The following is a 42,144-nucleotide window of genomic DNA, read 5'->3' as shown; positions in this document are numbered from 1 at the left end:
TTCTTCAAAAGCTGAATGAAGAGCTTGTTCTATATTCACAAAAAATCCGTAGTTAGTTGCCTAGCTACGGATTGTGCATGATCATTTTGATCGGTCAACCGATCAACTTCTTAACTGATCAGCATTAAGCAATACGCCCCTTTTTCAGCAAATTAAGTTTTACTTGATTATCTGGAACAAAGATGAATTGTGTTTCATTGTCTTTACGTTGTTTGAGCCGCTGAGTAAATGCCTCACCGTAATAGGCGTTACGTTGAATGGCAATTGGCTTTGAGAGGTGGAACAACGACTCTAATGAATCTAATTGATATGGCGCATGTGCATTCATTGCAAATACAATCGTTTCCATTCTTTGAGGACCAATAAAATAGGCATACTGTTCACGCAAAGGTGTTTTGGTAACACTTAAAATAAGATCTATTTCTCCTTCTTCTAGCAGCTTTAATGCCCGCCCCCAAGGAATACTCACAAAACGATAACAGCAACCCGCTTCATCCAGTAAAGCCTTAGCAAAATCCACATCTATTCCATGCCACACTAAATCCTCATCCAATTTTGATTGTGCCGCATAATTTTCAAACCTTACCACCAGCTCACAAGCCATAATACCCTGACAAAACAGCGCGAATAAGAGTAATAGTCGATACAAAGTACTGATCTCTGACTGATCGGTTTAATAAGTTTAGTTCGTTTAGCACAGATAACTTAATTTTATATTCGGGATGCGGTAATCTGTTCACTTCACATCATGTTATGACTGGTTCATATTTCATTTTGATGAATTAGTATCGCTCACTCACTACAGCACACGAGAAGACACAAGGGTCGTATGGATAAAATAGAAGTCAGGGGTGCCCGCACCCACAATTTAAAAGACATTTCTCTCACCATCCCTAGAGACAAGTTAATAGTGATCACAGGTCTCTCAGGTTCAGGTAAGTCGTCGTTAGCATTCGATACTTTATACGCGGAAGGTCAGCGACGCTACGTTGAGTCATTATCGGCATACGCGAGACAGTTTTTATCATTAATGGAAAAACCCGACGTCGATCATATCGAGGGGTTATCTCCAGCCATCTCTATTGAACAAAAATCGACCTCTCATAACCCACGCTCAACGGTCGGCACAATTACCGAGATATACGATTATCTTAGGTTGCTATTTGCTCGTGTAGGAGAGCCGAGATGCCCAACTCACAATTTGCCTTTAGCCGCGCAAACTATCAGCCAAATGGTAGACACTGTTTTAGCATTGCCACAAGACAGTAAATTAATGCTGTTGGCACCGGTGGTGAAAAATCGTAAAGGTGAGCATGTCAAGCTACTAGAGGAACTTGCCAGTCAAGGTTTTATACGGGCGCGTATTGATGGTGAAGTCTGCGATTTATCAGATCCACCAACACTTGAACTTCAGAAAAAGCACACTATCGAAGTTGTAGTCGATCGCTTTAAAGTCAAGCCTGGACTTGAACAACGCCTAGCAGAATCCTTTGAAACGGCACTGGAGCTAGCTGATGGCATCGCACAAGTTGCCTATATGGATGACAACCAAGCGGAAGAATTGGTCTTTTCAGCTAATTTTGCTTGTCCAAGCTGTGGCTACGCGATGACCGAGTTAGAGCCTCGACTCTTTTCTTTCAACAACCCAGCCGGAGCTTGTCAAAGCTGTGATGGCTTAGGAGTAAAGCAATACTTTGATCCAAAACGAGTCGTCCAAAATCCGGAGCTCAGTTTAGCTGGCGGGGCAATCAAGGGATGGGATAAGCGCAGCTTTTATTATTTCCAAATGCTAAGCTCTGTTGCAGAACAATACGGTTTTGATCTTGAAACTCCATTTAAAGAGTTACCTAGTAAATTCCAAAAAGTCGTATTGGAAGGATCAGGAAAAACCAAAATCGCTTTTAAATATCGCAACGATAGAGGCGATTTGATCACGCGTAATCACGAGTTTGAAGGTGTACTGAACAATATGAACCGCCGTTATCGAGAAACGGAGTCTAGTTCTGTGCGTGAAGAGCTTGCAAAATATCAAACCAGTCAAGCCTGCCCTAGCTGTGATGGTTCGCGACTGCGAGAAGAGGCGCGTCATGTATTTATCGGTGCGACCAACTTACCCGCTATCACCACTATGAGTATTGGTGAAGCAAGTCAGTTTTTTACTGAGCTGGCGCTTAGTGGGCAAAAAGCCCAAATCGCAGACAAAGTATTGAAAGAAATTCGCGATCGACTGTCATTTTTGATCAATGTTGGCTTGAACTATTTATCACTAGAGCGCAGTGCAGACACTTTATCCGGCGGAGAAGCTCAGCGCATCCGTCTTGCTAGCCAAATTGGAGCTGGTCTTGTTGGCGTAATGTACGTGTTAGATGAACCTTCCATTGGGCTACATCAACGCGACAATGACCGTCTGCTCAAAACGCTGACTCATCTAAGAGATCTTGGTAATACTGTTATCGTTGTTGAACATGACGAAGATGCTATCCGCGCAGCCGACCATATCATTGATATTGGGCCAGGTGCAGGTGTTCATGGTGGCTATGTTGTCGCTGAGGGTAATCGCGATGACATAATGCAGAGTAAAGACTCACTCACTGGGCAATATCTCAGTGGTGAAAAACGCATAGAAGTACCAGCCCAAAGACACCTCAGCGATGACAAATGGTTAGAGTTGAAAGGTGCAACTGGCAATAACCTTAAGAATGTTAACTTGAGCGTTCCAGTTGGTTTAATGACCTGTATTACGGGAGTGTCAGGTTCAGGTAAATCCACTTTAATCAATGACACCCTATTTAAGCTTGCTCACCAAGAATTGAATGGCGCAACGACCCAAGAAGCGGCCCCCTACGAGTCAATCCAGGGTCTTGAGCATTTTGATAAAGTCATCGATATTGATCAAAGCCCTATAGGCCGTACTCCAAGGTCTAACCCTGCAACTTATACCGGTATTTTTACCGCCATCCGTGAACTATTTGCAGCGACCCAAGAAGCGCGTTCACGTGGCTACAAAGTAGGTCGCTTCAGTTTCAATGTCAAAGGTGGTCGTTGTGAAGCTTGCCAAGGCGATGGTGTCATTAAAGTAGAAATGCACTTTTTGCCGGATGTTTATGTACCTTGTGATGTATGTGCAGGCAAACGTTATAACCGTGAAACACTTGAGGTGCTTTATAAAGGTAAAAACATCCACGAAGTACTAGAGATGACTGTTGAAGATGCCAGAGCATTTTTTGATAAAATCCCAGCAATTAACCGCAAACTGCAAACGTTAATGGATGTTGGCCTTTCTTACATTCGTTTAGGGCAAGCCGCAACAACTTTGTCTGGAGGCGAAGCACAGCGGGTTAAGCTTGCGCGGGAGTTATCAAAACGAGATACAGGTAAAACACTCTACATTCTCGACGAGCCGACAACTGGGTTGCACTTTCATGACATACAACAACTACTTGCCGTGCTCCACCGTCTGCGTGACCATGGCAATACAGTACTTGTAATCGAGCATAACCTGGATGTCATCAAAACCGCGGATTGGATTGTAGATTTAGGTCCTGAAGGAGGAGCTGGAGGCGGACAAATATTGGTATCCGGAACGCCTGAGACAGTGGCAAACTTTGCAGGTTCTCATACCGGAAAGTACCTAAAACCTTTATTGTCATAATTTCTAAAAATCTCTATTATTGGTGCATAATAATTATAAACTTGCTTATTATGCACCAACTTCTTGCACCCAAAAATTTTACCGCCTACTTAGCTAAATTACGCTTTGGTTTTCAGCAATTTTGGCAAAGCCTAACACTCGCTCAGCGATACTACTTAATTAGCTTCCTTATTTTCCTCTTCAGTGTTACACAACCCGAAGATCATATCTTTACCGCGTGTTTGATTTTAATCACCACAGTTATTGCGTTGTGTTACGAATTTTGGCCCCGCATCATCACATTTTGGGAAAGCATTCCTGGTAAAACATTAATTCTGTTGTTTTACGCCTTAATCGCCAATTTTGTTCTGGTCCAAGCAGACGGCAGGATAAATGATTTAACTGGAGTCAGCACCGATAACTTTCCTTATACCCATAACCTCAGTGTTTTACTGTCATTACCAACATGGTTTTTTATTACTAGCACTTTCTTGTTGATACTGACGCAGCTTTTAATGACCCTCTATGTGGTGCTGCTATTCTTACTAAAGCCACTTCGTATCAAGCCATTTTGGCATGAAACCCACTATCGATTCCCTGCGACTACCGCAATCATTCGGCTTATCATGTGTTTTGTTCTACTTGCTTTTTTGGTGCTAGGTATAACAAAGTCAGGAGCTTCAAACACCATTGGAGAGCTTTCATCTGATTTTAAAATCGATGAAAATGGCATTACCTTTGAGGCGCGAGGAACTGTACCAGAAGCAGCCGAGTCTCTCACGACGGATATAAAAGCAGCGTCAACTGAGCTGAATGAGCTTCAAACAACGCCACCAGAAACACAAAATAGTGAGTCAACGTCGCTCTCAGTTTCTATTAACAATGGTTCAGAAACAGATAAGTCAGATGCTAGTCAAAACTATGATGAGGTGCTCAACCAAATTCTCGCCTATTTTATCTTTCGTTTTGAATCCGACGGTAGTTCGCGTTGCGAACATACCGAAGGGAGTAACATAGTCGAGCTAAACGATTATGAAATATTGGAGATCATGCCAAACAGCACAGCTAAATATGGTTATACATATACTGTTAAGCCCTGCATCTCCGCAGCCATAGGTCACCAGTTTAAAGGGCTTAAACCATAAAGTGAGCTAACGACTCTCGCTCTTGTTGACTAAGTGATTTTGAAGACTTTGCAGCAAAGTCATATCGAACCATAGTTGTTCTACCTTCAGCGCAGCACTCTTGGTGCTGCCAAGCTTGCTGTAATATCACAAAGGAGCTATTGCCAACACGCTCAATCACGGTCTTTATCTCCACCTCTTGACCATAAAATAGCTCGCCTTTAAAGGTTACTTCTATCTTCGCTACGATTAACTTCCATGCTTTGGGATTTAAATCAGGTGTAAATATTTTGAAAATAGGTGTGCGCGCAGCTTCAAACCATACGGGTAGTACGGTATTGTTAATATGTCCAAGCACGTCGGTGTCACAAAAACGCGGCATAAGTTTTTCAGACAGCATGATAACTCCAATAAAAACTAGGGAAAAACATGAGTGATTTTATTCGCGTTTATGATAACGCACTCAGTTCAGACTTTTGTGATGAATTTATTCAGACCTTTGATCGCAGCCCACACTTACAGCAAGGAACCACATCTGGTGGTGTGGATTTGAACAAAAAGGTGAGTCAAGATCTCTATTTAAATTCTTATCCTGACTATGCCAAACAGTTACAGTACATTCAACAGGTTACAGCAAAGCACTTATTTGAATACCTTGAAGAACACTTTTTTATGATCATTGGTGCGTTCGGGCTTAAAGTGTACCATCCAAAAACAGGGGAACCTGTCGATGTAACTGTGGATAACTTTGAAGAAGTCGGCAAGCCACAACTCCCCGTGCTCACTCAGCAGCTGTTTCGTTTAGGTGCAATTCAAGCACAACGATATCAAATAAATAAAGGCGGCTACCCTTATTGGCACAGCGAAGTTTATCCTCAACACGACCATAATGAGGCTTTACACAGAGTACTATTATTTATGTTTTACCTTAATGATGTAGAGGAAGGTGGTGAGACTGAATTTTATTATCAGCAACGTAAAATTGCACCAGTAAAGGGTTCAATAGTTATCGCTCCCGGGTACTTTACTCATACTCACAGAGGCAACATTCCCATTTCCAACGACAAATACATATTAACCTCTTGGGTCTTGTTCAATAGGGCAGAGCAACTTTACGGCACACCTAAATAAGCTGAACCTTGCAGAATAAATAAAATGCGATGAGCAAAATCAGATGTACGAAAACATTATGTACTAACACTCATTTTGCTCGTATAAACTCAGCCCACTCCTTCAACATTGGCATAAAATCTTCGTAACCGCAAATGGCCATCATACCTGATTCATCTAACGCTAACGCATCTTCTTGATACTGCATCACGTCCTCACTTTCATGAAACAACGCGTGACTTTCAAACAAGGCTTCTTGTGGGGTAAAAGTCGCGCGAATTTCTTTACCTGTGAGAATAAGCTCTTCCTTTTGAAAAGAGAGCGCTTCTAATTGAGAAATTAATACTCTTACACTGTTATGATCAAGTTCTTCAGACAACCATCGGCCGATTAAAGCATGTTCATCATTAAAGCGAGCACGAAAGCCTGAAAGTGGATCACGAATAAATTGGTATTCCATTGTTACTATTTGCTAAAAAATACACCTTTGCATTATACCCCAGTAGTACCCGCTAAGCATTCATTGATAGAATTGCACCTAGCTTAATTATATTTGGTTTGCGCATGTCACCTTTTGAGATTTTATTTCCCCTTATTTTTATTGTGTTATCTGGGTATGTCAGCGCCAAAGTTGGCTTTATTCCCATTAAACAACTTGATGGCTTGCGTACCTTCATTTTTAACTTGTGTATTCCTGTTCTGCTATTTAGCAGTATGATACAAGCCGATTTAAGTAATTTAGCGGCCGGCTCCTTACTACTGTCATTTTACTTACCTGTGGCGCTGACTTACCTCGCGCTATATTTACTACTTTTTAGAGGGCGTAAATTTCCTAAGGCCGATTGTGCAACAAAGGCTTTGGGAGGAACCTACTCAAATACGGTGTTAGTGGGACTTCCAGTTATTTTGATGGCGCTCGGTAAGCAAGCTGGTGCAATGGTTTTTATGATCATTACTTTTCACAGTCTGATGCTGTTTTTTATGACTTTTTCTCTGGCCGCTAAAAATCAAGCTCTTATAGGGATCGTTAAACCTTTATTACTCAACCCGATAGTTATCAGTATTACTTCTGGATTAGTACTAAACATAGCTGGTGTCGAACCACCAAGCTTGTTGATGGAAAGTTTAAGCTGGCTGGCTAAACCCGCCATTCCAGGTGCTTTATTTATTCTCGGCGCGAGTTTGCTGCAATATGGGATAAAAGGACATCTGAAGGGGGCGCTATGGTTAAGTAGTGTAAAACTGGTTCTGTTACCCGCATGCGTTTACTTGTTTGCAATTTATCTAGAACTACCGACGCAACAGGTGCAAGTCATCACATTAATGAGCGCCTCTCCACTGGGTGTAAATGCTTATCTTGTTGCGCGTCAGCTAGACAGTCAAGCGGCGACGCTTGCCGCCACCGTAGTGCTGTCTACTATGCTAAGCGTTGTCACGCTTTCAGGTTGGCTATTCCTACTGGTCTAGCCATCAATACCGAGGGGGCGTATATTTTGCTGCATCAATAATAGCCCAAATATGGAATATTCCAGCAACAATGGCTGGGATGAGAAGAAACCATAACGCATAGCCACCGAATACAATGATAGCGAAAATCAGGGCAGATAAAATTCGCCCTTGAACCAACTGGCCAAGGCCAGGGAAAAATATGTTACAAAGCGCAGCGATGACATTACCACCAGAACCTTGTCCAGACATAGTTACCTCTCTTAGTTACTTTAAGTCTTTATTTTGATGTATCAGGTTTCGTGCCAAACTTAACCTTTTGATTTTATTTAAAATAAAGCAAACCAACCATTTTCTATTTACTAAAAGTTCGCCTAAACCACTAACTTTTAGCTTAAAGTTTAGCTATATTGTGCTTCGCAGCTCAATCTTTATGATTTGCAAAGAACAATAATGAAAACAGGATGTCCTATGCTGAGCAAGTTTACCACCCCACTCACTAAATTAGTCGATAAGTACCTTCCAGATCCATTTGTTATTGTACTTTTGCTCACTTTTTCGGTGATGCTACTGGCCTTTGCGTTTACACCTAGCACTCCTATCTTAATCATAGAAGCATGGGGCAATGGTTTTTGGAAGCTACTTACTTTTGCCATGCAAATGTTACTGGTTCTGTTATGTGGCCATATGCTCGCAATCACCCCCCCTGTGGCTAAGCTGTTAGATAAGTTAGCTCGAATAGCCCAGACCCCGTCTCAAGCTATTATGTTAACGACGCTCGTCGCTATGAGTGCTAGCTGGCTTAACTGGGGGTTTGGCCTTGTGGTCGGTGCTTTATTTGCTAAGGCCATCGCAAAGCACGTAAGAGTAGACTATCGCCTCTTAGTGGCTAGCGCATACTCAGGTTTTATTGTATGGCATGCGGGGTTAGCAGGCTCAATTCCGCTAACCATCGCGACACCTGGGCACTTTAGTGAGCAGAGCATAGGTGTTATTGCCACCACCGAAACTATCTTTTCACCATTTAACCTATTGATGACATTGTGTATCTTTATTGTTTTGCCCCTTTTAAATAAGTTCATGCTACCAAAAGATAACGAAGCCATTATCATAGATAAAACAAAGCTACACGTTGACTCCCCGCAAATTAGTCATCACGATACCCCAGCATCTCAATTAGAAAATGCTGCATGGATAGGAATATTGAGCGGAATGCTAGGTATTTTTTATTTGGCCTACACTTTCATTTTCAACGGAGGGACACTCACCCTCAATACCGTTATCGCTCTCTTTTTGTTCTTAGCCATGATGCTACACAAAACCCCAGCTAATATCTTAGCCAGCCTGCAACAAGCAATCCAAGGTGGTGCAGGGATTGTCATTCAGTTTCCGTTTTATGCTGGGATCATGGCGATTATGATCGATACTGGTCTTGCACAACAAATATCACAAGGCTTCGTATCTATAAGTAGTCAATGGACACTGCCTGTTTGGAGTTTTTTAAGTGCTGGTCTGGTTAATATCTTTGTGCCTTCTGGTGGTGGTCAATGGGCTGTACAAGCTCCAATCATTATTCCTGCGGCTGAAGCGCTAAATGCAGACATATCCAGAGTCGCAATGGCTGTCGCTTGGGGAGACGCTTGGACTAACCTTATCCAGCCTTTTTGGGCACTGCCTGTACTTGCCATTGCGGGGCTCAAAGCCAAAGATATTATGGGTTTTTGTTTAGTACAGTTATTGGTAACAGGCACAATCATCACTGCGCTCTTATTGCTACCATTGTAATAAGGCGCTTTACGCGCCTTATTAGTTATTTTAGCTGGATAAAATCTTCATCGGCAAACTCAGAATTGGATTGTCAGAATCAGCAAAGTGCATCATTACAGCAACATGCCCACATACCACCAACACGTACATTAGGGCACTGACCACCTGACCATATCTATCTAATGGTATTAAGTGACTGTGGTGACGCCCTCGCCATTCCAGCAAGATTTCAAAACTCCCAACCAAAATAAAGATAACGAGCAATATCAATCCAAATGTATAGCTGATCCAAAGGCCCAGCATCACACCAGCCATACATGCTAATAGTCCCACCCAAGAGCGCATCGAAAAACTAATGCTCTTAAGTACATGGCCACCGTCCAGTGGCAAAATGGGTAATAAGTTAAATAAGTTGAGCAATGCGCTCAATACCGCGACGCCTGCGAATATTTCCATTTCTGTCGCGTAATAGAGCACGACACCTAAAATTGAGGTAATTAATCCAAAAGCAGGCCCCATCAAAGAGATCACTACATCTTGCCAACGTGTCACTATTTTATCATCGCTCACCGCAAGACCGCCGACAAATGGAATTAGATAAATCCCTTTTGTCTTGATACCAAAATAGCGCATCGCTCTAACATGACCATATTCGTGCACAACCAAACAGGCTACGAGCATAAGTGCAAATTGCCATGAAAATAGCCAAGCATAACCAGCCACAGACGCTCCAGCTAGAGCAGCTTTAACCACTTTTGCACTTTTAAATAGCTTAAGCCCCAGAGCAGCTAAACCAAAAAGGCTGCGTTTTTCTTTGGGTGTCTCGGTGCTTACCTCTACCCACTGAGTATCGGAGTCGTTAACAATAATACCCAAAAGCCCTTGTGGAAGTTGCTCTGTACGTACAGCTAAGGCTTGACCTTCAACTGACGCACTGACGTAACCTCCATGCTCCTCAAAAGCAATCGCTTGCTGCTCAACAAATATTTGTACAACCTGCTGTTGATTAAAAAATATAGATACAGCCTTCTCGGCTAGCGATAATTCGACTCTATTCATATCCAAACCCAAAAATCGTTTGCAGTATTATCACCAAAACTAGGCATTGCACAATGTCTTTACCGTTACTAGGTTAGAAAAATCAATGCAAAATTCGATAATGGGATTAAAAGTTGAGTAAAAGTCATGTCGTTAAGAATGCGCGAATTTAAGCACTTTGGAATATTTGTACTAAGCTTTAAGAAGGTTCGGTATACGAAGGAATTGTTAATGTCATTAGCAAAAAATCGGATAATGGTAGTAGATGATTCTCCAGCAATACTCGTTGTGATGCAGGCCATTATGACAGAGTTAGGGATTGAGCATGTCACCACCTGTTCAAGCGCGATCAATGCCCTTGAAAAAGTTCGGCAAACTCCTCACCAGTTTGATGCCGTTTTCACCGATCTCAATATGCCTGAGATGGATGGCATGGAGTTTATACACAAGCTCGGAGAACTGAAGTTTTCTGGTGGTATTATTATTATTTCTGAAATGAATGAAAAGATAATTGACCTAGCAACAAACCTAGCCCGCCAATCAAATGCACACCTCATCGGTAATATAACCAAGCCAATACAGCTAATCGATGTCGAACGCATGCTGAAAAAAATGTCAACCTATACAACCGTTAAACGCAATAGCATTGAAAAAGTTACTGAGGGTCAATTACTTCATGCAATCAGCCACAATGAAATAACGCCGTATTATCAGCCTAAAGTGAACCGGGGTGATAAGAAAATTAAGAGTGTTGAAGTGCTGGCACGCATAGTGTCAAAAAGTGCGACCAAAGTCATATTACCGGATCACTTCATCGGGGTAGCAGAAGACACTGACTTAATTAATATCATCACCTTTCAATTATTTGAAAAAGCAACCAATGAGTTTAAAGCCATCAAGTCAGAGCTAAATTACCCAATTAAACTGGCATTCAATTTATCACCAGTTCAGCTCAATGATCTAAGCTGCCCAGATAAACTTGCATTAATATTGGAAATCAACCGCTTAAAACCGAGTGATATTATTTTAGAAATCACCGAAAACCAGCCAATGAATCAGTCAATTCAATTGGAAACAATGAATCGATTACGGATCCGTGGTTTTGACATTTCATTGGACGATTTTGGTACGGGCTTTACCAATATCCAGCAGTTAAAGTCTTTACCCTTTACTGAGATAAAAATCGATCGCTCTTTGATCACCCATGTCGAGTCAGATAGATTTTCGCAAGTTCTCATCGACAGCCTTATAGACATAGCGCAGAATCAACAGCTTGATATAGTTGCCGAAGGTATTGAGCGCATTGAAGAGCTACAATACCTTGATCGTTATAAACATAGCCTGTTGATGCAAGGCTTTTTAATCAGCAAGCCAAAACCATTAGATGAACTCATAAGCTGGATTCATTCTTGGCAGCGTATGATTAATTCGAACCCTTAACCTCAGGCTGTTCGGGCTGCTCTGCGATTTTTTCCGCTTCCAGATGCTCAAGCGCTTCAGTCTCATCAATATCCTCAATCAGGTTATCATGATTGTCTACACGCTCTCGCCACTTTTGTTTTGCAGCCGCCTGCATATTGGTCGTTTGTTCCCTTTCATCGACAATGTCCATCCCCATTAGGGATTCGAGTAAGTCCTCTAGGGTGACAATACCTTGTACATCTCCGTATTCATCAACCACTAATGCAATATGTAAGCGCTTCGAGAGCAGCGCCTTAAATAACTCAGGAGCTGCTAGAGTTTCAGGTACAGTGTATAGCGGACGAGAAAGCTTACCAATTTTATATTCTTCCCCTAAACGGTGATAGGCAAGCATGATGTCATTCTTATGAACAAAACCGATAATATCATCGGTGTTTTTATCAAATACCAAGACTCGAGAAAATGCAACCGAACCATGCTCTGATAAGTATCCATGCACCGTCATATCTTTGTGGACTTTGAACAACACTGTTCTTGGGGTCATAATACTTTCAAGTCGTGCATGGCGAAAACGTAGCAGGCTTCGGATAGTCTCGGTCTCATCTTGGTGTAAAGCACCTGCTTCAGAACCAATTTCAGCCATCGCTTCTATTTCTTGACGAATATAATGCGCTTCATCTTCTTTTCGGCCTATTACTTTGGTTAACTGATCAGACATCCATACAAACGGTTTAAGCACACGCACTAACCATACCAGCATACTGGACACTACAGGCGTTAAAGCACGCCAATAAGTCGCCCCTAAAGTTTTTGGAATAATTTCGGATAGTACTAAGACGAGCAATGTCATGATTGCAGATGCAATACCAACAGCTGCATCTGAAAATACCACAGCAGCTTGCGCCCCAACCCCAGCTGCACCAGCAGTATGGGCAACGGTATTAAGTGTTAGGATCGCAGAAAGTGGCTGATCTATATTATCTTTGAGCGTTTGTACACGATCGGCTAACCCACCATTGTCTTGTCTAAGTATCCCGATATGGCTTGGCGTAATACTTAGCAATACGGCTTCCATCACCGAGCAAATAAACGAAATAGCTATCGCCAAAAACATATAGGTTAAAAGTAGGGTCAAGTATGTACTCCTCTTAATTTAAAACATAAGTATGGGGGCGCGGTATGCTCGATCAAACAATTAAATGAGAGCTCGCCAGCTTTATTGACGCCAAATCTTAAATTTAGGACGTCTATCGCAGCAATACAACCGAGTTAAAATACTATGATATAGTTTTATCATCTAATTACCTACATTAGGCGCAAATAAATGAAATTACATACAGCCGTTACTCTACTATTTACGGCAGTTTCAACACAACTATCCGCAAGCCCATTAGATGAATCGAAAATACAATTTTTGGGGCCGATTGCAATCAACTCGACAATTAAGCCTGCTGACACCGCACACCGCGATGCGATTATCGACAATTTATTGCCTACTCTACAAAAAAATACAAACCAAATAATGCTCTTTAATCAGCAGAGCAAGTGGCAGCCATTAAATAAAATATCAAAGTTAACGATACCTGGTTTACAAGCGCTAAAGTTTAACTTCACGACTGAGCGCTTTGTATCTGGCAAACTAAAGCTCGAGGGTATTGAGAAAGCCAAGGTCTTTTTAAATGGTGAAGCCGTGAGTGGCATTAGCGAAATCCAACTGAATGTTGCCAAAGGAGATCATCAAGTCCTTGTGGTTGCTGAGCAAGTGAACGATTGGAACAAGGTAGACATTAGTTTTGAAGGTAAAGCTGACCATGACTCCATTACTCTAACCGACAAGCAGACTAAAGCACTTTCAGCTAAGCAGCTTTTCGATGCACCTACTGTAAGCGCAATTTCATTATCTCCAAATGGAGAATATTACATCACAACGATGCGTCGTTATAACGATGAAAAAGGTAACTCTGCGATTACAGAAACCACTTTATATAATGAAGATGGTGAGGCCTTATATCACTTTGATGGTATGAATGCTGCTAATTTTGCTTGGCGTGACGACAGTGAAAAGCTTACCTACTTATCTGATAATAAAGCGTATATCTTTGACTTAAAGACAACTAAAAGGACTCAGGTTGCCAGCCAACTAAATGGCGCAAATAGCATAACCTTCTTCGACGAAAATACACTCATTTTTGAATGGACCAACAGTGGCAAAGAAGAAGGCAAGTTGACCAAGCACTATCAAGGTCTAGAAGACCGCTGGTCATATGCTCGTACTCAATCACAAATATTCTTACTAGATATTACTAGCGGTCTGCTTAACCCTGTTACTGTCGGCACACAAAGCCATCAGCTAGCTGACTTTGATGTTAAAGCGAACACAATTCTCGCAACTCGTCATCAGCAAGATTATGCTCAGCCACCACATATGCTGACAGAGCTGATAGAAATTGATTTATCAAACTATCAGCAAAAAGTGATTGGTCAATATCGAACGTTCAATAATGCACAATATACAAAAGAGGGGATCTATGTTACCGCAGGCCCCGATTTTGCAAACGGAGCGGGTCGAAACTTACCAGAAGGTATGCTAGCGAACAATTACGATGGTCAGCTCTATCTCATGGATCGAAGCGGGCAAAACGTTAAAGCATTGAGTAAAAACTTTGACCCTGCGATCAGTAACTTTACCGTACTGAATAATGGTGATGTTGTACTAAAAGCGACTGATGAAGACCGCCAGCAACTTTTCTTGTTTGACGAGAGCAAAAATAAATTCAAAAGAATAAACACAGGACTAGATGTCGTTGAAAAATATGCTGTATCAGATGAACGTCATGCTCAAGTATTATTTACTGGCACGACGGTCTCAACACCACAACAGCTGAAAACTATACACGTCTCAGATAACCGCTCAAAAACACTCTGGGACTCAAAAGGTATCGCTTATCAGGGTGCTGAAATAGCGAACCTAGAAGAGTTTAACTTCACAAACAAAGAAGGTGTGGAGATAAAAGGTCGTGTTTATTTGCCTCATGATTTAGATAAATCTAAAAAGTACCCTGCACTTGTATACTATTATGGTGGCACATCTCCTGTTACTAGAGGCTTCTCTGGACGCTACCCATTTAATTTATGGGCAGCCAAAGGCTATGTTGTCTACGTACTACAACCAACAGGTGCAACCGGGTTTGGGCAAAAATTCTCAGCCGAACACGTCAACGCATGGGGTGAACATACTGCAAATGACATCATCATGGGAACTAAGGAGTTCGTAAAAGCTTATCCTTTTGTTGATGATAAACGCTTGGGTAACCTCGGCGCATCTTATGGTGGCTTTATGACAATGCTACTAACCACCAAAACCAATTTATTCTCAGCCTCTATCTCACACGCTGGTATTTCAAATATTACCTCTTACTGGGGACAAGGCTGGTGGGGCTATTTATATTCAGGCGAAGCATCAAAGGGAAGCTTCCCTTGGAATAATCCAACACTTTATTCACAGCATAGCCCTGTTTTTAATGCAAATAAGGTAACAACACCGTTATTACTTATCCATGGTGATGCAGATACAAATGTGCCACCGGGTGAAAGTCATAATATGTATACTGCGCTTAAAATACTCGGCCAAGATGTTGAGTTAGTGGAATACAAAGGAGCAGATCACCAAATATTCGCTCGCGATAAACGCTTCCACTGGTGGGATACCATGCTGGCGTATTTTGACAAACACCTTAAAAATGAGCCGCAGTGGTGGCAACACCTGTACGGTAAATAAATTTGTTTTACGGCGGTGCCTTTGGCGCCGCTTTTTGATTATGTAAGCGGCAAATAGCACCATCATTGTATATAATTTAATAATATAAGGGCTATCTCTCTTGATTGTTCAAGAAAGGCGGGGTAACGTGCCCAATATATAGAGTTGTAAGAATTCGTTTCGTCTACTTCCAAGCAGCGATTCCTCAGTGCTATATTAACGACAATTAAACAACAATTAACAGTGAAAACATGAGCATAAAGGTTTTATTAGTTGAAGATGATGAACTCTTAGCAAAGCGACTATGTAGCCACTTTGATGATACCGAATTTAGTATCACTGTAGATAATACTGGTGCAGCAGCGCTTGAGCTTATACAAAAACAGACACAAAACCCATTTGCTCTTGCTATTGTTGATGTCGTCTTGCCCGCAACGGACGGTCTTCAACTAGCAAAAGAAATTAATACACTGTCAGATCTAGGCGTTATTATGCTTTCTAGCCGCGATTCTCAAGCAGACAGAATAGCAGGCCTAGCTCAAGGAGCTGACGATTACGTTTGTAAGCCTGTGGATGCGTTAGAACTAGAGCTGCGTATGCGCGCACTTTATAAACGGCTTGTAGGTAGTAAAGATGACGAATCCGAAGAATTCATTGAATATGCAGACTTCAAGCTACACCCCGATAACCGCACTCTGATTAATCAACACGGTACTGAATCGCGCCTAACTGAAGCGGAGCATAAAGTGCTTATCTGCCTGATCTCTAATGCAGGAAGAGCCACCTCTCGGGAGCGTATATCTGAAGATATAGGGCAACCAGATTGGAGCCCTAGCGACAGAACTGTTGATGTTCTAGTAGGTCGGCTACGTAAAAAGCTCGGGGACGAAAAAGAACAAAAGCGTATCGTCACTGTGCGTGGCAAAGGTTATATGCTCTCAACCTAATATCTGGTCAGTTGACCCAATAACCGCTCTAAAGCGCGATAACTTAGCGCCTCCTTTAGATGTACCAAACCAATATCAGTGACGCAGCTCAAATCTGCAATAGTTCTAGCGACTTTGATTATTCGGTGATAGGAGCGAGGTGATAACTGTAGCTTTTCAGCGGCCTTAGCTAAAAAAGCACGCTCCGCTTCAGCAAGGTAGCAAACTTTGTTTAGCTCTTTTACTCCTAACTGATCATTACACTTTCCCTGTCTTTGTAATGCAAGTTGGTAAGCTTTCTCGACTCTCTGCCTTATTGACGAACTTGGCTCACTATCACATTGATTTTGTAATTCTTCAGTTTTTAGTCGAGGTAATTCTATCTGTAAATCAATCCTATCTAGAAAGGGACCTGAAATCTTAGACAGATATCGTAACACTTGATCAGGAGAGCTTCTTTTGTCTGTATAACAACCGGTAGGACTTGGGTTCAATGCTGCGATGAGTTGAAAGTTCGCGGGGTAATCAACTTGCCGAGCAGCACGCGAAATCGTGACTGTTCCAGTTTCCATCGGTTCTCTCAACGAGTCTAACACTTTACGGTCAAACTCTGGAAGCTCGTCCAAGAACAGTACTCCATTATTAGATAATGAGATCTCTCCCGGTTTAGGTGACAATTACATTGATAAACGCGAGTGCACATCGGTGATGTATAATTACATCGATATAGTGTTTTAAACACCTAAAACTAAAATTGACAAAAATGATTTGTACAACTTATTAGACTGAAAATAGGGCTAACTCTGCTCGCCTTTATAGTCACATAGCTGCCAAAAGAGATCTTGAATGTTGTGTTAGAAACCATGTTAAGTGGCGAAGCCACGCCACCAGATTAAATGGATGAACTTGTATAAATTAGCTCAACTCAACTTACCACGTTTGAACCTTTCACTGCGTGCACAGTGCAAGACGCAACCCCATAGACGTAAACGCAAAACTTCTAAAAAGAAGGGTGACCCGAACCAATAATTACATCCCACCTATTGAAAAACAGAGTTACCCCCCTCATACAGCACAGGAAGGCTTTAACGCCTGAATAAGCGAATATTTTAACAACAGATGGAGCTTTTATGGGTTATGAGGTGGATGTTTTAGCAGTTGAAGAAGAATCGCAAAGTAAGGTGGAAGAGTAACTATGCGCGGTCTTACTATTGCCGTTGTTGGCGTATTTTTAATTTCATTCCTATCTGGCGCGATTTATCTACTCGGGTTTGATGGATTGGCGCTGGTGAGGGATGATGCTGACTCGAAGCTTTTATCCCAAAGTATGTTGGCTTCAGGTGTAGGTGGTTCAATCTATTGCTTGCGGGGAGTTTATTTAAACGCTTGCGTATTCAATCGATGGACGCCTCAGTGGATGCCATGGTATTTCATCCGCCCATTTGTAAGTTTATTTTGTGGTGCAGTTGCTTTTATCTTTCTAAAAGCGGGATTGCTTGTAATGGAAGCGGAGTGTAACTCCCCCAAAAAATGAAACAGTTCATAAGTAGAATTTTCCATTAACTAAAATAGGAAAATTTACGATGAGAAAAAGCAAGTTCACCGAAACCCAAATTGTCAGCATGATCAAAGAATCTGAATCAGGTATTCCTGTGCCAGAAATCTGTCGCAAACATGGTATCGGCCAAAGTACGTTTTATAAATGGCGCTCAAAGTATGGCGGGATGGAAGCTTCAGACGTTAAGCGACTTAAAGAGCTTGAAGAAGAAAACCGTAAGCTAAAAGATATGTTTGCAACGCTTAGCCTAAAGCACTCGATGCTTGAGGATATCATCGCAAAAAAGCTGTAAAAACAAGTAGGCGCAGAGCTTGGGTAGAGCATTTAAGAGCTCAATTTAACGTCAGCGTCGCATTTGCTTGTGAAGTGGCAGGGTTAAGCCGCTCAGTTTTTTATTACAAACATAAACGACCGTCAGATGATGAAGTTATCGACGCATTACTTGCGCTGGTAGAGCGCCATCCTAGGTGGGGGCTGCCTAAGCTATTCAAAAGGCTTCGCAATAAAGGTAAGCCGTGGAATAAAAAGCGTGTTGAACGCGTTTACAACATGCTAAAACTAAACTTGAGACGTAAGGGAAAGCGCCGTGTTCCAACAAGAACACCTGAACCATTAAATGCACCGACACAACATAATGAATCGTGGTCAATGGACTTTATGAGTGACGCATTAAGCTATGGACATCGTTTTAGAACACTGAATGTGCTGGATGATTTCAACCGACAAGCACTGGCGATTGAGGTCGATACAAGCTTAACTTCTGAACGAGTTATTAGAACGCTACAACAAATTATTACTTGGCGAGGAAAACCAAAGCAGATTAGAGTGGACAATGGCCCAGAATTTACTTCAACGGCACTCGAAGATTGGGCAATGAAAAATGACATCAAGTTGGAATTTATAGAGCCAGGCAGTCCTTACCAAAATGGTTTTGTGGAAAGGTTTAATCGGAGTTACCGTGAAGAAGTGCTAGATTTATACTTGTTTGAGTCACTTCAAGAAGTACGTGAAATCACTGATGAGTGGTTAGATATTTATAATTATGAGCGACCACATGATTCACTAGGCGATATGACACCAATTGGTTACCTTGAGGCTGCATAAAATTCTACGAAATAGCTGTACTAAATTGGGTGGAGTTACAGGAGCAAGTGGATAATGCATCAAATTATGCTATATATGCCTTAGCCTTTATTGCTGGTTACAACGTTGATAAGTTTCTTAAAAAGATTGAAGCTCTGTCTAAAGAGATATTTGGTATCGACACCTCAAGAGCTAGTCAGGAAGAAGGATAAAATAATCGTCGGGGGATGATTTATTAACCCCGACGAGTTGCAAGGTCAGGATTACGAAAAGGTATCGAACCTATTAGCTGCTAGCTCGGCATTCCTTACTTGTGGGTCTCGAAATCTCGGCTTGCCGTGTTTTCAAATTCTGAGGGAGGCGGTTAAGGCCATACCTACAAAACACGCGACAAACGCCTGATATAGAAACTTTAAGTCCATGATAACGAGCTAAATACCAACTAATTTTAGCTTGTCCAAAATGATAGTTTTTACGCAGACATAAAATTTTCTCTTCGATTATTGGTTCAACGCGAACGGCTGGATTTTCAGTGCATGGCTTGGAGTTGGTTAACCCTGCTTCTCCTTTAGCTGCATAATCTTTTCTCCCCAATAGCGACAGGGTTTACTAACGTTTCTGGTTTCTTTTGCGTGACTTAATATTTTAAGCTTACGCCTAACTTCTTTTTCATCTTTGCCATTCATTTAAAACCTCAACTAACACATTATGAATATAAAGAAATGTACCAGCCAAGGACTAAAAGTTCACAACTTAATAGTACAACTAATAACAATTACACTCTTCTCGATAGTGATATGCTTTTTCCCAAAAGTTAACCAATTTAGAATTCACGTCTGACAGCCCACACTCATACATATCCAAAAAGTTCGGTTTCTTGTAGTAGTGAGCACATACATCAAGTATATCCGCAGCATGCTCCTTTTCTATATCAATATGGATAGTAAAAAAACGAAATGCGTTGTTCGGATAACCATTTACAGTTAGTGCATTATGCCACTTTTCTACCATTCTGCTAGACATGCTTTCAAAAGCAAATAGAGCCCCCAACTTAACCCCCATGTCATGATTGGAGTAATTATCTTTACAAGATTGCTCTAGTTCAATAGTCTCTTTCCACAAGCGATTTGGCTCAGGACGACTACAATCAAGTTGTAAGTAATAGAGAAACTCTCTATATATAGAAATATGATCTTTCCCAACATTTTCACCAATTTCTGAATAGAGATTATTAACTAAAATAGACAGTAGCTTTTCATCTCTACTAGTCGCGATTGCACCTGCAATGTGAAATGGAAAACCGAGAACTACATGGTAAAGTTGAACAGCCATTTCTCGTACCCATTCAGAATTCGAGCAAAGCTCAGAAAGAGAGTTTAGGCAATCATTGTTTAGAGTTTTCCCAGTTATAGTTGAATCAAGTTGGTTCTGACTCCAATTAGTAAAATTTTTCTCTTTAATTGACATTAATTCACCTGAATCGTTTCATCGGCAACTAATTGAAGCTTATTGCAATGAGTAGAAAAAATTATTATCTTGTCGCTAGATATATATTCTTTTATTAGTTCACAGGCTGTGTCAGTATTCCGACTAGAAATTTGTGAAGTAGGCTCATCCAATAGCACAACTTCTGAATCTGATATATGCATAGCCAGTAAAGCCAATAACTGCCTTTGACCGCCACTTATATGCTCAGAGTGCCTCCACTCGATTTCGCAAAGAAGCTTATCAAATATCTGATATTTATTTCTTGCCTCATCAATCCTTAGACCTGATTTATCCAGCAAACGTAGATACGTCATCGCGCATGTTTTTAATGGAAACATATACTCTGTTATCTGTGGTATGTAGAACATCGACTTTAGCAACTTGTCTAAATTTCTGATTTCGCATTGTTCGATGGACTCCGTACCGTCTCGTTCGACTTCAACTGCGCCTTTTAATGAAGGCATAGACCCTAGTAGCCCCTTGAACAAAGTACTTTTGCCACTACCATTGTCTCCTTTCAAATGGTAATGCAAACCAAACTTTAGTGTTAAGTTCAGGTTCGTTATAGGTGATATTTCGTTTCCGTTTTCATAGCCGTAACTACAATACAGTGATCGTATCCTTAATTCACGCACCTAAATTTTCCTTAACACTTTTCCCTGATAACTGAGCAACAACTCCAATGAGTCCCCAAACAAAAAATGTACCTATTGCTGTAAAAGCGTTTAGCATCCCTAGGCTCATCTCAAATTCTCTAAGTTTGAATCTAACCAATGTGATTACCACTGATAGAATCACGAGTAGGACAACAATAAATCCAATAGAATCAGTCTTTTTAACAATCCAATGAGAAAAACCACTAGCAGTACTGGATAGCTTTCGATTTGAAGGCAATGTTGCATACTCTTTTGCTGCCTTAACAATAAACATAGCTGCTAAGCCTGGAGCTATAGCTCCTAGAAAGGATACGCTGCTTAAGTTATTTGAGCTCGCGAACAATACTCCTCCCATCATCCCTATCGAGTTATAAATAATCATCGAATATAATAATAGTAAAGAGGAGTTCAATCCAAGAGACTTTGCAACAGACCTGTCTGCAATTCTTCTAGATAAGAAGATTGATTTCCCGAGACGTATTTTGTCAATAAAAGCAGCAATTATTGCTATTAAAAAAGCGATAGCAAGGGCAACCCCGGTCATAAAATCCATTGTTGTTGCTCCAAAATAGCGAGCTAGGGCCATTTCATCAGGTAAAAATCCGGATTGAGTAGTTCCTGAGTTTAGCCAAAAATTAAAGCTGTACGCAGCCAGAACTACAAGAAAGCCAGCGAAAAGAGGTGGCATTCTTAGCAAAGTAAAAAACCAAGTTATTAACGAATATAAAAATGAAAAAAATAGCACTAACAATAATGAGTAGATCAGAACTTCCCAGAGGGAGTCATTCCCAAACGTGATAAAGGCGATAACCATTCCTGTCGTAAAAGAGCTTTCAATTGTTAAGTCTGGGAACTGCCAATATTCAAAAGCTAAATATACAGATAATGTAATAGTTAAAATGTAGGGCAGCTCGCTAAGATATGTCGTGAAAAAATACATCATAATCATTTAGCTTTGTCGACCAAAATGATAGAACCTTCTTCTAACCCCATTCCTTTTAGTAGGCCAGCCTGATCACTATTCAGGTGAGAAGATAAAAACTGTTTGGAAATGTATAATTTGGAATTAGAAAAAATGTCTATGCGGCTTTCTTCATTAACTTCTTTATCCAGAACTACTTGAGCAACCTTTTCACCCAAAGCTATTCCTAACATATAAAAATCCACAGCATACGCCGCGTCAGCTCCTTTTGATATAGAAGCACTATCAGATGTAAAAACGGGTAGATTGGCATTGTGCGCTATCGAAACAACAGCCCCAATAGATCCAGAGACAGTGTTATCAGGTCCAACTTGAATAGCAGAGACACCTTTTGAAATCAAAGACCGTATTGCCAAAGGAACATCTACTGGAGAAGACACTGCTGAAGATATTAGGCAAAAACCTTCTTTCTCCAGCTGAAATTTGAGTTTATCGTATGCTAAAACGGAATTAGGTTCACCATCACTCATAGGGTAACCAATTCTTACACACTCCTCGTTACTTTCCTTTTTTGGCAGAACATTTGAAATAAGGGAAGCCATTCCTACATAATCAAAGTTAGTGACGAGACCATAAACATTATCTTTCCCATCAAAGCCTTTTTCTTTCCATAAGTCAGGATCATTTGAATTCGCAACGCCAATTGATACAGGATCGCTACTTGCACCAAAGAACACTTTAACATCGGGGTTTGAATTTGATATAGCAGCTTTAATACTTGGTGTGCCAAACGCTACAAGCGCCGAAGCTCCCTTTCGAGAAACTTGCCTAGACTGGAATACGGCTTCCTGAAACTGAAAGTTCGCATCATTCAAATGAAAGCTGATCTTATTTCCAGAATCATATTTACGAGCCCCCTCAATCACTCCGTCTTTAACTGTCAGTAAAAGAGGATGCGCCCCGTATAGCATGAGTTGCACTTCTAATTCATCCTGCAAGCTATTTTGCTTCTTTTCGCAGCCAGAAAGAAGTAAAAGTGCTGTCACTACTAACAATCTAGATAAAAACATTCGCTAACCCCACCCCCCCCATAAAACAAACAAAATTAACTATATATTAACTACAAGTCAAGTTTAATCTAGATCAAAGGAATGCGGAATATTTTTTCATCTATTTTCGTCAAAAACTAAGCCAACAACTATTTCCCAAGATATTAAAGGTGGCTGGTAACAGCCATACGCTTGGGTATCACAGACAAGTTCCTATACAACTGGGTGGCTAAAGCAAAGAAGTTACCCGCTAAGCGTCTAAGGGCAGAGCTTAAACAGATGACGGAAGAGCGAGACATATTAAAGGAGTTCGCGACTACTTTTTCAATTGGGGCTTACCATTCCTCTTACTAATCTTGGCCCTGATTGTATCCAGATTATGTTTTAAAATCTTTGACTTTCGAGCATAAAAATCATAACTACTTGAAATAGCAGAACTGTCTGCTTTTAGGTTTGTAACTCTATAATCACCAGTATGGTTTCCGACAGAGCAAATAATGACGTCACCAGTTTTAGTTGTGAACAATTTAACGCCATGCTTATGTAACAAATTACGTATTTCACGCTTCGGATGCTCAAATTTATTAGAATAATTAGCCGAAGCAATAGCGACTCTAGGTTTAACAGCTCTAATAAATGAAGATGTTGTAAAACCATTATTCGCCCCATGATGTGCGAGGATCATTATATCAGTTTCATTCTTAATAACTTTTTGCCTTCTCAAACCTGCTGCAATATTACAGCACTCTACATCACCTAAGCTTAACACGTTAAAGGAGCCTGAACGGAAGTGTTTAACCGTAGAGTTATTATTTGCATTCTTTTCATCGATCAGCTTTGGATGACTCAAGATATCTTTATATCCATAACTTTTAGCCGCATCCAAGCTTGATATGTATTTAGGTGTGACACTAATTACCTTTTTCGTATTATCTCCTGCCTTAAACTTTTTTATCAACTTTAGACACTCTTCTCCTGATGCTGTGTGTGGTTTATAGCCAGGATATTCTATTTTACTAGGGCTATATCTCGCCAAAATCCTTTCAAGTTCAGGCCTTGAGCAATGGTCTTGATCCCATGACGTAATATGTAAAGTATGAATAGTATTTACCCCACATAACTTCAACTCTTCGTTGATACTGCTCTCGTTGCATTCATTATAGCGTGCCTCGATGAGAGTAAAGCTTGTCCCGTTGAAGTATGAAAATGATGACCCTGCATTTTTTAGTTGATATGCTCTGAATCTAGTTACTCTTTTCTTTAATGTCATACTGTAAAACTACAATCCTTCAAGTTACGCTTTTGCTTGTTAAAATCACTTTCGTTTCTGAACGAGAGAGAGTTTTAACTGATATACTTATTTCTCCTTCCGCAACAACTAGCATAGCTGCGGGGAGTCCTTCGGTGTTGTTTATCTTACTTAGATGATCCAGTTGCAATATATCCAAAGAGCTAAGTGCCGATGACACACAATTTGGGTGTGAGTGCCATTCACCTATGTAACGTACAATATTTGCTGTACGTCTAGAGCTTTCCTCTAAAGTACCTAATACTCCCTCAGTTCCTCGAGAAAACTCAAACGGAGAAGATAGACTATTACTGGGCTCAGTACCTGCTAATACCAAAGAAATTGATTTAAGCTTAAGATCTATAAAACCAAGTAAAACTCCGCCCGTTTCATTCGGGAGGCTATTTTTTCTTTTCTCAATTAAACTACTTTCAATGTCCTCATCCCATATAACCTCCCAATCACCGACTTGTAAAGTTCTTGAAGGAGCCACTGGAACCTTGTCACAAGTTAAGCAAGCTGATTCATCATCAAAGGTCCATACAAATATCTGGGGCTTTTCACTTTCTAAAGCCAAGCGCAATTGACGTCCTATCATTGAAGAGTGAAGCTTAACTAATTCATTTGACAGAGATACCGATATATCTCTGCATCCCGCTCCAACCCAAAATTGCTCAAAACTACCATCCAAATGCTCTTTACCCCAAGAGTTGCTATGTAAGATTGCTCTATAATATTGAGCTTCTAGTGACATAGTTCTAGTATCTCTTTTTTTATCCTCTAACAATAAGACTGATGACATTCCATTTGGGGTTAAGAATACACTCGCAACTCTAGCTTTACAGTTAGCTCGATAAAGTTCTCTAGGCACTTCCAAGGTAGTTGTAGCGTCCACAATTAAATCTTTACTTTCAACCAGTTCCCTTATTTTTGGAAGGGCTACATCAAACTTACAAACATGTCTAAGGGAGCTTTCTATTGGAGATATATTGAATATATTAGAAAGATAGTCACTCAATACTTTTACTTTAGAGGACCCGACCCCCCAAGCACTAGATATATGACGAACTAGATTGTGAGGCTTTACAATGTCATCGTCGACAAAATCCCAGTTCCCCCACTTTTCTCTTGCCCAAATTTCGGCTAAAGAGCTACCTAGCGCCCCAACGCCAGCCAACACCCCCTCAAATTCACAATCTGTGTCTCGAAGCCCTGAAAACTTTCGTACCTCTTTCGCTGAAGGCATGAATTGAACTTCAGTAGGAAGTATCGCTTGTTGCTCCCAGTAGTCGGTTGGATTCGGTGTACCAAATATATCTAAAAACCACTTTTTCCTATCTGCTGGATTTCTTAAAAGAACACCTAAACTTTCACCAAAGAGCCCAATATTTACGTGAAGCAAAAACCCTTGTACGTCCATCCTCTCAATACGACCATTTCTCTTTCTTGGAATCCCCATAATGAGTAAGATTTTACTTTTTGAGTTTGTATCAATGCTTAATCCGCCTTGTTCTGGCACAATCCTGCGAATAGCATTCTGCAAGCTTTCTAGAAGGTCAACGCCTCTTAACTCTAGCCTCTCTTTTAGTTCACTAAGCTTGAACGGGTAACCTTCTACAGGGCCGTTTTCAATCGCCGAGGTTACTATTGTTATGGGTAGAATATATGGAAGTTCAGCATGAGTTTCTGAAAGTTCTGAGTTTATGTTCTCATATCTTCCTACTATTGTTTCTAAGGATGTTTCACTTTCATCTATTCTTCCAAAGATTAGGCCGAGGTTTTCTTGGTTGAATAAATCAAAATGCGTATCGGGAAGTACAAACTGATATTTACTTTTGAAGAACAACTGTTCAATAGGTTGATCACTTGGATGTATTGTTTCTTCCGCTGTTGAGCGCAGCCACCAAAAAATTCTTTTAACAAAGCTTTGCGCTGTCCATGTTCGCTCCACTGAAGGCCAAGGCTCATAATAGAGGCATAGTGATCTAGGCTCACCACCCTCTGTATGATTTTGATGTATTGAAAGTGGAAAGTCTTTCCTTAAAGCTCTCACATCCCAACAGAATTCTGCTTCGGGATTGTAACAGAGTGCTAAACGCTCAATTCGCTGTACCCCGATTGAATTATCTGTCTCAAATGTTCCATCCCCAAAATCAACAACCAAAGCTTCAAAGTTTTTTAAAACTCTAATTGCTTCAACAAACTCACAATCATTATGCTTTTCTACTACATCAAGCAAAGATAAAAGAGGTGTAGGTAGGTCATCTTTAACAATGACTTCTCCCCATGCAATAAACTCACTTTTTGTCATTTGAACCTGCTCGAGGAGGCGTCGTCGCCGCAGTCGCCATTGAAACTGAAGCTGCTGCAATACATAATTTAAATCCAGTATTCGTTGCCTCAACAACTAACGGTTTAGGTGCAGTTCTATTAGGCTCTTCTCCAGTACACTTAAATATACCTTTAACATCTCTCAAAATATCTTTGTATTCTCTCTTTGCTCTGATACAAGGTGGATCGTTATCATCATCTTCTATAGGTTTACTACTTGAGACTATAATCGCATCATCAAGACACTGACTAAGAGCTGCTTTTGCATCAGGGGAAACCTTCGCCTCTTCCTTTTTTTTCGACCAGCTATCATGTGATAAAGATCTCCATGAGCAGTGGTGCGGAGCAAGTAATAAATCATACTCTAAATCTGCACTATTGTATTCAGCCCAAATCTTCTCCCAGATAACCACTCCAGCATCCCCTCCAGCTAAAAATCGACTCAACTTGGAGCTATATTCAGATGATTTAACATGGAAATTAATAATTACACTGGAGTTATTTTTTGAAAGCTTCTCTTCGGTTTCTTCATCTTGCAAACTCAAAGGCCCAAGTAACTTTGAAGAAAGGTAATCAGTGGCAGTTCCGTTAATCCCATAAATAACATTACCGACCTTTTTTAGAATTGGCCCTAGATCATCCGTTTTACCATTTTCGTCTTCTCCAAGAATTAAGATCCGATCCCCGTTTGGAACTTGAAATTTATTACTCCGATTCTCTTTTACTCGTCTTCTAGCTTCCTTATTAAATGCTTTCGCATCGCTACAAAGAGGTTCACTTTTAGAAGCCCGTCTAAATACCATAGGGGATGACCATAGCTGCCGTATTACAATTCGTTTTTCTTCTTGTGGTTTATTGTCATCAGAATACTTGTCCAGTGAATCAAGCCAAAAGTGTTTTTCTAAGCCTAAACAGTGATCTTTGTCTGGGTGGCTCAATAGCATAGCGTCTACATATGGTCGATTATCGCTGTCTACTTTTATCTTTTCCCTTAGCTTTTTAGCAACATCGGGGGCCTTTTCATTCGGATCATCAGCAGCAGCCCTAATGTTGCAGTCAATTAATAACGAAGCCTTCTCATCATTTGCTAACTGGATCAGTGTCATATCACCATTATCGACTGGAAAAAACGTTATTTTTGCGCCCATTTATTATTCCTTACTATTTTATAAAGCTGCCGCAACAGCATTCATTACAAGCCTGTTTCCGCTGTTTCGAGCAGCGATAAGAGTTAAGAGCGATGAGCCAATTAGAATGTAATACACTGCTGTATTAATTGTACCTACAAACTCTATCTCCCCCCATACGCCCCAAGTAATGGCCACCACAAGCATGACAAAGAGCGCAGAAAAAACATCACGGTATAAAAGGAAGTCTCGATGTGCCTGAGTAACAGATTTTTCGTTAAGAACTGGTTTATAAATTTCTTTATACCAACGGCTATTTCTCTCAGAAGGGCAGAGTGAATCCTCGAATACGCTTGGCCATCTAGTGCATACATCTTCGAATGAAACTCTTATGTCTTTTTTACATAGCTCATCAACTCGACATGCTGGCATCTCATTTGATAAACGGGTAAAAACCAACTTATGCTTAAGGTTATGTGGAGTTAGGTTCGTTAATAGCACTAAAAAAGCCGAAAAGCCCAAGCTCAAAGCGCCAGTTATAAGAGCTTCCTCCCACGCTGGTATCACAGCAAAACTGTATTGAGCCCCCGCACATAAAAAGATCACCACTGTTAACAATGCTGTTATCTTTGGGTTATTCGCTGATTTTAAGTCTGAAGCCACTTTCCCTCTCAAATATAAGATAATTCATATTTAGTGCTATGATCCTATGCCCGTAACAATTGTAATAAAGGCAGGCTGCTTATTTTTCAACCTTTCGTATAAGTAATTAATAAATTTTCTGGTGGGTTCTAAATCTAGTGCTGCTTTGTACCGCTTACCCTTTTGTTCATATCTGTGACTGCCCCAGTTTTAGTACAGCTTCACAGCCTAAAAAATTCACTGCGTAAAAAGCGCCCTCTGAATTTTGAGAAAGCTTTTTGATTTGGCTAAATTGTAATGTAGGCTTAGTTCTCACATACTACACCATCTCCATCAGCGTCCTTCATGAACTTATAAGCTGGATGTTGGCTAAATACTGGCGTAATCTTGTGATTTTTAGCTTCAGAACAGCTTATACGACCATTCTTATTGTCATCATACATTTCTAAGGGACTTCCTTGTTCATCACCTTCTTGGTCTGAATTGCTAAGCCCAGAGTGAGGGTAGAATATCATTTCAAATGAACTACATGCGGATAGAGTTCTCTCTAAAACTTCAGCTTCATTTCTATCAACACTTAGACTGTACTTGGTTTTAATTTGAAGCACTCTACTAGCAAACCAACACTGATTTTTTTCTGGCATCCACTCACCAGCATCATAACCACACTTTCCACCAATATTGCATCGATTCACTATCGGCGCCGCCAATGTTAAATTGAGCAAGTCTGTAGCAAACTGCACGCGCATTTCATTTGACGCGGCACATAAGCCACTATCATGACCTTCACTAGCTGCGACTATGTGCTCTATGTCCGTATCGGTATCCGACTCAAAATAGGAACCAGTATATGGCCCATAAACCACTCCCCCCATACTAGCAACAATCTCATCCTCGACACTTTGAGGATAAGGGTATTGGGCTTTTTTGTTATAAGGTGAACACCTATTTTCCTGCTCAACAACTAACCCGCGCCATGTTTCTTCTGCAATTGAGAAATGGCTAACGGTCAATAATACCCATGACATCAGTGAATTTTTAATCATCCTGTTATTCTCAGCTTTTAGTTGAATTCATAAATACCTAATTCATTGCCCAAACCACCTAACTTCGCCAATTGGTCGAAATCAGGCGTATTCATGAGGCCACCATTTGATGGGTAAAGAAACCACGCCCTATCATATCTATTGTCAATAAAAACCTTAAAACCACACTTTTCGTAGAATCGGTGTACTCGATAGTCATCTTTTTGAGTATGCCCAAATATATAGTCCATGCGCTTTTCTTTAGCATATTCAAATGCATGTTCGATTAAAATTGAACCGAACCCCTTACCTCTAAAGTCTTCTGGTTCTTCGTTAATCCAGAGGTCTCGGATCTCAAGCCGACCATCTCTATCATACATCTGCAAATAACCTATGTGCTCTATAGGAGAAAGTCTTTCAATTTCAAAGCGATCAGATTCAGAGCAAATCAGCAATCTAAAGTTGTGTTCCTTGTACTCTTGTACTTGCATATGTTCCTCATTAATTTACCTTACAGTTTGGTCAGCAAGCTGTTGACCAATTTCCCACTGAATAAACCTTCGACGGTGTGTACTCATTATTTACTTCGTAATTTGGTTCAATTACTAGCTTATTTACTACACCTGTTGAGAAATAACTTTTAAATGAACTCCACCATGCTATTTCCATCCCAAGGGCATAGCTGGGATTATCAATACGTTTAATCAACATCTCAGAGCTGCAACCCAAAATAAAATCAAGCCTTTTTCACTAGAAATCAAAAATTAACTAGCAATTAATGTAGAACTACATCACTATGGTGTTCCAGTTAAGTTTACATGCGTTTAATTTTGTGTAAATAAGGATATTATGGTTTCTGGTTTTAATATTAATGCACTAACAAATTACGATAGCCGATATTGGCGAGTGGATTGGTTTGGCTATCTAAGTTACGAGGACAAATCAGGTCAGCGCAGAAGCGAGCCACTTGTTGACGTCTACTTATCTCCATTTATCGAGCAGCCAACCCCTGATAGCCTAAATTATAAGTTTTCTACAGATTTTAAACAGTCTAATATCGTTACTGTGCCTGTAAGTTACCTCAGAATTCTTAGGTTGGGTGATGTTTGGCATAAAGGAAAGCGAGTTTTACTGTCACATTCAGATAAAATGCGCGAGAAGTTCGATGTAACTATAAATTCAGAGTTAACCTATACAGCCACAGCAGGCGCCAAAGGCAACCTCGATGAATTTTTACTTCCGTTTCCCCACCACCCATATCATGGAAACGCGACAAAAGTTCACTGCGAATTTGTAGAAATAGACGAAGGCAACATAGTTATCTTCCCTCACTATGTGCTTCTGCAGGCTTATTTTGCTAGGTCTCAATATGTTTTTCAGCAGTTATTCAAATTTGGCTTGCAGTTCAACTCACTATACGATCCCACGCAGTCATATATTGACAATGACGGGCATGCGTTCATTTTGTTAAAAAAGTGGACTCCTGATTCTGCAGCTTCGGAAATTGCAAGGCTCGCTTTCGATGATGTGGCAGCAAAAGCAGTAAGAAAGCTCAGTGAAGGTTTATCACTGCAAAATACAAACAAAAGAAATATTAGCCCAAAGCTATCATTTCCCTTCCAAGGTGAGACAACATTAGACGTGTATGGAAAATGGTGTCCTCTAGCTTCTAAAAAAGGGCACGTATTCATTGTTTATGATATTTTAAGTTGCACTGCCAGTTATCCGTTTACGTCACTTACATACTTTAGAGATAATCCTGGTGATAAAAACCCAATAAAGAAACCACCTTTGGGTGGAAAAAATAATGGAACTCCACCTAAAAGCAGGCCCAAGCCACCTCCTGAAAAAAATGATATTGATTTGCATCCAGAAAGTGAACCAAGAAGTAACATAGATGATCTTCTTGTCGAAGGGAGAGCTGTTACTCAGTTCCCAGATTTGATGAATAAGAGTATCGAGAAAGAAAGACAAAAAGACCATTTGGATGAAAGTTCAAAATCATCGCCTTTGCCTAGTGATGATGATCTTAATGGCGGCAATACAGGAGATGGTGATGGTCGGGGTAGAACCGTACCAATTAGCTTTATTCCACCTTCTCTAGAGCAAAAGCATAAAAATAAGTATAAATTTAGGGAAAAGCTTTGCCGTCTTGCATTATTCTCACAACTGCTCAGTGAGCTATCCAACTGTCCGAGGGTCACAAATACTGAAATCATCAGCGTCTATGGTAATCTTGGCAAAGAGGAGCGTAATCACTCTTACTTTCCAACAACATATTTGGGATCTGGTAAAACTTCTACATGGCAGTATATCCACTACATCAAAGAACTTGGCTTTATAGCAAAAGGTGATGAAAAGTATCGTCATCGAAGAGCTATTATCGCCAAATTGACCGTTGCAAACTCACTAACCGTTTTTTTAGCCGAAGCAGAGAGGAGAGTAGTCAAAGTTACGGAAGGATGGATAGAGTTAGATACACCAGCAATATTATTAGCGCTTGATCGAAATGAAGACAGCATTTCAGAATTTCATCTACATAACTTATTGAGCCAATCAGCGGAAGATAGAGGGAAGTGGGATCACACTCAGTTGCCTCCTAATGTTGAAAGTTGGTCATTAAGGCATGCTGCAAATGATTCTATCGAATCTGGTGATTATGTTCACCGACAAAAGAACATCATTGAGAAACACTTAGGGTTTAGATTCACCTAAACCCTCAGGGACCACTCACACCTGAAGGTAGTCACACAATGGCAAAAAAGAAAACCCAAAGAAGAAAAACCAACTCTTTGCTAAGTCCATTTAGCCCAAGCAACCTCATCTACTTAAAAGAAACGTTAGATAAACACAGAGCCCTATTTACTAAAAAACGTAGAGAATTTAAAGAGCTAGCAACACAGTTTAGTAACGAAAAAGATATGCATAAGCACATGCTTATCCAAGAAAAACGTAGACGCCAAACTGTTAGAAGTACTTACAAACAGAGGTTTTCGGACTTGAAGGAACATATTTGGGAAGTTCATGGTATACCTGAGTTTGCTCCAAAAGAGGTTAAACTGCTGAAAAACAAAGCTATAGTTCCTAGCGAAAAAATAAATAGAATGGAGGCGATCAAAGAAAGGCTTGTTGAAGAAGTCCGCATAATAAATGAAATTGAAGCTACAAAGCAAAAACCTAACTTCATTCGAATAAGCGAAGAGCAAGAAAAAATGCTCTTTTCTACTAATACAGCAACCAATGTCATAGCTGGTGCGGGTAGCGGTAAATCAACAACACTGATCCTCAGAGTAATTCTGTTACACAAGCATATGGATATACCGTTTGACAAAATTACAGTGTGTACTTTCACCGTAGAGTCCAGACGCGAGTTCATTGATAGCCTAATAGCTAGATTAAGACAATTTGGTCAAGAGCTGTCCTATAACGACGCCCGTGCGGTCGTGCGAACATTTCATTCACTTGCCTATGAAATTCATAACAAGTTAGGTAATAAGTCCAGATCTTTACTTTTCGAATTCAAGTCTCAAAAACCTGCTGATGATGATCCATATGGAGTAAACATTGAGAACCTCATGCAACCTCAAGAAGGTAATGCAGAGCAAACCAATTCAGAAGAGGTTTCAGAAAAGTTAGTGTTAATGGTCACCCTCTATAAAGAGTTATACACTGAAAATAGGTCTTTCCGTCAAGTTATAAATAAACTCTTCAAATACTCCCTAGAAGGTGAGCGTAGGCGAGCATTAGAGAATAAAAAGGACGTAAGTGATAAGTGTGACTGGATACGCGGCTATGAACAAACTTACATTGAGTATTGCTCCCAATACTGGCAACAAAGACATTCTGAAATACTGAACAGAATGTCAAAATATCTTGTCACTTCTAACGAAACTGAAAAGGTCATACTATCTGACAAAACATTTCACTTCCAGTATCACTATCACTTGCCAAAAACTAACGCAAAAATCTGCCTTAGCGTCAAAAATAAAGTACTCCAGAAGAACAAGGTTACATTTGGTGAAAAGAAACAAGTTGCCAGTGTAGTCGAATATTACAGGCGGATTGTATTGTTGAATGGGAGCGCCAACTATTACCTTGTCGACGACATAAAAACACTGCTTTGCTTTTTGTCGTATGAAGAATTCGAATTAGAGCGCTATGTAGATACCATTCCCGTTCCTGACTTTAGTTATGTATGCGAGGGAGATTTACCTGCAAAAAGCGATAATAGAATTGATAGTTTACTTGTTTCTGAATTTAGTAAGCTTATCGATTTCTCTTACTCAATTGGTAAACCACTATACGCTTTATCTGAGAAGCAATTAAACTTATTCAGCAATGCAGGAAGTAAAGTGACAGAGTCAGATCAACTTTTCCTTAAACTTGCACGGTTTTTCCATGCTTCATGGATAAACAGGCTAAAGAGCAAACAACTAACGACATTTGACGATGTATTTCATCGCTTTGGCACTCCAAGCGATATTGAATATAACAAGTTAGATATTCGCTTATTAGGAAAACTTCAGCACTTACTAATCGATGAATTTCAAGACATTTCCCCCCTAATCGCTAAATTTTTAAATGAGTTGAAGAAGCAATTACACCAAAACCAGATAATTCAGGATGGTACATTAATAAGTGTTGGTGATGATAACCAATCTATATATGGATGGCGAGGCAGCTCCCCACAGTACATATTAAATTACAAGTCATGCTTCGACTTGTCTCACGATGAACACCCCGTCAAGTTAGAGAGTAACTACAGGTGCTCAAGTAAAGTACTCAATTTAGGTGCCCGAGTACTTGCAAAACTGCCTGAGAGCGCTAAAAGTGATAAGAAGATCAAACATGCAAGGCCTGATGCTGATACTCCCTTATCATGTGTTGAGCTACACCCCCCTATAATTAATAAAAAGAACCAATCAGCAATAAATTTCGAATTGGCTGCACAGTTACTGGAAGTCGAAGCAAACAAACCTGAGATAACACCTGACAACCCTATTTACCTCCTCTGTACCACTAGGAGACTGACAAAAAAAAGCAGCAACCAAACATGGTACGCTGCAATAGAGCGCTTGAAGAAACAAGAAAAAATTAAAGTTTTAACTGTTCACGCCAGTAAAGGTCTCGAAGCACAAACCGTTTTCTTGGTTGGTGATGCTGTGCCACCCAACAGGCACCCAATACGTGATGTTTTGTGCCAGATAGCAAATATAAAAGGTGGCTACACACGTATGCAAACAGAGGAAAAATACCGAGTTGCATACGTTGGAGTAACCCGAGCAAAGAACAAACTTTTTTGGTTTGCTGAGTCTCTAGAATCAAAGAATAACCTTTTGGCCTCACTTTTCCCCAAAAGCATCAACTAAGTTTTCCTTACCGAATAGGCTAATTGGACAGTACTGACGAATTGCTCGTGGTGCCCATTTAGCCCTACTAGCAATCAATGCTGAATAGGCTGGTGAGTTTTCGCTTTCCAGATCAGCCAGTACCCACGTGTCAAGTTGAGCAAGATCCGATGAACGCTCTACCAGCTCAATGAACATATCTAGCCACTCGTTCGCATTTTGGCTATTCCAATCGTGGTTTATACCAAGGTATTCCGTGTACCACATTGGTATTTTATACTTCCAATTCGATAGGTTGTTATAGATGTCAGCTTCTTGGTCGTAAAATTTAAGTAACATCAAAACTAGCTCTTCTTTATCTAAAGAGCTTAAGTAATGTTCCATACCTTTTTGGCAGTAATTTCGTTTAAGGTAAAAATCAAATACGCTGTCTTGGGTCATTCTGATACTCCTAAAAATTCCTGTTGAATTTTGCTATTTGCTGCTTAAAAACATTTTTTATTGACATTGAGTCCGCATATCCCATGAACTTATTCAACTGAAGAAGGCTTAGTTTCTTCCCGCTAGCTTGCATGCACGTTATCGCAGCCTCCACACTTTCCGCAGAAGGGCCTGAGTTGGGGTTAAATATCAAAGGCTTTATTTCTTTATCAAGCCAAAAAGGAAGGGGGTTCCTTTGCCTAGTTATCGAGGTTAACTCTGAGTACCTTATATCGAGGCTTTGAAGGATATCTAAGAAATTTAATGGCCAATCTCGAAACAAGCCTGTGAGTTTACACATACACCTGTAGCGAATCTGGTGCTCCATAATGTCAGGATCTATAGAGCGCGTTGTAATTTCCTTTTTATACTTTTTTTGTGCGACGACACGGATTAAATGCCTTAGTACTAAAAAAACTGAAAATGAATATATCCATGCGAGGCTAAAAGCTAATTGCCAATATCCTGCTTTTAAAACTGCTTTATAAAAAAGAGTATCAATTACCACACCTTTTTTGGCGCTTAGTATAGGCGCTTCTGTTAATTGACAACCACAGTGATAACACTGTGTGATATCTCCCAAAAAAGGCTTTTTATGAGGCTGCCTTATATCGTTTAATAGTGGTTTTACAGGCTTGAGGCATTGAGGACATCTATCATGGAGTTGACAAGCATGCTTTGTACACACTGTAATGAAAGATATTCGCCAGGCTTTCTTATAGTAGGGCTTTTGCTCAGCCAAGCAACTCGGACAATACTGTAAACAAAACCGTTTATCTGAATTCTTTTTGATCCCTGTTTGCAGTATGCACGTTTTTCTCTGTGCTTTAGGAGTTGGCATTGAATAAAGTAGCCCTGCATAACTATCTAACGATGTTTCCCAAGCGTTTTGATATGGTGTCCTAAGTAATAGAGAAAGCGTTCGAAGTACCTCATTATTAACCGAGTTATCAATATCGTAATAACGCCTATTTAACTCTGGTAGCAGTAAATGACAAAATGAAAAGACGTTTTGCCCATTGGCTCTAGCTGCGCGATACACCCATGATGAGAACAACTCATCAGGCATAGGTTGCGGATGCACTGGCAAAACTCTATTCATCAAGCATTCCCTTTTTTGCGTTCTCTTGGAGATTCATAATCAATCTCGTTAAGCAATTCCAGAGTGATAGTTTCGGTTCCATTTCTTATTGCTAATATGGCAGCTTGAGTGAGAATGTCAGACACCTCGCCAAGAAGCCCCTCACTCATAAAGTGAATTTTCTGGGCGATAACTTTACGCTTTAGATTTGATGCCTTAGCTAAAGGTAACATCAACTCAAAACTTGCTAATAAGCGACGAAAATCAGTATCAAACTCCCACCTTGGTAACAGAGAAGGCTTAAAGCGATTATCCAATTGGGGGTCTGTTTTTATCGCTCTTAATGCATCTTTGGTTCCTAGGCCAACAATGGGGATTTTTAATTCATTACTTAAGTTGCGGATTACGCTTAGAAAAACCCGCTGTTTATCCAAAGGGCCAGCTAATAAAGAATGTATCTCATCTATGATAAGCATTCTCACGTTGCAAGCTGCCATGATTGTTTTCACTTGATGATACTTTTTCTCGGCAGAATCTGATGGTCTAAAAGGCGCAAATAACTTGGATAAGATATTGCTATACAGTCTGGATTCGCTTGGTGTAGGAGGCGACTGAATGAACAATGCGGGTATAACAATACCTTCATTATCTTCACGCTCATACGCAGGATGTAAATCAATAAATCGCTCAGCTATCATCGTCTTACCGCTATTGCTGTCTCCCACAAGCAACATACATGGCATACGGTGTTTTTTAGGATAGAGCAGCAAATCTTCAAGCTTGCCTAATATATCCTTGGCTTTGGAATAACCAATCCACCTTGACGATAAGATATATTCAATGCGCGCTGTGTCACTTTTGGTGAGCTGCCTCTGTACTTCTTTATTTAAATGAGGGTAAGAATTATTGGATGTATGTTCAATCACGGCGCACCTCTAACATTTCATCAAAAGGCTGAATATCGTCGTCATCTTCTTCATCTACGAACTGTGCATTGGGTATCACCTCTGAAGGTTCTGGCGATACCACTGCGTTTTTCTCAGCATGTTTTCTACGTTGAACTGCCTTTCGACTTTTTTTGGTTTTGATAACAGCTTCCTGCTCTATTTCCCTCATAGTCTCAAGCGCACTAAATATTGAGTCTTCATTGACATGCATGACTCCGTCATCTTTAAGCTTTTTCTGTACTTTCCTAAGCTCCCATATCGTCATAGGTGGATGAGCCGTATTTCTATATGGAATAGGGAAGTAACACTTGAGCTGCGGGTCAAAGAACCATACTGTGCTAATGTCTCGAGGGTCTCGGCGGCATATGAATTTTTTCTTCAACTTACTGCGACCTTCCACTGTCGCATTAACCCACACTCTCAATACATCACTGTAATAGCAGATATCATCAATTCGAATTCCATAATCCTGTACGGTCCTCTCGACGTAGGGAAGAAGGTTAATTTTAAGTGTTTCCTCATCCTCCACTTTCCTTGGCATCCCAACACCTTTCGTATTTTGGGTACCTAAAACCCCTTCTTCAAACCTTTGATATGGTGTAGTGTTAATGCCCGAGTGAAACTTATGGTGATAGGATTTAGTAATAAGCACTGTCAACCAGTGCTCAAACTCCTTTAAAGTTAACGCTGATTGCTTGTCAGAATCGTAGCCTCTTCGCTGCTGAATATTTGAGAATGTCGTTCCCGGTAATGTATGTATTTCTTTAGCAAAAGTGCCAAGTAAACGTTCAATATGTCCCCCAAAATGAGGCCTAGAAACTGGACGCCACTCTATTGTAAAGGAGTACTCTTGACATGCCTTTTTAAGCATATTACCACGAAACTCTTTCGCGTTATCTGCATGCACTGTTCTTGGAATACCCCAGCATGGCCAAGAAGCATCAATGTCATACTCAGCTAAAAACTTCTCCTTTGGTAAAATGACATTAGCGAGACACATACCAACTGACAACGCACTAGGTTTTTCAAAAGATATATAAAAGCCAACGACCATTCGGCTATAGACATCAATGGCCATGGTTATCCAAGGACGCTCAAGGGGGAGTCTGTATACATCATCAACCATAATGACATCTAACGGTGTATGATCTATTTGAATCACCGCATAGGGATAATCAGCGTGTGGAAATTCACCTTGATTCATGTGTAAAGCATCATGGATTTGATCTTTACTGAAACGTTTACGTATTTTTAAGTCTTCAGATAAACTTTTGATCCGATTCCTAACTGTATTGACGTGTGGCGCTTTCAGTCCTTCTTTTCTGCATTCCAATTGAACCAAACGATGTACGGCTGCAACAGACTTTCTTTGCTTATTTAGATATTCATTTTCAATACACTCATCTATAATTTTTTCCACCTCACTAGAGAGCTTAGTCGAGCCTGCGTCACTTCTAGATTTTGGTGTCAATATCATCACCGATGGGTCAGCCTCGTAGAGCCTTAACCATTTGTAAACAGTATTAAAGTGAAGGCCATGCTCTGTAGCAACCATCTTCACATCGTCAACTGTTCTGCCGTGTTTATGAACCAACGGCTGGATTATTTCCAACCTTTGCTGAGCTATGTTCCAATCATCATCTTCAATTGCATCAATGACGCTCAAACGTTGCTCTTCTGGAGAGGGAGGTGATAAAGATAACTCTGAAATTCTTAGTTTTTCAATTTTCTTTGTCGTGAAGCATTCCGCTAATACATAATCCAAATTGATTATCTGCAAAATGATGTAATGTGTGCCATTGTGATAGGCTGAACTGCCTTGTTGTAATGTGAATTCCTTCCGCTTTTTTCTTGGCATTGCTATCTCTCCAACCAAATGCGTGATGACATGGTGATGGGTAGATTCAAGTCTAGCGATATCCTTTTAGCTGCAATTAGCCACCAAACAGAAGGAAGCAGTTCTGCTTGAGCCCATTTGTCGTGAAAAAGCGATTTAATCAGTTGCTCGACTGTACACTCCCTCATAGCGAGTAATGCATTAAGAATTAGATGCTCGTGAGATTCATCAAGCTTTTCACGTAAGTAAGGCTGCAAAAAACGGGCATTTTCCATATAGACGGTTCGTATTTCATGCTCAGTAAATAGTTTAAAATACCAACCTTGTTCCTTCGCGTACCGAATAGCTGCTTTGAATTTGGGCTTGAGCTCTCCCCAGTTCTTTTGAATATCACTGCGATATTTAATTTCGCACAGTATAATGTCGCTACTCGGAAAGCCTGAATGCTTAGGCCTATAATTGACTAATACATCAGGTGTGTACTGCCTCTCTCGCCCATTGGTATCTAGCCAAGAAATACACACAGGTTGAACATCATAACTTTCCACACCACTGTCAAATTCAATCATGGTTAAAAAGTCACGCTCAAGTGACGATTCAAAAAATGCACCTTTGGCTTTTTGAGAGTTTGCCAACCCTGTAAGGTTGCGATAATTTTTTGGTATAGCACGTACAGACATAAAATAACCATCACTTATTAAGAGTGTAGATTCCGAATTAAAACACAATATCAGTGTAGATATTATCCGATAGCTGTGTAGAATTTAAACGTGTTCTCTAATTATTACTCTATAGCGATGTAATTGTCATTAGGGTTTGATGAACCTCCGACTAATGCAACTGCAGAGCAGGTATGATGGGGAGCTCTAAATGGACGCATTTTCCAGTTAGATTGGTTGATTGGTTTTCCTAAAATAGAATAAATTGATGCCGTTTCTAGTGCTTGCTGATCCGTCATTTTTGGCATTATGGTCGGTAGTCGTTGTGCTAGCATCGACTTTCCTGTACCGGGAGGCCCTAAAAAAAGGACGTTGTGACCACCCGCTGCTGCAATTTCTAGTACTCTTTTTGCCCCTTCTTGACCTTTGACTTCTGCCATATCTGTTGCAGAATCAATATCTTGAGGTAACTGTTGCACGATATGATATTTCTGGTTAATTTCCAATGGTGATTGGCCGCTTAAATGCGACCAAGCCATTTTTAAATTATCTAGCGGCACACGAATGGCAGCAGAAGCTAAGCTCGCAACAACATCGTTAGCAAGAGGTAAGTAGCACGCTCTGCTTTTTGTTGCTGCTGCCATTACTGAAGGCAGAATTGCCGTTATCTCTCTCAATTCACCATTCAATGCAAGTTCCCCGTAGAACTCTTTATCGATTACAGATTGACTATCTAGCTGACCTGAAGCGACTAAAATCCCCACAGCTATCGCTAAGTCAAATCGTCCACCCTCTTTAGGTAAGTCAGCTGGCGCTAGATTCACAGTGATTCTTTGCTCAGGAAACAAAAAGCCAGTATTTGTCATCGCACTTCGGACTCGCTCTTTTGCTTCCTTAACCGATGCCTCTGGCAAGCCCACTATATTGAAAGCAGGTAAACCATTGCTTAAGTGAACTTCAACAATGACCTCTGGTGCTGTGATCCCAACTTGTGCGCGTGTGAACACTTTTGCTAAAGACATCCATGTCTCCTAATAATTAGTTTGGATATTTAAAAACGTGCAAAACCAAATTGTATCTCATTGCAGCAAGACGTAAGAATAGTGTCGACGCCATAGATAAGAGCATCACATACTCTGTTGCTAAACCCAGTTTAATAGTTTGAGTATAGACTATCCCTCCAAAAATACAGGTAATAGCGTATAACTCACCTTTTAATAACAGTGGAATTTCTCTGGCCAATACATCGCGGATCACTCCGCCAAAGCAGCCCGTTAATACCCCCATAATGATTGCTGTCATATCAGGCATACCTATACTTAGCGCTTTTTGAACCCCCATTACAGCAAAAAATGCAAGTCCTATTGCATCGGCAATTTGCAGTAAGGTGCGCGGAATATTTTCGTGTCGGTTAAGCCAAAAGATGCTGATAAGAACCGCGCACAATATGGCGTATATATAACTAGTATCATGTAGCCAAAAAACGGGTTGGTCTAAAATTAAATCCCTGATAGTGCCGCCGCCAATACCTGTTGCAGCAGCAAGAACAATCACTCCAAAGCCATCCATATGCTTGCTATGCGCAATTAGCGTTCCTGATATGGCAAAGACCATTACCCCTAAAAGATCAAACCAATGGTAGAGTTCTGTCATTTTGTATTAAGTAATGAGGAAAAAGAGAAATCATAGCTAAGATCCAAAGCAAAGGGTAGTCGAACAAGCTGCTTTGCTACTAGAAAGCTTCATTAATGAGTCCAATGTCATACAAATGAGCGATAAAGCAAAAAACCCGCTGCATCTCTGCAATGGATTTGACGTACATGGATATACTAATGTCGATTAGAACCATGGATGGATGCTGTTAATCAACCTTTAATGAGGCTCTTGCTTGCTACGAAGTAGGATGTTCTGCTTTCAGATACACGCAATGAGAGCGAGGCTACGCTTCGTAGCTCTTAGGGGTAAACACATGTAGGCTTCTTTATTCTTTTTGTTTGGCAAGCACAATGGCTCGGCGGGTAAACCGCCTCCTACCACAGTGCAGTATTTTGTTGATGTCGTGGTGGGAGCGAGTTTAGCTCGCGATGTTACAGAGTAGACTGTTTTATTCTTTTTGTTTGGCAAACCCAACAGCTCGGCGGGTAAACCGCCTCCTACCAATGCAGCACTTTGTTGATGTCGTGGTGGGTGCGAGTTTACCTCGTGATGCAACAAAGTAGGATGCTTTATCCTTTTTGTTTGGCAAACCCAACAGCTCGGCGGGTAAACCGCCCCTTACCAGTGCTGCACTATGTTGATGTTGTGGTGGGAGTGAGTTTACCTCGCGATGTGTTGATTGCTTTGTAATGTATTGATTGCTTTTCGAGGTGTTGATTATCTTGTGAGGTTTTCTTTTCAAATCC

35 protein-coding genes and 3 pseudogenes are annotated in these 42,144 nt (G+C 40.5%); 13 read left to right on the top strand and 25 right to left on the bottom strand.

Features of this window, described 5'->3' with window-relative positions:
* Window positions 1-124: 124 nt before the first annotated feature.
* On the bottom strand, window positions 125-604 hold the full coding sequence (locus F9Y84_RS19220; RefSeq protein WP_225740662.1) for a substrate-binding periplasmic protein: 480 nt from the start codon (window positions 602-604) through the stop codon (window positions 125-127).
* Window positions 605-829: 225 nt separating this feature from the next.
* Between F9Y84_RS19220 and uvrA the strand changes: the two genes are divergently transcribed.
* Window positions 830-3,652: an excinuclease ABC subunit UvrA gene (gene uvrA / locus F9Y84_RS19215; protein WP_147389515.1), complete on the top strand. Its 2,823-nt coding sequence runs from the start codon at window positions 830-832 to the stop codon at window positions 3,650-3,652.
* A gap of 50 nt (window positions 3,653-3,702) precedes the next feature.
* Window positions 3,703-4,776: a hypothetical protein gene (locus F9Y84_RS19210; protein WP_147389516.1), complete on the top strand. Its 1,074-nt coding sequence runs from the start codon at window positions 3,703-3,705 to the stop codon at window positions 4,774-4,776.
* Here F9Y84_RS19210 and F9Y84_RS19205 read toward each other — a convergent pair.
* Window positions 4,766-5,155, bottom strand: coding sequence for an acyl-CoA thioesterase (locus F9Y84_RS19205; RefSeq protein WP_125251199.1), 390 nt, complete (start codon window positions 5,153-5,155; stop codon window positions 4,766-4,768). The genes F9Y84_RS19210 and F9Y84_RS19205 overlap by 11 nt on opposite strands.
* A 29-nt stretch (window positions 5,156-5,184) precedes the next feature.
* Here F9Y84_RS19205 and F9Y84_RS19200 point away from each other — a divergent pair, with 29 nt between their 5' ends.
* A complete protein-coding gene (locus F9Y84_RS19200; protein WP_147389517.1) occupies window positions 5,185-5,886 on the top strand; it encodes a 2OG-Fe(II) oxygenase in 702 nt (233 codons plus the stop codon).
* A 70-nt stretch (window positions 5,887-5,956) separates the two neighbouring features.
* Here F9Y84_RS19200 and F9Y84_RS19195 read toward each other — a convergent pair whose 3' ends face one another.
* Window positions 5,957-6,325: a YacL family protein gene (locus tag F9Y84_RS19195; protein ID WP_147389518.1), complete on the bottom strand. Its 369-nt coding sequence runs from the start codon at window positions 6,323-6,325 to the stop codon at window positions 5,957-5,959.
* Window positions 6,326-6,429: 104 nt separating this feature from the next.
* On the opposite strand from F9Y84_RS19195, the gene F9Y84_RS19190 reads away from it, so the two are divergent.
* Entirely contained in the window at window positions 6,430-7,332 is a 903-nt protein-coding gene (locus tag F9Y84_RS19190; RefSeq protein ID WP_128730834.1) for an AEC family transporter, read from the top strand.
* Window positions 7,333-7,335: 3 nt separating this feature from the next.
* Here the strand turns inward: F9Y84_RS19190 and F9Y84_RS19185 are convergent, their stop codons facing one another.
* A complete protein-coding gene (locus F9Y84_RS19185; protein WP_125251203.1) occupies window positions 7,336-7,563 on the bottom strand; it encodes a hypothetical protein in 228 nt (75 codons plus the stop codon).
* A 219-nt stretch (window positions 7,564-7,782) separates the two neighbouring features.
* Between F9Y84_RS19185 and F9Y84_RS19180 the strand changes: the two genes are divergently transcribed.
* Entirely contained in the window at window positions 7,783-9,096 is a 1,314-nt protein-coding gene (locus tag F9Y84_RS19180) for a short-chain fatty acid transporter (protein WP_147389541.1), read from the top strand.
* Between the two features lie 30 nt (window positions 9,097-9,126).
* Here F9Y84_RS19180 and F9Y84_RS19175 read toward each other — a convergent pair whose 3' ends face one another.
* Window positions 9,127-10,137, bottom strand: a complete 1,011-nt coding sequence (locus F9Y84_RS19175; RefSeq protein WP_128730833.1) for a site-2 protease family protein — start codon at window positions 10,135-10,137, stop codon at window positions 9,127-9,129.
* Window positions 10,138-10,347: 210 nt separating this feature from the next.
* Here F9Y84_RS19175 and F9Y84_RS19170 point away from each other — a divergent pair, with 210 nt between their 5' ends.
* Window positions 10,348-11,556: an EAL domain-containing response regulator gene (locus F9Y84_RS19170; protein WP_147389519.1), complete on the top strand. Its 1,209-nt coding sequence runs from the start codon at window positions 10,348-10,350 to the stop codon at window positions 11,554-11,556.
* On the opposite strand, the gene F9Y84_RS19165 is transcribed toward F9Y84_RS19170, so the two are convergent.
* Complete coding sequence (locus tag F9Y84_RS19165; RefSeq protein ID WP_167508245.1) at window positions 11,540-12,673, bottom strand: CNNM domain-containing protein; 1,134 nt, start codon at window positions 12,671-12,673, stop codon at window positions 11,540-11,542. The genes F9Y84_RS19170 and F9Y84_RS19165 overlap by 17 nt on opposite strands.
* A 189-nt stretch (window positions 12,674-12,862) precedes the next feature.
* Between F9Y84_RS19165 and F9Y84_RS19160 the strand changes: the two genes are divergently transcribed.
* Complete coding sequence (locus F9Y84_RS19160) at window positions 12,863-15,316, top strand: alpha/beta hydrolase family protein (RefSeq protein WP_147389520.1); 2,454 nt, start codon at window positions 12,863-12,865, stop codon at window positions 15,314-15,316.
* 230 nt (window positions 15,317-15,546) lie between these two features.
* The gene (locus F9Y84_RS19155) at window positions 15,547-16,242 is read left to right on the top strand and encodes a response regulator transcription factor (protein WP_125251207.1); all 696 of its coding nucleotides are present in this window, start codon (window positions 15,547-15,549) and stop codon (window positions 16,240-16,242) included.
* Here F9Y84_RS19155 and F9Y84_RS19150 read toward each other — a convergent pair.
* Window positions 16,239-16,895: pseudogene (locus F9Y84_RS19150) on the bottom strand (ATP-binding protein); the annotation flags it as partial. The gene F9Y84_RS19155 and the pseudogene F9Y84_RS19150 overlap by 4 nt on opposite strands.
* A gap of 521 nt (window positions 16,896-17,416) precedes the next feature.
* Between F9Y84_RS19150 and F9Y84_RS19145 the strand changes: the two are divergent.
* The 3 genes from F9Y84_RS19145 to F9Y84_RS19135 all read left to right on the top strand — a co-directional run bounded on the left by F9Y84_RS19145 (window position 17,417) and on the right by F9Y84_RS19135 (window position 19,074).
* Window positions 17,417-17,755 (top strand): hypothetical protein, encoded by a 339-nt coding sequence (locus F9Y84_RS19145; RefSeq protein WP_147389522.1) that lies wholly within the window; start codon window positions 17,417-17,419, stop codon window positions 17,753-17,755.
* 49 nt (window positions 17,756-17,804) lie between these two features.
* Window positions 17,805-18,883, top strand: a protein-coding gene (locus F9Y84_RS19140) for an IS3 family transposase (RefSeq protein ID WP_307724502.1) whose coding sequence is annotated in 2 segments (ribosomal slippage) — window positions 17,805-18,057 and window positions 18,057-18,883 — 1,080 coding nt in all. Because the reading frame shifts where the segments join, the coding sequence is not laid out codon by codon here.
* A gap of 47 nt (window positions 18,884-18,930) precedes the next feature.
* Window positions 18,931-19,074 (top strand): hypothetical protein, encoded by a 144-nt coding sequence (locus F9Y84_RS19135; protein ID WP_167508244.1) that lies wholly within the window; start codon window positions 18,931-18,933, stop codon window positions 19,072-19,074.
* Window positions 19,075-19,627: 553 nt separating this feature from the next.
* Here F9Y84_RS19135 and F9Y84_RS19130 read toward each other — a convergent pair.
* The 10 genes from F9Y84_RS19130 to F9Y84_RS19085 form a co-directional block, all read right to left on the bottom strand.
* Window positions 19,628-20,194 carry an iron-containing redox enzyme family protein gene (locus F9Y84_RS19130; RefSeq protein ID WP_167508246.1) on the bottom strand — a complete coding sequence of 189 codons (567 nt, stop codon included), beginning with the start codon at window positions 20,192-20,194 and terminating at the stop codon, window positions 19,628-19,630.
* A 134-nt stretch (window positions 20,195-20,328) separates the two neighbouring features.
* The gene (locus tag F9Y84_RS19125) at window positions 20,329-20,985 is read right to left on the bottom strand and encodes an ATP-binding cassette domain-containing protein (protein ID WP_147389525.1); all 657 of its coding nucleotides are present in this window, start codon (window positions 20,983-20,985) and stop codon (window positions 20,329-20,331) included.
* Window positions 20,978-21,949 carry a hypothetical protein gene (locus F9Y84_RS19120; RefSeq protein ID WP_147389526.1) on the bottom strand — a complete coding sequence of 324 codons (972 nt, stop codon included), beginning with the start codon at window positions 21,947-21,949 and terminating at the stop codon, window positions 20,978-20,980. The genes F9Y84_RS19125 and F9Y84_RS19120 overlap by 8 nt, the downstream gene beginning before the upstream one ends.
* Before the next feature lie 2 nt (window positions 21,950-21,951).
* Window positions 21,952-22,998: an ABC transporter substrate-binding protein gene (locus F9Y84_RS19115; RefSeq protein ID WP_147389527.1), complete on the bottom strand. Its 1,047-nt coding sequence runs from the start codon at window positions 22,996-22,998 to the stop codon at window positions 21,952-21,954.
* A gap of 295 nt (window positions 22,999-23,293) precedes the next feature.
* Complete coding sequence (locus F9Y84_RS19110) at window positions 23,294-24,247, bottom strand: ComEC/Rec2 family competence protein (RefSeq protein ID WP_147389528.1); 954 nt, start codon at window positions 24,245-24,247, stop codon at window positions 23,294-23,296.
* A 19-nt stretch (window positions 24,248-24,266) separates the two neighbouring features.
* Window positions 24,267-26,576, bottom strand: coding sequence for an anti-phage 6A-MBL system cap2_3 protein (gene cap2-3, locus F9Y84_RS19105; RefSeq protein WP_147389529.1), 2,310 nt, complete (start codon window positions 26,574-26,576; stop codon window positions 24,267-24,269).
* Window positions 26,563-27,744, bottom strand: a complete 1,182-nt coding sequence (mblB, locus tag F9Y84_RS19100) for an anti-phage 6A-MBL system MBL-fold protein (protein ID WP_147389530.1) — start codon at window positions 27,742-27,744, stop codon at window positions 26,563-26,565. Before mblB ends, cap2-3 begins: the two co-directional genes overlap by 14 nt.
* Before the next feature lie 18 nt (window positions 27,745-27,762).
* On the bottom strand, window positions 27,763-28,386 hold the full coding sequence (locus F9Y84_RS19095; RefSeq protein ID WP_147389531.1) for a hypothetical protein: 624 nt from the start codon (window positions 28,384-28,386) through the stop codon (window positions 27,763-27,765).
* 284 nt (window positions 28,387-28,670) lie between these two features.
* On the bottom strand, window positions 28,671-29,411 hold the full coding sequence (locus F9Y84_RS19090) for an excalibur calcium-binding domain-containing protein (RefSeq protein ID WP_147389532.1): 741 nt from the start codon (window positions 29,409-29,411) through the stop codon (window positions 28,671-28,673).
* Window positions 29,412-29,428: 17 nt separating this feature from the next.
* A complete protein-coding gene (locus tag F9Y84_RS19085) occupies window positions 29,429-29,881 on the bottom strand; it encodes a GNAT family N-acetyltransferase (RefSeq protein ID WP_147389533.1) in 453 nt (150 codons plus the stop codon).
* A 415-nt stretch (window positions 29,882-30,296) separates the two neighbouring features.
* On the opposite strand from F9Y84_RS19085, the gene F9Y84_RS19080 reads away from it, so the two are divergent.
* Both F9Y84_RS19080 and F9Y84_RS19075 read left to right on the top strand, forming a co-directional pair.
* A complete protein-coding gene (locus F9Y84_RS19080) occupies window positions 30,297-32,105 on the top strand; it encodes a hypothetical protein (RefSeq protein WP_147389534.1) in 1,809 nt (602 codons plus the stop codon).
* 38 nt (window positions 32,106-32,143) lie between these two features.
* Window positions 32,144-34,759, top strand: a complete 2,616-nt coding sequence (locus tag F9Y84_RS19075; protein WP_147389535.1) for a UvrD-helicase domain-containing protein — start codon at window positions 32,144-32,146, stop codon at window positions 34,757-34,759.
* Here F9Y84_RS19075 and F9Y84_RS19070 read toward each other — a convergent pair.
* The 8 genes and pseudogenes from F9Y84_RS19070 to F9Y84_RS19040 all read right to left on the bottom strand — a co-directional run bounded on the left by F9Y84_RS19070 (window position 34,733) and on the right by F9Y84_RS19040 (window position 41,395).
* Window positions 34,733-35,179, bottom strand: coding sequence for a hypothetical protein (locus tag F9Y84_RS19070; RefSeq protein WP_147389536.1), 447 nt, complete (start codon window positions 35,177-35,179; stop codon window positions 34,733-34,735). The genes F9Y84_RS19075 and F9Y84_RS19070 overlap by 27 nt on opposite strands.
* Window positions 35,180-35,189: 10 nt before the next feature.
* The gene (locus F9Y84_RS22315; protein WP_225740671.1) at window positions 35,190-35,801 is read right to left on the bottom strand and encodes a hypothetical protein; all 612 of its coding nucleotides are present in this window, start codon (window positions 35,799-35,801) and stop codon (window positions 35,190-35,192) included.
* A 90-nt stretch (window positions 35,802-35,891) separates the two neighbouring features.
* Window positions 35,892-36,320, bottom strand: a pseudogene (locus tag F9Y84_RS22640) (TniQ family protein); the annotation flags it as partial.
* Complete coding sequence (locus F9Y84_RS19060; RefSeq protein ID WP_244297240.1) at window positions 36,320-37,225, bottom strand: TniB family NTP-binding protein; 906 nt, start codon at window positions 37,223-37,225, stop codon at window positions 36,320-36,322. The gene F9Y84_RS19060 and the pseudogene F9Y84_RS22640, both read right to left, overlap by 1 nt.
* Complete coding sequence (locus tag F9Y84_RS19055) at window positions 37,218-39,104, bottom strand: Mu transposase C-terminal domain-containing protein (RefSeq protein ID WP_147389538.1); 1,887 nt, start codon at window positions 39,102-39,104, stop codon at window positions 37,218-37,220. The genes F9Y84_RS19060 and F9Y84_RS19055 overlap by 8 nt, the downstream gene beginning before the upstream one ends.
* Before the next feature lie 2 nt (window positions 39,105-39,106).
* The gene (locus F9Y84_RS19050; protein WP_147389539.1) at window positions 39,107-39,763 is read right to left on the bottom strand and encodes a TnsA endonuclease N-terminal domain-containing protein; all 657 of its coding nucleotides are present in this window, start codon (window positions 39,761-39,763) and stop codon (window positions 39,107-39,109) included.
* 110 nt (window positions 39,764-39,873) lie between these two features.
* Window positions 39,874-40,764, bottom strand: a pseudogene (locus tag F9Y84_RS19045) (YifB family Mg chelatase-like AAA ATPase); the annotation flags it as partial.
* 16 nt (window positions 40,765-40,780) lie between these two features.
* Complete coding sequence (locus F9Y84_RS19040; protein ID WP_128730829.1) at window positions 40,781-41,395, bottom strand: trimeric intracellular cation channel family protein; 615 nt, start codon at window positions 41,393-41,395, stop codon at window positions 40,781-40,783.
* Window positions 41,396-42,144 lie beyond the last annotated feature (749 nt).

Source organism: Pseudoalteromonas peptidolytica, from assembly GCF_012641745.1.
GTDB classification, from domain to species: Bacteria; Pseudomonadota; Gammaproteobacteria; order Enterobacterales; family Alteromonadaceae; genus Pseudoalteromonas; species Pseudoalteromonas peptidolytica.
This window is presented reverse-complemented; position numbering and strand designations above follow the sequence as displayed.

Coding starts and splice junctions, on each gene's coding strand:
- F9Y84_RS19220 (WP_225740662.1), bottom strand. CDS start 604: ATGGCTTGTGAGCTGGTGGTAAGGTTTGAAAATTATGCGGCACAATCA.
- uvrA (WP_147389515.1), top strand. CDS start 830: ATGGATAAAATAGAAGTCAGGGGTGCCCGCACCCACAATTTAAAAGAC.
- F9Y84_RS19210 (WP_147389516.1), top strand. CDS start 3,703: ATGCACCAACTTCTTGCACCCAAAAATTTTACCGCCTACTTAGCTAAA.
- F9Y84_RS19205 (WP_125251199.1), bottom strand. CDS start 5,155: ATGCTGTCTGAAAAACTTATGCCGCGTTTTTGTGACACCGACGTGCTT.
- F9Y84_RS19200 (WP_147389517.1), top strand. CDS start 5,185: ATGAGTGATTTTATTCGCGTTTATGATAACGCACTCAGTTCAGACTTT.
- F9Y84_RS19195 (WP_147389518.1), bottom strand. CDS start 6,325: ATGGAATACCAATTTATTCGTGATCCACTTTCAGGCTTTCGTGCTCGC.
- F9Y84_RS19190 (WP_128730834.1), top strand. CDS start 6,430: ATGTCACCTTTTGAGATTTTATTTCCCCTTATTTTTATTGTGTTATCT.
- F9Y84_RS19185 (WP_125251203.1), bottom strand. CDS start 7,563: ATGTCTGGACAAGGTTCTGGTGGTAATGTCATCGCTGCGCTTTGTAAC.
- F9Y84_RS19180 (WP_147389541.1), top strand. CDS start 7,783: ATGCTGAGCAAGTTTACCACCCCACTCACTAAATTAGTCGATAAGTAC.
- F9Y84_RS19175 (WP_128730833.1), bottom strand. CDS start 10,137: ATGAATAGAGTCGAATTATCGCTAGCCGAGAAGGCTGTATCTATATTT.
- F9Y84_RS19170 (WP_147389519.1), top strand. CDS start 10,348: ATGTCATTAGCAAAAAATCGGATAATGGTAGTAGATGATTCTCCAGCA.
- F9Y84_RS19160 (WP_147389520.1), top strand. CDS start 12,863: ATGAAATTACATACAGCCGTTACTCTACTATTTACGGCAGTTTCAACA.
- F9Y84_RS19155 (WP_125251207.1), top strand. CDS start 15,547: ATGAGCATAAAGGTTTTATTAGTTGAAGATGATGAACTCTTAGCAAAG.
- F9Y84_RS19145 (WP_147389522.1), top strand. CDS start 17,417: ATGCGCGGTCTTACTATTGCCGTTGTTGGCGTATTTTTAATTTCATTC.
- F9Y84_RS19130 (WP_167508246.1), bottom strand. CDS start 20,194: ATGGCTGTTCAACTTTACCATGTAGTTCTCGGTTTTCCATTTCACATT.
- F9Y84_RS19120 (WP_147389526.1), bottom strand. CDS start 21,949: ATGATGTATTTTTTCACGACATATCTTAGCGAGCTGCCCTACATTTTA.
- F9Y84_RS19115 (WP_147389527.1), bottom strand. CDS start 22,998: ATGTTTTTATCTAGATTGTTAGTAGTGACAGCACTTTTACTTCTTTCT.
- F9Y84_RS19110 (WP_147389528.1), bottom strand. CDS start 24,247: ATGACATTAAAGAAAAGAGTAACTAGATTCAGAGCATATCAACTAAAA.
- cap2-3 (WP_147389529.1), bottom strand. CDS start 26,576: ATGACAAAAAGTGAGTTTATTGCATGGGGAGAAGTCATTGTTAAAGAT.
- mblB (WP_147389530.1), bottom strand. CDS start 27,744: ATGGGCGCAAAAATAACGTTTTTTCCAGTCGATAATGGTGATATGACA.
- F9Y84_RS19090 (WP_147389532.1), bottom strand. CDS start 29,411: ATGATTAAAAATTCACTGATGTCATGGGTATTATTGACCGTTAGCCAT.
- F9Y84_RS19085 (WP_147389533.1), bottom strand. CDS start 29,881: ATGCAAGTACAAGAGTACAAGGAACACAACTTTAGATTGCTGATTTGC.
- F9Y84_RS19075 (WP_147389535.1), top strand. CDS start 32,144: ATGGCAAAAAAGAAAACCCAAAGAAGAAAAACCAACTCTTTGCTAAGT.
- F9Y84_RS19070 (WP_147389536.1), bottom strand. CDS start 35,179: ATGACCCAAGACAGCGTATTTGATTTTTACCTTAAACGAAATTACTGC.
- F9Y84_RS19055 (WP_147389538.1), bottom strand. CDS start 39,104: ATGCCAAGAAAAAAGCGGAAGGAATTCACATTACAACAAGGCAGTTCA.
- F9Y84_RS19050 (WP_147389539.1), bottom strand. CDS start 39,763: ATGTCTGTACGTGCTATACCAAAAAATTATCGCAACCTTACAGGGTTG.
- F9Y84_RS19040 (WP_128730829.1), bottom strand. CDS start 41,395: ATGACAGAACTCTACCATTGGTTTGATCTTTTAGGGGTAATGGTCTTT.